The sequence below is a fragment of the Herbaspirillum sp. RV1423 genome (assembly GCF_000577615.1).
Taxonomy (GTDB): Bacteria; Pseudomonadota; Gammaproteobacteria; order Burkholderiales; family Burkholderiaceae_D; genus Herbaspirillum.
In genome coordinates this window covers 57,672-111,489 of record NZ_CBXX010000029.1, presented here as the reverse complement: position 1 = coordinate 111,489, position 53,818 = coordinate 57,672, and the positions used below count along the sequence as shown (strand labels likewise).

Here is a 53,818-nt window from a genome sequence, read left to right as displayed (position 1 = left end):
TGCTGACCTTCGGCATCACGCTGATGGTGGAAGGCATTTTCCGCTCGATCTACGGTGTTTCCGGCCAGCCTTATTCAGTACCCGATGCGCTGCAGGGGGCGACCAACCTGGGTTTCATGGTGTTGCCGAATTACCGCGCCTGGGTCGTGCTGGCGTCTGTGGTGGTGTGTTTCTCGACCTGGTTCATCATCGAAAAGACGCGCCTGGGCGCTTATCTGCGCGCCGGCACGGAGAATCCCAAGATGGTGGAAGCCTTCGGCATCAACGTGCCGCTGATGGTGACGCTGACCTACGGTTTCGGCGTGGCGCTGGCGGCGTTTGCCGGCGTGCTGGCCGCACCGGTGATCCAGGTTTCGCCGCTGATGGGCTCGAACCTGATCATCGTGGTGTTTGCGGTGGTGGTGATCGGCGGCATGGGCTCCATCCTCGGCTCCATCGTCACCGGCCTGGCGCTGGGTGTGATCGAAGGCCTGACCCGCGTGTTCTACCCGGAAATTTCATCGACCGTGGTGTTCATCATCATGGCGATCGTATTGATGATTCGTCCGGCCGGTCTGTTCGGCAAGGAAAAATGAGATGCACATCATGAACAAGAAAATCGCTTGCGGCATTTTGCTCTTGGCTGCGCTGGTTGCGCCTTTCGGCCTTTATCCGGTGTTCCTGATGAAGATACTTTGCTTCGCCTTGTTCGCGAGCGCCTTCAATCTGCTGGCCGGCTACATCGGCCTGTTGTCGTTCGGCCATGCGGCCTTTTTCGGCTGGGCGGCTTACGTCGCCGGGCATGCGTTGAAGGTGTGGGGCGTGCCGACCGAAATCGGCCTGGTGCTGGGTACCGCCACCGGAGCGTTGATCGGTCTGTTGATGGGGCTGCTGGCGATCCGCCGCCAGGGCATCTACTTCACCATGATCACGCTGGCGCTGGCGCAGATGCTGTACTTCGTTTGTTTGCAGGCACCATTCACCGGTGGCGAAGATGGCCTGCAAGGCATCCCGCGCGGCAAGCTGCTGGGCGTCATCGACCTCGGCAACGACCTGACGCTGTATTACGTGGTGCTGGCGTTGGCCGCCTTCGGCTTTGCGCTGATCGTGCGCACCATCCATTCGCCATTCGGCCAGATCCTGAAAGCGATCAAAGAGAACGAGCCGCGCGCGATCTCGCTGGGCTATGACGTCAACCGCTATAAGCTGCTGGCCTTTGTGCTGTCGGCTGCGCTGACCGGCTTGGCCGGCTCGGCCAAGGCGCTGGTGCTGGGCTTCGCGACGCTGACCGATGTCCACTGGAGCATGTCCGGCCTGGTCGTGCTGATGACGCTGGTGGGCGGTTTGGGCACCATCGTCGGTCCTATCGTCGGCGCCGTGATCATCATCGTGCTGGAAAACAAGTTGGGCGACATCGGCAACTGGCTGGCCGCCGTGACGCATGTCGAATGGTTCAGCACGCTGGGCGACTCGGTGACCATCGTGACGGGCTTTATCTTCATCGTCTGCGTGCTGGCGTTCCGTCGCGGTATCGTCGGCGAGGTGCTGGCATGGAATGGACGACGCAAGTTCTCCTGATGTCTTGTTCCGGTGTCAAAGACGAGTTGTCTTTGTCGGCAGCTACGTTCTCGTCTGTCGCGGTGTTGATGCTGAGCGCCGCGATTGCCAATGCTAAAATGGACGACGTCACGTCACAATTGATCTACCGTCCGGAACAAGATCGATGCGCAGAAAAATTCCCAGCACCAGCATGTTGGAGGCCTTCGAGTCCGCAGCGCGCCATTTAAGTTTCACCCGCGCCGCCGACGAGTTGTCTTTCACTGAAAGCGCGATCAGCCGCAAGATCGCCCTGCTGGAAGAGTACCTCGGCGTCAAGCTGTTCAGCCGCGTCAAAAAAAGGTTGCAACTGACCGATGCCGGCAAGAGTTACAGCCTGATGGTGCAGCAGAGCCTGGACAAGCTGGAGATGGACACGACGTTGACCATGGCGCACGACGCCGGGCGCATCCAGCTTGAGCTCGCGGTACTGCCGACGTTTGCGTTGAAATGGCTGATGCCGCGCCTGAACGAATTCAATACCTTGCACCCTGAAGTCACCATTCATGTGACTGCGCGTGAGGAGCCTTTCCTGTTTTCGGAAGCGCCCTTCGATGCCGCCATCCATTTCGATCATCCGGTCTGGGCCAATGCCACCAGCACTTATCTGTTCACCGAAGAACTGATCCCGATTTGCAGTCCGCAATTGATCGGCGGCAAGCATTGCCGTAAACCGGCCGATTTGCTTAACTATGTACTGATGCACAAAACAGGCCGGCCGGAAGCCTGGTCGCGCTGGTTTGAACTGGCCGGCTGTCCCGATGCACGGGCTTTGAAAGGGCCACGCTACAACATGTATGCGATGTCGATCGAAGCAGCCCGGCGCGGTGCGGGAATGGCGCTGGTGCCGCGCACTTATGTCATGGACGATATCGAGTCGGGTCAGTTGACGGTGCCGTGGGAGATGCTGGTGCCGGGCGCCAAGGATTACTATTTCGTCGTGCCCGAGCAGAAGCAGGCGTCGCAGGCGGTGCAGGTGTTCCTCGCATGGCTGCTCAAGGTCGCCGAACAATACCGGGACGTTTCAGAGCAAGTGCACGCCTGAAGACGCGTCATCTCGAATCGGCGAGGCGAGATTTTCAGGGATTTGCGATGCGCTTCGACTACGCCCGAATGATTTTGGGAAAACTGCGTGGATACTGTTGGTGGATTTTTTTGGAGGCGGAGGGAACTGGCGATGGCGGCCAATGCATGAATGGCCTACGACGGAACGAGGCATTGCATCGCAGTAATATTGACCAGTTGCCCGAAACCCTTGCGATTATCGGCTGATTGGTCGGGGTGAGAGGATTCGAACCTCCGGCCTCTACGTCCCGAACGTAGCGCTCTACCGGGCTAAGCTACACCCCGACTGTCGTATCATCGTTGATCAATGATTTCGGTCTACTGCGAAAGTCGATAATTCTAGCAAAGAATCTTTGTACTTGCTACCAGGGAGTGACTTCACGGCATCGGCTGCGCGGCGCGCGGCTTTTTGCGCTTCCTGTTTCGTGTAATCGAGCGCGCCCGAACTCGTGATTGCCGCCAGGATCTGGTCGAAATGCTGTTCGTCGCCATTTTCGATGCAACTGCGCACCAGTTCGCGTTGTTCCGGCGTGCCATGCTCCATCAGATAGATCAGCGGCAGCGTCGGCTTGCCTTCGCGCAGGTCGTCGCCGACATTCTTGCCGATTTCGGCGGCGTTGCCGGAATAGTCCAGCACATCGTCGATCAGTTGAAACGCGGTGCCAAGCGAGCGGCCGTATTCGCCGGCGGCTTCGATGCCGGTTTCGTCGGCGCCGGAGATCAGCGCGCCTAACTGGGCGGCGGCCTCGAACAGCTTGGCGGTCTTGGAGCGGATCACGCGCAGGTAATCGGCTTCATTGACGTCCGGATTGTGCATATTGAGCAATTGCAGCACTTCGCCTTCGGCAATCACGTTGGTGGCGTCGGCCACGATTTGCATGACGCGGGCGTTGTCGACCTGGACCATCATCTGGAAGGCGCGCGAATACAGGAAGTCGCCGACCAGCACCGAAGCGGCGTTGCCGAACAGCGCGTTGGCGGTCTGCTTGCCGCGGCGCATCGAGGATTCGTCGACGACATCGTCATGCAGCAGGGTGGCGGTGTGGATGAATTCGATCACGGCCGCCAGCGCGTGGTGCGCGACGCCCTGATAAGAATAGGCATTGGCGATCAGCAACACCAGCACCGGCCGGATACGCTTGCCGCCGGCGCTGATGATGTACTCGGCCACCTGGTTGACCAGCGGCACCTCGGAATAAAGTTGCTGGCGGATAACAGTATTGACCGCACCCATGTCGGCGGCTATCGGTTCAATGAATGAGTTTGGCGTAGCGGATTGGAGAGCGGCGGACAAGGCTGAACCTGTGAAAAATCAAGATTGCCGTGATTATACGATGACACGGTACGTGCCGCAATGGCGTTTCGCTTCCTGCTTTTTGCTTATGGGAAATTGCCGTATTGCTATTTTCTCCCGGTGTTGCGCACGAAAGTCAAGAGCTTTTGACGAAGCGGCTAAGTCTATGTATAATAGGAGGTTTTCCCGATTCGAAAGCCGCTTTTCATAGGGCGGCTGGGAGAAAAATAAAATTCATTCATTCATTCGATGAGGTTTCACATGTACGCGGTCATAAAAACCGGCGGCAAACAATACAAAGTTGCTGCTGGCGAAAAACTTAAAGTAGAACAGATACCGGCAGACATTGGCTCTGAAATCACTTTGGATCAAGTGCTCGCAGTGGGCGCAGGCGATACCGTTAAATTCGGTGCGCCGTTGGTCGAGGGTGCAAAGGTGCTAGCTACTGTTGTAGCGCAAGGTCGCCACGATAAGGTCAAGATCTTCAAGATGCGTCGTCGTAAGCATTACCAGAAGCGTCAAGGCCATCGTCAGAACTACACCGAATTGCAAATCGTCTCGATCAACGCCTGATTGGCGTAGGTCAAACTAGATACAAGGAGTCCTATAAATGGCACACAAAAAAGGCGGCGGCACCACGCGCAACGGCCGTGATTCAGAGTCGAAACGACTTGGCGTCAAGGTCTACGGCGGCCAGGCAATCAATGCCGGCGGCATCATCGTCCGTCAACGCGGCACCAAGGTTCATCCTGGTGAAAACGTCGGCATGGGCAAGGACCACACTCTGTTCGCACTGACAGAAGGCAAAGTCCAGTTCGTGATAAAGGGCGTTGCCAAGCGTCAGTACGTGACTGTGGTTGCTGCTTAAGTTTCGGCTTGAGTACAGCGCTTTAGTCGCTACATAAGGCGCAAGCCTTTGTAGACAGAAGCAGCAAAAGTAGTAAAAGGCTCTGCCTCCGGTAGAGCCTTTTTGGTTTTCAGCTTGTTTGTTTTGTAATTTCCTTGCAGCGTCGCAGTCTTGCGGCGACTGCACTTGTAGCTTCAGGAATCTCTGCCTAAGCTACCCGTGTTCCGACTTCGCGACTCTATGCCGCTATCGTTCGGACACTGTTCCGGCGACCGGTCTTCTCACACATCCGCCGCTTGCCTGACCAAGTTTATTTTACGCAGAGCTTCTTACTTTTAAGTTAGCGGTAACCATCATGAAGTTTATCGACGAAGCAAAGATCGAACTGATCGCCGGCGACGGCGGCAATGGCGTCGCCAGCTTTTGCCGTGAAAAATTCCGTCCCTTCGGCGGCCCCGACGGCGGCGACGGCGGCAAGGGCGGCAGCATCTGGGCGGTCGCGGACCGCAACATCAACACCCTGATCGACTATCGTTATTCCAAGCTGCACAAGGCGCGCAATGGCGAAAACGGTCGCGGCTCGGATTGCTACGGCAAGGGTGCCGACGATATTTTCCTGCGCATGCCGGTCGGCACGCTGATCGTCGATCACAACACCGGCGAACACATCGCCGACCTGACCGAGCACGACCAGGTCGTGTTGCTGGCGCAGGGCGGCGAAGGCGGCTGGGGCAATATCCATTTCAAGACGTCCACCAACCGCGCGCCACGTCAAAAGACCGAAGGCAAGGAAGGCCAGCGCCGCGAGTTGCGTCTGGAGCTCAAGGTGCTGGCCGATGTCGGATTGCTCGGCATGCCCAATGCCGGCAAATCGACCTTCATCTCCGCCGTGTCGAACGCGCGCCCGAAGATCGCCGATTATCCGTTCACCACGCTGCATCCGAATTTGGGTGTGGTGCGCGTAAGCCATGAAAAGAGCTTCGTCATTGCCGACATCCCCGGTCTGATCGAAGGCGCCGCCGACGGCGCCGGCCTGGGCGTGCAGTTCCTGCGCCATTTGCAGCGCACCGGTCTGCTGCTGCATATCGTCGATCTGGCGCCGTTCGAGGACACCGTCGATCCGGTCAAGGAAGCCAAGGCTATCGTCAAGGAACTGCAGAAATACGACGAAGCGCTGTTTGAAAAACCTCGCTGGCTGGTGCTCAACAAGCTGGACGTGGTGCCTGAGGGCGAGCGCGCCAAACGCGTCAAGGATTTCGTCAAGCGTTTCGGCTGGAAGGGTCCCGTTTTTGAAATCTCGGCGCTGACGCGCGAAGGCTGTGAAGACCTGATCACCGAAATCTACAGTTATCTGGAAACCAAGCGCAACCAGGAACACCGCGCCGAAGAAACCCAGATGACCGAAGAAGCGCGCGGTATTTCCTCGATCGATCCGGACGATCCGCGTTTCAAGGTAATCGACTGATCACAGGTCGGTAAATCGTTTACTATCTTGTTCTCGATACGTGTCCGCCCCGTGCAATTGGGACGGACATCATGAACTGCCGGCCCGGTGCGACCTTCCGATAACAACATGCAATCCGTGATACAACAAGCCAAGCGGCTGATCATCAAAGTTGGCTCCTCGCTCGTGACAAATGATGGCAAGGGCCTGGACAGCGTCGCCATCGCCATGTGGGCCGAGCAGATCGCGCATTTGCGCACGCTCGGCAAGGAAGTCGTGCTGGTCAGCTCCGGCGCCATTGCCGAAGGCATGCAGCGCCTCGGTTTCGACCGCCGCCCGACCGGCGTGCATGAGCTGCAGGCCTGCGCGGCCGTCGGCCAGATGGGCCTGGCGCAAATCTACGAAAGCAGTTTCCGTGCTTATCAGCTCGGCACCGCGCAGGTGCTGCTGACGCATGCCGACCTGGCCGACCGCGAACGTTACCTCAATGCGCGCTCGACCTTGTTCACGCTGCTGCGTTTCGGCGTGGTGCCCATCATCAACGAAAACGACACCGTCGTTACCGATGAGATCAAGTTCGGCGACAACGATACGCTAGGCGCTTTGGTCGCCAACCTGATCGAAGCCGATGCGTTGATCATCCTGACCGATCAGCGCGGTCTCTATACCGCCGATCCGCGCCGCGATCCGGATGCGCAATTCGTGCATGAAGCCAAGGCCGGCGACCTGACGCTGGAGGCCATGGCTGGCGGCGCCGGCACCGGCATCGGCCGCGGCGGCATGTTGACCAAGATACTGGCGGCCAAGCGCGCTGCGACGTCGGGTGCGCACACCGTGATCGCCTGGGGGCGCGAGGACCGCGTCCTGAGCCGCCTGGCGGCCGGCGAAGCGATCGGCACGCAATTGACGGCGCAGACTGCGCAACTGACTGCGCGTAAACAATGGATGGCGGATCATCTGCAAACGGCGGGACGCGTGGTGCTGGATGCCGGCGCCGTGCAGAAGCTGACGGCGGAAGGCAAGTCTCTGTTGCCGATTGGCGTCACGGAAGTCGCCGGCGAATTCGGCCGCGGCGATGTGATTACCTGCGTGGACGGGGCCGGAAAAGCGATCGCGCGCGGCATCAGCAATTATGCGAGTTCCGATGCGCGCCGCATCGTGCGTCATCCTTCTTCGGAAATTCTTTCCATACTGGGCTTTGTCGAGGAATCGGAGCTGATCCATCGCGATAATCTGGTTCTGCTCTGATTGCCGGAAGTTACTGGAAAAAAACGGCAAAAAAACGGGCGCAGCATTCGACTGCGCCCGTTTTGCATAAAAAAAGAGAAGGTTATTCCCGCGACGGATCGATAGGGCGTTTTTCGCGCAAACGAGCGATGATTTTCTTCGCATCGCCGGATAGAATTCCGTTTTGGCAGAAATAACTCTTGTACAGTGCCGCATCCTGGCGATTCGAGCCGGCATCGTTAATGCGTCTCCATTTATCCTGACGCGAACGCGACCATTTGCCGTCCGGATGACCGAATGCGTATATCTTTTTCTCGTAGGTCTCGCAGCGGATGCCTTCATAACTGATATTGACGGCGCCGCCGTTGGTCTTGGTGACAAGGGTATAGCGCACCACGTTGTCGCTGCCGACGGACAACGATTTGAGGTCGATGTATGACGTTGATGTTGCGACGGGGCTGACGTAGAAATCAACCAGGTTCTCCTGTTGCGGGGCGGGCGGCAACTGCACCGCGATTTCCTGCCACGGCTTTTCTTCGTCGTCGAATTCTTCATCGAAACTGCCCAACTGCTGGGCGAAGCTGAGCGTTGCCGATGCCAGCAGCAAGCCGGCGACCAGGCATCGGGCAAGGCGGCGGGACAAAGAAGGGGTATTCCGGAAGCGTGGGGGCATGAAGTTCACTTGTTGATGGGCGGAATGGCCGATCCGGCTGGATTGACCTCTTTGGCATTGCTTGCGTGTTCGAGGGGCGCCGGCGTGTTCTTGCCGGGAGCATCCGGGCGGCGCTGCCCGGCATGCGATCGCGACAGGAAGCGCGACAACTCCTTGAGCGCTTGCTGATAAACATCGCGCTTGAACTCGATGACAACATCGAGCGGCACCCAGTAATCATGCCAGCGCCAGGCGTCGAACTCGGGATGAGAGGTCAGGCGCAGGTTGACGTCGCAATCGCGGCCGACCATGCGCAGCAGGAACCAGATCTGTTTCTGCCCACGGTAATGGCCGCGTATTTCCCGCTTGATGAAATGATCGGGAACCTCATAGCGCAGCCAGTCGCGCGTGCGACCGATGATTCTGACGTGTTCCGCTTTCAGGCCGATTTCTTCTTCGAGTTCGCGAAACATCGCCTGTTCGGGAGTCTCGCCATGTTTGATGCCGCCTTGTGGAAATTGCCACGAATGTTCTTTAACCCGCTTGCCCCACCAGACCTCGTTCTGGGCGTTGAGCAGGATGATGCCGACGTTCGGGCGAAAGCCTTCTCGATCCAGCATGGTGTACCTCAAAACTTTCTGCGGCAGGGCGTCCTCTCTTGCCCCATCCGGCCTCAACTGGCAATTGCTGAATAATTGTCAGCGCGCACCTTTATCGGGCGCGGCAAAGGCCTGCACATCTGCGTGCGATGTGCATGAAACAGGGATCAAATATGCAAAGAGTGGGCGCATCAGCCAGCTAATCCTTTAAAATTAGGTTGATTATAACCTTCCTCTTTTAAAAAGAACTCATCGTCATGCGCGCCTCCCGATTTTTTATTTCCACCCTGAAAGAAGCTCCTTCCGATGCCGAAATCGTCAGCCATAAACTGATGATGCGGGCAGGGATGATCAAGCGTCTTGGCTCCGGTATCTACACCTACATGCCGATGGGGTTGAAGGTGATCCGCAAGGTCGAGGCCATCGTGCGCGAAGAAATGAACCGTTCCGGCGCCGTCGAGTTGCTGATGCCGGTGGTGCAGCCCGCCGAGCTGTGGCAGGAAACCGGCCGCTGGGACAAGATGGGCCCCGAACTGATGCGCGTGAAGGATCGTCATGGCCGAGACTTCGCGATCCAGCCGACATCCGAGGAAGTCGTCACCGATATCGCCCGCACCGAGCTGCGCAGCTACAAGCAGTTGCCGGTCAACTTCTATCACATCCAGACAAAATTCCGCGACGAACGCCGTCCGCGTTTCGGCCTGATGCGCGGGCGCGAATTTACCATGAAGGATGCCTACTCTTTCGACCGCGACGTCGACGGCCTGAAGAAGTCCTACCAGATCATGTACGACGCCTATGTGCGCATTTTCACCCGCTTCGGCCTGCAGTTCCGTGCCGTCGCGGCGGACAACGGCGCCATCGGCGGTTCCGGCTCGCATGAGTTCCACGTCATTGCCGCCACCGGCGAAGATGCGCTGGTGTATTGCCCGACTTCCGACTACGCCGCCAATATGGAAGCGGCTGAAGCGCTGGCCGTCAGCGCCACGCGCGCCGCCGCCGCCGAAGCGCTGACCAAGACCGCGACGCCGGGCAAGGCCAAATGCGAAGCCGTTGCCGAATTGTTAAAACTGCCGCTCGAGCGCACCATCAAATCCATCGTCCTCACCGTCGAGAAGGATGCTCCGACCGAAAAGGAAGTCTGGCTGCTGCTGCTGCGCGGCGATCATGAACTCAATGAGGTCAAGGCCGGCAAGATTCCCGGCCTGGCCAATTACCGCTTCGCCAACGACGCCGAGATCGTTGAGTGGTTCGGCACGCCGCCGGGCTACCTTGGTCCGATCGGCACCAAGAAGCCGGTCAAGGTCGTTGCCGACCGCACTGTCGCCAACATGAGCGACTTCGTCTGCGGCGCCAATGAAGTGGATTTCCACTATACCGGCGCCAACTGGGGCCGCGATCTGCCCGAGCCGGTCGTCGCCGACATCCGCAACGTTGTCGAAGGCGATGCTTCACCGGACGGCAAGGGCGTGCTGGCAGTCCAGCGAGGCATCGAAGTCGGCCATGTGTTCCAGCTCGGCACCACCTATTCGGAATCGATGAAGGCGACTTACCTCGATGAAGCCGGCAAGCCGCAGCCGCTGCAAATGGGTTGCTACGGCATCGGCGTCACCCGTATCCTGGGCGCCGCCATCGAGCAGAATTTCGATGACAAGGGCATCATCTGGCCGGCTGCGCTGGCGCCGTTTGAAGTGGTGCTGTGCCCGATGGGCTATGACCGCAGCGAAACCGTCAAGGCCGAGATCGACAAACTGTACGACGCGCTGGTCGCCGCCGGTGTGGACGTCATCCTGGACGACCGCGGCGAGCGCCCGGGTGCCATGTTTGCCGACTGGGAACTGATCGGCGTGCCGCATCGCATCGTCATCGGCGACCGCGGCCTGAAGGATGGTCAGATCGAATACCAGGGCCGCCGCGACACGGCGGCAACGCCCGTGCCGCTGGTTGATGCGCTGGCTTTCATCAAGGGTAAGCTGGCCTGACCGGCCGGGTTTACACGATCTTTGGTCTGCGGAACATGCGGCGGTTTTGCCTGTTCCTGTTGCTGGCGTGCGGCGGTCACGTGACGGCCCACGCCGGCAATCAAAAAGAAGAACAACTGGCCGACCCGGTCCGGCTGGCTCTGGCGCAAGCGGTAGCGGACTCCCGTCCGCCCAAACCGCAATTCAATACCATCGAAGAACGTATCGCCTACCTTGACTGGCTGGGCGAGATGTCGGAACGCCTGCGCGACAAGTTGCCCGATCGCCAGGGGCGCATCGAGTTGCTCGAAAGTGTCTGGTACGAGTCCAGGCGCGCCGGGTTGGATTCGGCACTGGTGCTGGGCCTGATCCAGGTCGAATCGGCTTTTCGAAAGTACGCCATTTCTTCCGCCGGCGCCACCGGTTACATGCAGGTCATGCCGTTCTGGACGCGCGCCATTGGCGATGGCGACCGCCGCAAGTTGTTCCACATGCGCAGCAACTTGCGCTATGGCTGCTCGGTCCTGCGCCTGTACCTCGACCAGGAAGGCGGCGATTATTTCATGGCGCTGGGCAAGTACAATGGCAGCCGCGGCCAGGAGGGGTATCCGAACGCTGTGCTGAATGCATGGAAAAAATGGGAGTATAAAAAGAGAGAGGGAATCAACACAGAATCTGTCATGCGTTGATTCCTCCGGTCGGCGTCGCTAGTCCAGTCTGCCGTATGAAAACGATGAAGTGAGGTAAAGCTTACTGCTTACTGCGAAGTTCCCGGAACGATAGTCACGTCCTTGCGCAGGATGCCGCCGGAAGAAGCGCTGCCTTCTACATCCGCCGGGTTTTCAATCCGTCGTTTGCAGTCCTCCTGATCTGTAGCCGGCAAGGCCTTGCAACGGTCCAGCGCATTCTGGCGATACTGCGCCTGCTGGCCGTCGTTCAGCTTGCCTTGCTTGGCCTGCTGATACGCCGCACCTGCTTCACGCAGGCAGGTGGCTTTGTCCTGGTTCGACTGTCCGCTGGTGCAGACGGCCTTTTCACGTTGATACTGCGCATCCAGTTCCGAGGTGTTTTTCTTGCCGCTGGCGCCGGCGGCAAACGCGGTGGCAGCCACCAGCAGGCCGGCCAGGGCGAGGCTGAGTGCGGCGGCCGTCTTGCGCAGTGTCGGATGCTTGGGCGGGACGCTGCTGAGGGTAATGTTCTGTTGAGGAAATGTCATGCTGGAGTCCTTTCGGGTTACGTCCGTGTATCCTAGACTCCGATGCGCGGAGCAAAGTTCAGCCGGCGACAGCGATAGGGCGATCTGTAGGAATGCGCTGTCGGTGTATGGCTTGCGAGCGCCAGAATGCTGTACGCCAAAAACAAAAACGCCCGCGTGATGCGGGCGTTTTTGTTTTGCAAGCAAGTCTGCAAAAACCTGTATTGCCTATGTCAAATGGCCGGAAATCAGCTTGGTCATTTCAAACATCGATACCTGTTTCTTGCCGCCGAACACAACTTTCAGCTTGTCATCTGCGTCAATGTTGCGTTTGTTCTCGGGGTTTTGCAGTTTGTGCTTCTTGATGTATTCCCATACCTTCTTGGTTACTTCCGTACGTGGCAGAGTTTTTGCGCCCACGATTTCCGCAAGTGCTGTCGACAGGGTCAGCGGCTTCATGAATGCGGCGTTGGGAGTACGTTTGACTGCGGGTTTCTTTGCTGCCGGTTTGGCCGCGGCTTTTTTCGGTGCTGCTGCTTTTGCTACTGGTTTGGCTTTTGCTACAGGTTTGGCTTTTGGAGCCGCTGCCTTCTTCGGTGCTGCGACTGCTTTCTTCGGAGCTGCTTTCGGTGCTGCTTTTGCTACGGGCTTCTTCGCTGCGGCTGCTGGTTTTTTGGCTGTGGCCATCTGTAAGCCTCCTTAACAAGGAAAGAGTTGAATGCGCGAATCACGCACCGACAATAGTGGTGCGGTTTTCCCGGCGATGCAAGTGTTTTTTAGCGCTTTTCGGGGCGAAAAGGCGCGATAAGCAACGGCAACTGCAAAAACCGGGTTCAACCCTCTCAAAAAGCCGCCTGGTGCGGCTTTCAACTTGGTCAGCGCATGCCCGGCATCATGCCCTTCATGCTGCGCATCATTTTCATCATGCCGCCGCCCTTGAGTTTTTTCATCATCGATTGCATTTGGTCGAACTGGGACAGCATGCGGTTGACTTCCTGTACCTGGACGCCGGCGCCGGCGGCGATACGGCGCTTGCGCGTGGCCTTGATCAGTTCGGGTTTGGCGCGCTCCTGCGGGGTCATCGAGTTGATGATGCCTTCCATGCGGCGCACCTGCTTTTCGGCCTGGTCCATGTTGGTCTTGCCGGCGGCCTGCTGCATCTGGGCGGGCAGTTTGTCGAGCAGTCCGGCCATGCCGCCCATCTTTTTCATCTGACCGAGCTGGGCTTTGAAGTCGTTGAGATCGAACTTGCCGCCGCCCTTGATCTTTTGCGCCAGATCTTGCGCGGCGGCGACATCGACGCCTTTACGCGCCTCTTCGACCAGCGCCAGGATGTCGCCCATGCCGAGGATACGGTTGGCCATGCGGCTGGGGTCGAAGGCTTCCAGACCGTCCAGTTTTTCGGCCACCCCGGCGAACTTGATCGGCTTGCCGGTAATGTGGCGCACCGACAGCGCGGCGCCGCCGCGCGAGTCGCCGTCCAGTTTTGTCAGTACGATACCGGTCAGCGGCAGGGCGTCGCTAAAGGCCTTGGCGGTGTTGACGGCGTCCTGGCCGAGCATGGCGTCGACCACGAACAGGGTTTCGATCGGCTTGACGGCGGCATGCACGGCGCTGATTTCCTGCATCATCGCTTCGTCGATGCCTAGGCGGCCGGCGGTGTCGATAATCAGGACGTCATGGAAATGGCGCTTGGCGTAATCGAGCGCGGCCAACGCAATGTCGACCGGCTTGTCGGTGGTCTGGGTCGGGAAGAAGTCGGCGCCGGCCTGGGCGGTCACGGTTTCGAGCTGGCCGATCGCGGCTGGACGATAGACGTCGGCGGACACGGTCAGGACTTTTTTCTTCTTGTTTTCGCGCAGGTATTTGGCGAGTTTGCCGACGGTGGTGGTTTTACCGGCGCCTTGCAGGCCGGCCATCAGGATGATCGCCGGCGGCTGGGTGGCGAAATTGAGTTGCGACGCTTCCGCGCCGAGGTCGGCGCCCATCAGGCTGGCCAGTTCGCGTTGCACCACGCCCACCAGCGCCTGGCCTGGCGTGAGCGAGCCGATGACTTCTTCGCCGAGGGCTTTTTCCTTGACCTTGGCGATGAAGTCGCGCACCGCCGGCAAGGCAACGTCGGCTTCCAGCAGCGCCAGGCGCACTTCGCGCAGCATCTCGGCGGTATTGGTTTCGGTCAGGCGCGCCTCGCCGCGCATGGTTTTGACGACTTTGGCAAGGCGTTGGGTCAGATTGTCGAGCATGATGAACCGTTATCTTGAGAAAATGGGGCGGCCGCAGGGAAATTCCAGAGACAAAAACCGCACGAAAGCCGCAGGGGAAACGGCCATTTTACCTGATCGGACCGCCTGCTTGCGGCGATCTCGGCAGGGGCGCGCACAAGAGTAAGGGAAATTACGGTATTGTTCTCGTTCCTGTATTTCTGTATACAGTGGCGTTGCATCGAACGAATGGACAGATCTTCCCGCGAGGAAGGCGCATATCAATCCGCGGCTGTTTTGCCCGCGGCGCAAACATAACGACAAGGAGAGAGAGATGAATAGGAAAATCATTGCGGCGACGGCAGTCGCCATACTGGTGGCAGGTGTATCGCTCAGCGCGTCGGCACAGGAAGTGGTCCGCCTCGGCAACCTCAAATTCGCCCACTATGGCGCAGTCTCCTACATCAAGGAAATCGCACCAAAATGCGGCATCAAGGTCGACGAAAAAGTCTTTGCGAAGGGCCCTGACGTGATGCAGGGGATCCTGGCAGGCGAGCTCGACGTTGGCACTACCGCGTCGGAAGCAGCGATCTCCGGTCGTGCCAACGGCGCACCGATCTATGTCGTGGCCGGTTTCGCAAAAGGCGGCGCGCGCCTGGTGGCAGGAAAGGATTCCGGCATCAAGTCGGTCAAGGATCTCAAGGGCAAGAAAGTCGGCGTGACCCGCGGCGGTATTCATGAAGTTCTGCTCGACGCCGAACTCGGCCAGAATGGTCTGACCGCCAAGGACGTGACTATCGTCTATCTGGCTTTCGCTGATCTCAACCAGGCGCTGCTGGGCAAGAATATTGATGCCATGATGCAGAGCGAGCCGCAATCCTCGCAGGCGATCAACAAGGGTTTCGGCGTCGAAGTCATGAAGCCGTACGACACCCCGATCGGCGAGCCGGTTCGCACCATGGTGATGACCGAGAAGTTCTATAAGGAGAAGCGTCCGCTGGCCGAGAAGTTCATGCGCTGTTTCCTGGAAGCCACCAAGACCTTCATCGACAACAAGGAAGTCGCCGAAAAATACGTGCGTGAAGTGATCTTCAAGAATCAGATTTCCAAGGAGGACTTCTACGACGCCATCGGCAACTCGCCTTACAGCTACGACATCACGGTCGAGCACATCCAGGTCACCACCGACACCATGGCCAAATACGGCACCGGCAAGATGGCCAAGCCGCCGGTCGCCAAGGATTGGGTGAAGACCGATCTGCTCGAGCAAGCCAAGAAAAGCCTGAACATCAAGTAATCAATCAAGCAAAGGGCGATGGCCATGGCAAAACAAAAAAATGGGGGCGCCCTGCAGGGATTGCTGGTGCCGGTGGCGGTGATCGCCATCTGGCAGGCGGCGTCCTCGCTGGGTTGGGTCAATCCGCTGGTTTTGCCGTCGCCGTGGGCGGTGGTGCTCAAGTGGATCGAGTACGTATCGCCCGCCAAACCTTACGACCCGGCCGCCGGCAGTTGGCCGGCCTGGCTGTTTTCCGGGGAACTGATCACCGACGCCATCGGCAGCCTGTATCGCGTGGTGGCGGGATTCCTGATCGGTGCCGGGCTGGCCTTGCCGCTCGGTTTGCTGATGGGTTCCAGCCAGCGCATCTACGGCCTGATGAACCTGACGGTGCAGGTGATCCGCCCGATTCCGCCGATCGCCTACATCCCGCTGGCGATCCTGTGGTTCGGCCTGGGCAATCCGCCGGCGTTGTTCCTGATTTCGCTGGGTGCGTTTTTTCCGGTGCTGATGAACACCATCGCCGGCGTGCGCCAGGTCGACAGCATCTACCTGCGCGCGGCGCGCAACCTCGGAGCGAACCAGCGCACGTTGTTCGTGCGCGTGATGCTGCCGGCGGCCGTGCCTTATATCCTGTCGGGCGTGCGTATCGGCATCGGCACCGCCTTCATCGTGGTGATCGTGGCCGAGATGATCGCGGTCAGCAACGGCCTAGGGTTCCGGATCATGGAAGCGCGCGAGTATTTCTGGTCCGACAAGATCATCGCAGGCATGATCACCATCGGCCTGCTCGGCTTGGCGATCGACCTCGGCATGAGCCGCCTGAACAATTACATGCTGCGTTGGCATCGTGGACTGGAGAGCTGACATGAGCGCATCCCAAATCATCGTTACCGGCGTCAGCAAGGTTTTCAAGAGCGACGAGCGCGAAGTGGTGGCCCTGAAGGACATCAATCTCGACATCCCCGACGGCCAGTTCGTCTGCCTGCTGGGGCCGTCCGGCTGCGGCAAGTCGACCCTGCTCAACGCCATTGCCGGTTTTGCCCTGCCCAGCAGCGGCAGCATCACCGCCAGCGGCAAGGTGGTGACCGAACCGGGGCCGGACCGCGGCATGGTGTTTCAGGAATATGCCTTGTTTCCCTGGATGACGGTCGAGCAGAACGTCGCCTTCGGCCTGGAAATCAAGGGCGTCGGCAAGGCCGAGATCCAGACCCGCGTCACCCAGTTGCTGGACAAACTCGGCCTGATCGATTTCCGCAGCCGCTTTCCCAAGGACTTGTCCGGCGGCATGCGTCAACGCGTGGCGATCGCCCGGGTACTGGCGCTGGATTCGCCGATCATGCTGATGGACGAGCCGTTCGGCGCGCTCGACGCGCTCACGCGCCGCAACCTGCAGGACGAATTGCTGCGTATCTGGGACGAGTTCAAGAAGACCATTGTGTTCGTCACCCACAGCATTGAAGAAGCAATTTACCTGGCCGACCGCATCGTCGTCATGACCTATCGTCCCGGCACCATCAAGCGCGACATCATGGTCACGCTGCCGCGCTTGCGCGACCCGGCGGCTCCTGAGTTCAACGCCTTGAAGCGCGAGCTCGGCCAACTGGTCATGGAGGAGCAGCAGCGCCATCATCGCGACGAAATGCGCGCCGCCGCCGTCGACTGAAGCATTGCTTTTTGCCGTATTGCCCCCATCATATTGTTTTATACCAAAACGATATGATGGTTTTTCATTTGCTTCCCGGTAAGACCTTGGGATGCTTGCCAGGCACTCTCTCAGTGCGTTTCCCGCAGTCAGCGAAGCGGCGACATGGTGTAAACTTAGTCGATGCAAACCTATTTTTTCATTCTGGCTGCGCTCCTTTACCTGGGCTGCGCCTTCCTGCCTTCCGGGCGGCGCCTGCCGATTTCGCTCGGGACGCTGATCGGATGGCTGCTGCACGGCGGTGCGCTGATGGCCGACATGTTGGCGCCCGACGCGGTGCGCGTCGGCTTCGCCGTCATGCTGTCGGCCACGCTGTGGGTGTCGGTTGCCGCTTACTGGCTGGAAAATCGCAATTTTTCGCTCGACAGCCTGCGCGTGCTGGTGCTGCCGGTGGCGGCGGTGGCGGTGGTCCTGCCGAGCGTCTTTCCCGGCAACATGGTCGAACTGGCCGGCAAGTCAGACTGGTTCTTGTGGCATATCGCGGTTTCCATCCTGGCCTATAGCACGCTGACCATCGCCGCTTTCCACGCCGTGTTGATGGTGTTGCAGGAGTCGCGCCTGCATACGCGGCCGGGAGCGGCGCAGTCGGGCTGGTTTTCGATGGCGCTGGATCGTTTGCCGGCGCTGCTGACGATGGAAAAGATCCTGTTTCGCCTGATCGGGTTCGGTTTTGTTTTGTTGACCCTGACGGTATTGTCGGGCGTCGTGTTCTCCGAACAGTTGTTCCAGAAAGCCTTCCGGTGGGATCACAAGACGATCTTCACGCTGTTGTCCTGGGGTCTGTTCGGTTTATTGTTGGCGGGACGCAAATGGCAGGGCTGGCGCGGCCGCACTGCGCTCAGTTTCACTCTGACCGGGTTTGCCGTTTTGCTGCTCGCCTATGTTGGCAGCCGCTTCGTGCTCGAAGTCGTGCTGCATCGGATACTCGTATGAAATATCTCATTTGGCTGGTGATCGCCCTGGCGGTCGTGGTCTGGCTCCAGCGCACTAAAAAGTCCATGACGGCCGGTGCCGCATCTTCTCCCGACGGGCGCAATCCCTTCGGCGCGCGTAAGCAACGCAAGCAGCAGGCCGAAACCATGGTGCAATGCGCCCATTGCGGCATCCATTTCCCGGCTTCGGAATCGGTCACGAACGCTTCCGGCGCGGTGTTCTGCAGCGAAGAACACTTGCGGCTGGCGTCTTCCTGACATGACTGCAGCCTCCAGCGACCAGCCGGCGGCATCGATGGTCAGCCCGACGCCGACCCGAGCAGCCGACCCGCAAGTATGGACGATCGCCGCTGATGGCTGGTGCGAACAGGCGCAGCGGCAGCCGTCGCCGAATTTCGATGCACGCGCCGACGGCGTAACCGCCGATTTGCTGGTGATCCACAATATCAGCCTGCCGCCCGGCCGGTTCGGCGGCCCGTTCATCGGAGACCTGTTTTGCAATCGTCTCGATTACGATGCCGATCCCTATTTCGAGCAGTTGCGGCCCTTGCGGGTCTCGGCGCATTTCGTTATCCGGCGCGATGGCGGCCTGGTCCAGTTCGTGTCGGCCAATGATCGCGCCTGGCATGCCGGCGTTTCCCTGTTCAAGGGGCGCGAGCGCTGCAACGATTTCTCCATCGGCATAGAATTGGAAGGCACCGACTTCGAGCCCTTCACGGACAGTCAGTATCAGACGCTGGCGACGCTGACCGATGCCTTGCGCCGACGCTATCCTCTGGTCGATGTGGCCGGTCATGAGCATGTCGCGCCGGGAAGGAAGACCGACCCCGGTCCGTTTTTCGACTGGGCGCGATTCCGGGCGGATTGCCCTTGCCAGGCAGAACAAGCGCAATTGCGCTTCCCTTCTGGCGTCGGCGAAAGTCAAGCGTAAAACATATAAAAATATCCAGAAATAGCGGTTGCATCTCGGGATTTCAGACACTAGAATTAGTCTCAATCATTCCTTTTGGACTAGATGTAGTGTTTTTGGTAAGTAAATCTTTCATCGTTCTTTGGGTTGGAGGAAGCTGTCCGCGGTTCGTCGCATGACGCCGGATCACGGCTCTCAACAAGAGTCTGGGCAGGTTCCACGGGGGGCTTCATTGAAGATGGCGGGTCTTGAGGCAAGCAACAATTCAAACGATGTCTCGGCAGTCCTCCCATCTCAGGCTTTATTTAATCGGTTCGGAACAGGCTGCGTTCGTGTCGCGGGATTTTGCGGCAGTACCTGCGAGCCCTGTTCCTGGTATTTCGTGAACCTCTCTCTATATTTATATAGAGGGGTTCTAATGGCAACGCGGACAGCTTCGCTGTCCGTCAATCTCAGTTTTAAGGAGGCTCAGTGCGCTCTACACAAGAAATTTCCGCTAAATCCCCAACAGATTTTGGCGTCATTCCCGCAGCAGGCATCCTGGAGGAAGGTGCGCCTTCCCCGTTGGCCAAGCCTGTTTCCGGTTTGGGTGAATACAGAATCATTCGCCGCAACGGTGCGGTGGTCGGTTTTGAACCATCGAAGATTTCGATTGCCGTCACCAAGGCATTCCTCGCCGTCAACGGCGGCCAGGGTGCGGCTTCGGCGCGCGTGCGCGAAATGGTCGAGCAATTGACCACCAGCGTCGTTTCGGCTCTGGTGCGTCGCCAGCCGACCGGCGGCACTTTCCATATCGAAGACATCCAGGACCAGGTCGAACTGGCCCTGATGCGATCCGGTGAGCATGACGTCGCCCGCGCTTATGTGCTGTACCGCGCCAAGCGCATGGAAGAGCGCGCCCAGCAAGGCGCCGCCACCAAGACCGACGTCGCTGCGCCGCAGTTGCATGTGGTCGAAGACGGCCAGAGCCGCCTGCTGGACCTGAACGAAGTCCGCACCCTGATTACCGCCGCCTGCGTCGGCCTGGAAAAACACGTCGACGCCGACGCCATCCTGGCGGAAACCGTCAAGAACCTGTACGACGGCGTGCCGGTCGAGGAATTGCACAAATCGGCCATCCTGGCCGCGCGTGCGCTGATGGAAAAAGATCCTGCCTACAGCCAGGTCACCGCGCGCCTGCTGATGCATACCATCCGCAAGGAAGTGTTCGGCAAGGAAGTGGCGCAAGCCGACGCGCCGGCCGAATACCTGGAATACTTCGGCAAGTACATCAAGAAAGGTATCGAAGCCGAACTGCTGGATTCCAAGCTGGCCCAGTTCGACCTGAAGAAGCTGGCCGAAGCCATCAAGCCCGAGCGCGACCTGCAATTCGGCTACCTCGGTCTGCAAACCTTGTACGACCGTTACTTCCTGCACATCCAGGGCACCCGCATCGAAATGCCGCAAGCGTTCTACATGCGCGTGGCGATGGGCCTGTCGCTCAACGAAATCGACCGCGAAGCGCGCGCCATCGAGTTCTACAACCTGCTGTCGTCGTTCGACTTCATGAGCTCGACCCCGACCCTGTTCAACTCGGGCACGCTGCGTTCGCAACTGTCGTCGTGCTACCTGACTACCGTCGCCGACGATCTCGATGGCATCTACGAAGCCATCAAGGAAAACGCTCTGCTGGCCAAATACGCCGGCGGCCTGGGCAACGACTGGACACCGGTCCGTTCGCTGGGCGCGCACATCAAGGGCACCAACGGCAAGTCGCAAGGCGTGGTGCCGTTCCTGAAAGTGGTCAACGACACCGCCGTCGCGGTCAACCAAGGTGGCAAGCGCAAGGGCGCGGTCTGCGCCTACCTGGAAACCTGGCACATGGATATCGAGGAATTCCTCGACCTGCGTAAGAATACCGGCGATGACCGTCGCCGCACGCACGACATGAACACCGCCAACTGGATTCCCGACCTGTTCATGAAGCGCGTGATGGAAAAGGGCGAATGGACGCTGTTCTCGCCATCCGACGCGCCCGACCTGCACGACAAGTTCGGCAAGGCCTTCGAAGAAGCCTATACCGGCTACGAAGCCAAGGCCGCGCGCGGCGAACTGAAGCTGTTCAAGAAGGTGCAGGCGTTGGACCTGTGGCGCAAGATGCTGTCGATGCTGTTCGAAACCGGCCACCCATGGATCACCTTCAAGGATCCGTGCAACATCCGTTCGCCGCAGCAGCACGTGGGCGTGGTCCACAGCTCGAACCTGTGCACCGAAATCACCCTGAACACCAACGAAGCCGAAATCGCCGTCTGCAACCTCGGTTCGGTCAACCTGCCGGCCCATCTGGTGAACGGCGAAATCGACCACGCCAAGCTGCAAAAGACCATTCGCACCGCCATGCGCATGCTCGACAACGTGATCGACATCAACTACTACGCGGTCAAGAAAGCGCGCGACTCCAACCTGCGCCACCGCCCGGTCGGCCTGGGCATCATGGGCTTTCAGGACTGCCTGCACGTCAAGCGCGTGCCTTATGCTTCGATGGACGCGGTGGAATTCGCCGATCGTTCGATGGAAGCCGTCTGCTACTACGCTTACTGGGCATCGACCGAACTGGCGGAAGAGCGCGGCCGTTACAGCTCCTACCGCGGTTCGCTGTGGGACCGCGGCATCCTGCCGCAAGACTCCCTGAAGCTGCTGGCCGAAGAGCGCGGCGGCTATCTGGAAGCCGACACTTCCGAAACCCTGGACTGGTCGGCATTGCGCGGTCGCATCAAGGAATTCGGCATGCGCAACTCGAATTGCGTGGCGATCGCCCCGACGGCGACGATTTCCAACATCATCGGCGTGTCGGCCTGCATTGAGCCGACCTACCAGAACCTGTATGTGAAGTCGAACCTGTCCGGCGAATTCACCGAAATCAACGAGTACCTGGTGCGCGACCTGAAGGCACGCGGCCTGTGGGACGAAGTCATGATTTCCGACCTCAAGTACTTCGACGGCAGCCTGGCCAAGATCGACCGCATTCCGCAAGACCTGCGCGACATCTACGCCACCGCGTTCGAAGTCGAGCCGTCCTGGCTGGTGGAAGCCGCATCACGCCGCCAGAAATGGATCGACCAGGCGCAATCGCTGAACATCTATATGGCCGGCGCTTCGGGCAAACGCCTGGATGAGACTTACAAGCTGGCATGGTTGCGCGGTCTGAAGACCACTTACTACCTCCGTACCATCGGCGCGACCCACACCGAGAAGTCGACCTCCAAGACCGGTGCCCTGAACGCCGTGTCGGTCGACGGCGGCAGCGGCGGCGTCAGCGCGGCGGCAGCAGCATCGGTGTCGTCCGCCGCGGCAACCGCGGCATCGGCAGCGTCAGCGGCGTATGTCATGCCGGCGCCGGGTGCCGCCATCGAAGCCGACGGTCCGGTCTGCACCATGCGTCCTGGCGATGCAGGCTTCGAAGAGTGCGAAGCTTGCCAGTAATGTGTCGGTAACGGCAGCCGCGCCGCCGGCAGGTCCGGCTGTGCGGCTGTCCTGCGAAGCTGAACGGCAGACCGTTCCTGTTGTCATAAGCCATACCCCGGCCTTGGGCCGGGATGTCAAAGTAAATTAAGAAGTAAATCAAGTAAAGGATCAAACATGCTTTCCTGGGATGATGAAGTGAAGGCGACGCCGGCACCGTCCGCGCCGCGCGCCCCGCAAACGCCTCAGCCTCAATTGCAAACGGCCTCTTCCGACACTGTGCGTCCGCAGTTTTCCGATGTGGCGTTGAATCCTGCACTGGTTACCAAAGACGATGCGCCGATCGATGTGACGCGCCGCGTCAACGCCGCCGACAAGCGCATCATCAACGGCCATACCGACGTCAACCAGTTGGTGCCGTTCAAATACAAATGGGCCTGGGACAAGTACCTGGCCGGCTGCGCCAACCACTGGATGCCGCAGGAAATCAACATGCAGCGCGACATCGAGTTGTGGAAGAACCCGAACGGCCTGACCGAAGACGAGCGCCGCCTGGTCAAGCGCAACCTCGGCTTTTTCGTCACCGCCGACTCGCTGGCCGCCAACAATATCGTGCTCGGCACCTACCGCCACATCACCGCACCGGAATGCCGCCAGTACTTGCTGCGCCAGGCTTTCGAGGAAGCCATCCACACCCACGCCTACCAATACATCGTGGAATCACTGGGCCTGGACGAAGCCGAAATCTTCAATGCGTACCATGAAGTGAAGTCGATCCGCGACAAGGACGAGTTCCTGATCCCGTTCATCGACACGCTGACCGATCCGGAATTCAAGACCGGCACTACCGAGAACGACCAGAAACTGCTGAAGTCGCTGATCGTTTTCGCCTGCATCATGGAAGGCCTGTTCTTCTATGTCGGCTTCACGCAGATCCTTGCGCTGGGCCGCCAGAACAAGATGATGGGCGCGGCGGAGCAGTATCAATACATCCTGCGCGACGAATCGATGCACTGCAATTTCGGGATCGATCTGATCAACACGGTGAAGATGGAGAACCCGCATTTGTGGACGCCGGAATTCAGAAACGAAATTAAATCGTTGTTTTTAAGCGCAGTAGAGTTGGAATATCGTTACGCAGAGGATACAATGCCGCGAGGCGTGCTAGGTTTGAATGCGCCGATGTTCAAAGGTTACTTACGATTCATCGCTAATCGTCGCGCACAGCAAATCGGATTGGACCAACTGTTCGCGCAAGAAGAAAATCCGTTTCCGTGGATGAGCGAGATGATCGATTTGAAGAAGGAGCGCAACTTCTTTGAAACCCGAGTCATCGAATACCAAACCGGAGGCGCGCTTAACTGGGAATGATGTGCCCATCTCGTCAACGCTCTTCAGCGAGATCTGTGAGGCACACAACAGTCGGATAGCTTGCAAGATATCCGACTGTCAAAAAACGGAAGGCTTTCACCAAATTTAATGAACAGTAAAAGACCGAATCGATCTTCTCTGTTATCGCCGCTTAACCCGATCAAGTCGGGTCAGGCGGCTTTTCCTTTGAAAAACCTGAAGGTTTTTCGGAACTGTTATTCCTGACGCTAGCGTGTAATTCGCTGGCGTTTTTTTTGGTTGCGGCGTTCGCGGAGGCGTGAACCCAGAGCTCCGAGCCCCTGGATAAGCGGGGCGGAGGCGCAACCAAGATAGCTGAAGTGCTGCATAGGTGAGGGGATGCAGCAGTTCAGCTGGTGCCGAATTCATTAGCGCAAGCAGAAGCTTGCTTGTGCCGATGAATAATCCGCCTGCATCATCGCGATGGTACAGACGGGTTTCTTAAATCAAGCTTGATTTTTTCCATCACGTGAAGAAGGAGAAACAAAATGGCAACAGCAGCAAAGAAACCAGCAGCCAAGAAGCCTGCTGCAAAGAAACCAGCGGTCGCCGCTAAGAAGCCGGTTGCAGCCAAGAAGGCAGCAGCTCCGAAGAAGGCAGTCGCCGCCAAGAAGCCGGTCGCTAAGGCAGCAAAGCCAGTGGCTAAGAAAGCAGCAGCTCCTAAAAAAGCAGTTGCGGCCAAGAAGCCAGTAGCCAAGAAAGCAGCAGCTCCTAAAAAAGCAGTTGCAGCTAAAAAGCCAGTAGCGAAGAAAGCAGTCGCAGCGAAGAAGCCGGTTGCAGCCAAGAAGCCAGTGGCCAAGAAAGCAGCAGCTCCTAAAAAAGCAGTTGCAGCTAAAAAGCCAGTAGCGAAGAAGGCAGTCGCAGCGAAGAAGCCGGTTGCAGCCAAGAAGCCAGTGGCCAAGAAAGCAGCAGCTCCTAAAAAAGCGGTTGCAGCTAAAAAGCCAGTAGCGAAGAAGGCAGTCGCAGCGAAGAAGCCGGTTGCAGCCAAGAAGCCAGCAGCGAAGCCGGCTGTCAAAGCAGCAGCCAAGCCGGCAGCGAAGAAGCCAGTCGCCAAGAAGGCCGCAGCCAAGAAGCCGGCAGCTAAGCCAGCCGCTGCAGCAGCTCCTGCTGTCAAGACTGTGTTGAATCCGGCAGCAGCTTGGCCGTTCCCGACAGGCACAACACGTCCTTAATCGGACCTGGCCTGGTGCCTGAGTAATCAGGCACAATACCGCTGCATGACTCGCGTCATGCAGCGGTTTTTTTTCGCGGCTTCGGTGTCGGAGCCCGGTTTCTCGTCAGTCTTTTTTAATTATTCCGCGTCCCCACATAGGGAAAAGCGCCGCATGGTTTAGTATGTGCACTGTGCATCGAGCCCGATGCGATTGCACGGCCTTCCGCATGGCGGATGCCAATTGGCAAACAGCTTCTTATGGAGAGTAACCGTGTTGCATAGCATTTTCATGTTGATCGTTGACGCCATTGCCAGCGTGCTGGCAGGAGTGCTGTTGCTGCGTTTCTGGATGCAAGTGGTGCAGGTGCGTCCGCCGGCATCGGTGGGGCAATTCGTGTTCCAGTTGTCGGACTGGCTGGTCAAGCCCTTGCGCAAGGTCTTGCCGGGTGTGGGCGGTTACGACTGGGCCAGCCTGGTCGGCGCTTTCCTGGTGGTGCTGCTGTCGATCATCGCGGCGCTCGGATTTGTCTCGGGATTCGACTTCCAGCCCATCATCCTGCTGTCGCTGGTGCGTTTCTTCCAGTGGATTTTCTATGGCTTCATGGCCACGCTGATCATCGAAGCGATCTTCAGTTGGGTCAATCCGTATGCGCCGCTGGCGCCGTTTGTACGGGCCTTGAACGAGCCGTTGCTGCGTCCCTTGCGCAAGGTGATTCCGCTGATCGGCAACGTCGACCTGTCGCCGCTGGCTGCATTGATCCTGCTGCAGATCGCGGTGCGCCTTGTCAGCACCCTGATTCTGTCCATTGCCTGAGATCCCCTCGCCGCGCCGGCACGGGAAACCGTCGCCGGCCTGCGGCATCTTCTTATTTCTTTTTAGCTGCCCACTGCTGCAAGGCTTGCAAGGTATTTTCGACGTGCTTGTCGGGGTTCATGCTGCTGTATTCATACAGAATCGTGTGGTCCGGCGTGATCACATACGAGGTGCGGCTGGCATAGTCCGATTTCGTCAGCAGCACGGCGTCATAGGACTTCATGATCTTCTGATCTGTGTCGGCCGCGACAGCGAACTTGCTGCGGCATTCGCTGACGGAGAACTTGTTCAGGGTTTCGATCTTGTCGTTGGAGACACCGATGACGGTGGCGCCGAGCGCCTTGTAGCGATCGATCGCCTCTGCGAACAGATGCGCCTCGATAGTACAGCCAGTCGTGAACGCAGCCGGGTAGAAGTACAGCACCACCGGTCCCTTCTTGAGCGCCTCGGCCAGCGAGAACGTTGACACCTGGCCGCCCAGCGAGGCTTGTGCATTGAAGTCCGGCGCCTTGTCGCCCGGCTTCAACGCCGCCATGGCGCTGTGCGCCGCCGCCAGGGTACATGAAAGCAAGAGCGTGGAAACGAAGCGTTTCATGATCGATCCTTTCAATGAGCGCGTTGCGGGCGGCGCTTGCCTTCGTCCTGCATCACGGCATTACTCAGGCAAAGCGATAACCGAAGGCCTGGTGGAAGCGGTCGTCGATTTCGGCCAGGGTCGGGGCATGGTTTTGCGGACCTTGGGATGCGATCTTGATAGAGCCCATCAGGCTGGACAGGCGGCCGATGGTGGCCCAGTCCATACCCTTGGTCAGGCCGAACAGCATGCCTGCGCGGAAGGCGTCGCCGCAACCGGTGGGATCGGCAATGGCGTCGGCCGGCACGCAGGGGATGTCGATCTTTTGGCCGTCGGTATAAATTTCCGCGCCCAGTTCGCCGCGCGTCACGATCAAGGCCGAAACTTGCTGGGCAATCTGTGCGAGGCTCAGGCCGGTCCGTGAGGTCAGCAATTCCGCTTCGTAGTCGTTCACGGCGACATAGGTTGCCAGTCCGATAAACTGCTTCAAGTCATCGCCGCTGAACATCGGCAAGCCCTGGCCCGGATCGAAAATCAGCGGGATGTTCAATGCAGCGCATTGTTCGGCGTGCTGCAGCATGCCGTCGCGGCCGTCCGGCGCGACGATGGCGAACTTGACCGGACCGGCGTCGGCCACCTTGTTCTCATGCGAAAACGTCATCGCGCCCGGGTGGAAGGCGGTGATCTGGTTGCTGCCAGCATCAGTGGTGATGAAACACTGCGCGGTGAACGACGTATCGATGACGCGCACGCAACGGGTGGAAATGCCGAGATTGTCGAAGCGGGCCAGATACGGCGCGCTGTCCTGGCCCACGGTCGCCATGATGAGCGGTTCGCCGCCCAGCAGCTTGAGGTTGTAGGCGATGTTGCCGGCGCAGCCGCCGAATTCGCGGCGCATCGACGGCACCAGGAAGGAGACATTGATCTTGTGCAATTGGTCGGCGAGCAGTGCTTCGGAGAAGCGGCCGTCATATTGCATGATGTTGTCGTAGGCAAGGGAGCCGCAGATGAGTGAACTCATGGCAAGTGCAAGGAAAGTTTAAGAATGCTGCATTGTAGAAGAATCTCGCCGGTTTTGCGGTTTTTGTTCTCGCGCGGGTCCGGGAAGGTTCAGGGGTAAAACAGATAAATACGGTAGCCCGATGCGGCCGGCTGCGCCAATTCAAACGTCAGCTTGATCTGCTGTTCGCTTTCGCCGGCCAAGCCATTGTCGATATTCTGCGCCCGGTCCAGATACTCGCGTGGCGTAAAGACGCGCCGTGTGATGGCCTTTTCATCGGCATCGTTGAGGGTCAATTCCAGATAAGGCCAGGCCTGGGCGCCGTAGCCGCGGTTGTGCAGCAGTACCGACAGCGTATAGATATTCTGGTTGGGCGGCACCAGTTGCAGTTCGCTCGACTCCAGTACCAGTTGGTCGATATTGGTCGGTAGGCCGACCGCGCAATGCAGTGCGGCGCAGGCCGACGACAACAACGGCCGCGTCGACGGCAGCCAGGCGACGATAGTGTTGCGCCAGACATAGGTCGCCTGGAGCAGCAGCGCAATGCTCAGGACGACTGCGCCGATGCCCATGACAAGGCGGGCAATCCTGTGCAGGCGTTCGCGACGTTCAGCCTTCTGGACGAAGGCGGGGGTATCTTCTTCGTCTTCCGTCTCTTCTTCCGCAATCTCTTCCGTGTCTTCGTCGTCTGATTCTGCCTCTGGCTTTTCCTCTTCAGCGGCCTGCGCGTATTCGTCCCCGGCTTGGCTGTTTCCAGAGGAAGCGTCATCGATAGGGCCGGCAGTGATCGGATCGGATTGCTCTTCCAGCGGCGCCGAGGATGTCAGCGGTATCGGATATGACAGCTCCTGCGTCAGCGTGTTGATGCTGACTTCGGGCTGTGAGGGCATAGGCCCGGCCGCGACATCGTCGGCCTGACCGGGCGTCGGCGATTGTGTCGTGGGCGTCCCCGCCAGCGGAAAAGGTTCCGGCGAGGCGGCGATTTGTTCAGGCAAAGGTGGCGATGCTGGAGCGGACGGTTCGTTCAGCGTGTCTTGTGCGCTTTGCGTACCCCACGGCGCATCTTTGGTTTCGGCGGCGATACTGGCGAAGGCGGAAGAGAGATCGGGCGTTGCCATCCAGGGCGGCGGCGCAGCAGGACCGGCTGCGGAGGCGGGAGCAACGTCTGGTTCCGCCTGGCGCGGCAGGGAGCCGCCGGGCAACGGCGGCCATCCGGTCGGCGCTGTACGCTGGCCAGGCTGGGAGGCGGCAGGTGCGGCGACCAGTTGGCTTGCGATCTCGGGCGAGACCAGATGGTCATTGCCGTTGAAGACTTCCTTGCAGTTGCCGCAGCGGACCAGGCCGCCGCGCAGCTTGAGCTGGTCTTGGGCGACGCGGAATGTCGTCTGGCAGAAGGGACATTGGGTCGCCAGCGCCATTATCTACTCCGTCGGCGCCTGGCCGGCCAGCGCAACCCAGCCTTCATGCTCGGCCCAGACGCTGAGCCGGATGTATGGTGCGTAGGCGGCGATGACTTCGTCGGCCTGGCGATCCAGCACGCCCGATAGCACCAGCGAACCGCCCGGCGCGACACGCCCGGCCAGCATCGGCGCCATCAATTGCAGCGGGCCGGCCAGGATGTTGGCGACCACGATGGCGAAAGTCCTGTTCTCGGGATAATGGCGGACGAAGGCTTCCGGCAGGTAGTAGTCGATCGCGCAGGCGTTGCGTTCGCTGTTGAAGCGCGCCGATTCCAATGCCTGGGGATCGATGTCGACGCCGATCACTTCCTGCGCGCCGAGTTTTTTGGCGACCAGCGCCAGGATACCGGAGCCGCAACCATAATCGAGGAGCGTTGCCGTATTGGCGGCATGTTGTTCCAGCCATTCCATGCACAGGCGCGTGGTCGGATGGCTGCCGGTGCCGAAAGCCAGGCCGGGGTCCAGTTCCAACACCAGCGCGTCCGGCTCCGGCGCATCATGCCAGCTCGGCACGACCCAGATGCGTTTGCCGATATGGATGGGGTCGAATTGCGATTGCGTCAGGCGCACCCAGTCCTGTTCGGCCACCGGGCGCAGTGCGAACGGCAGGGCGTAATCGAGGCCGATGGCCTTGGCGGCATCGGTGACGATGGCGGCATGATCGGCGTCGACATCGGCCAGCGCCACCACGCGGCTGCGCTCCCATGCCGCTTCGGCCGGCTCCATGCCGGGTTCGCCGAACAGCGGCTGTTCGGCAACGGTGCCTTCGTCGGCATCCTCCACCGACACCGACAGCGCGCCGGCCTCCATCAAGGCATCGGAGAGCGCCTCAGCCTGGTCGCGCGTGACTTCAATGACAATTTCGGTCCAGCCCATTGCTTACTTCTTCGCCGGTTTGTCCGCCGGCGGCGTGGCCGGACGTTCAGCCAGCTTGTGCTCGAGATAGTGGATATTGGTGCCGCCTTCGATGAAGCGTGCATCCACCATCAGTTCGCGGTGCAGCGGGATGTTGGTGGAAATGCCTTCGACCACCATTTCCGACAGCGCGATCTGCATGCGGCGGATCGCCTGCTCGCGCGTCGCGCCATAGGAGATCACCTTGCCGACCATGGAGTCGTAGTTGGGCGGCACAAAGTAGCCGGCGTAAGCATGCGAATCGACGCGGATGCCGGGCCCGCCGGGCACGTGCCATGCGGTCAGGCGGCCCGGCGACGGCGTGAACTTGAACGGGTCTTCGGCATTGATGCGGCATTCGATCGCATGGCCCTTCAGTTCGATGTCGCGCTGGCGATAGCGCAGCTTTTCGCCGGCGGCGATGCGGATTTGCTCCTGCACGATGTCGACGCCGGTGATCATCTCCGTGACCGGATGTTCGACCTGCACGCGGGTGTTCATTTCGATGAAATAGAACTCTTCGTTTTCATACAGGAATTCGAAGGTGCCGGCGCCGCGGTAATTCATCTTGCGGCAGGCTTCAGCGCAGCGCTCGCCGATCTTTTCGATGATCTTGCGCGGGATGCCCGGCGCCGGCGCTTCCTCGATCACCTTCTGGTGGCGGCGCTGCATGGAGCAGTCGCGTTCGCCCAGCCAGATCGCTTGTTTGTGTTCGTCAGCGAGGATCTGGATTTCCACATGGCGCGGATTTTCCAGGTACTTCTCCATATAGACTTCCGGATTGCCGAAAGCGGCGCCGGCTTCGGTCTTGGTCATGGTCACGGCGTTAATCAGCGCTGCTTCGGTATGCACCACGCGCATGCCGCGGCCGCCGCCGCCGCCCGCCGCCTTGATGATGACCGGATAGCCGATCTTGCGCGCGATCTGTACGATTTCCTTGGGGTTGTCCGGCAGCGCGCCTTCCGAGCCCGGCACGCAGGGCACGCCGGCGCGGATCATGGCCTGCTTGGCCGAGACCTTGTCGCCCATCATGCGGATGTTTTCCGGGCGCGGGCCGATGAAGACGAAGCCGGATTTCTCGACGCGCTCGGCAAAGTCGGCGTTCTCCGACAGGAAGCCGTAGCCCGGATGGATCGCCTGCGCATCGGTCACTTCAGCGGCGCTGATGATGGCCGGCATGTTGAGGTAGCTGAGGGCGGACGGCGCGGGTCCGATGCAGACCGATTCGTCGGCCAGCTTTACGTATTTCGCTTCGCGGTCCGCTTCGGAGTGCACCACCACGGTCTTGATGCCCATTTCGCGGCAGGCGCGCTGGATGCGGAGAGCGATTTCGCCACGGTTGGCGATAAGGATTTTTTCAAACATAAGAGGAAATGTGCGTCGCCAATAGTCAAGCGTTTACATACAGATAACCAGATCCGCCCCGGATGTACTGTACGCCTGCCGCGCGCTCGGGCTGTCTTGCGCAGGCAGGCGCACTCATTCGTACAATCCGTATTCTGGCAGGATTTAGCCGATCACAAACAGGGGTTGACCGAACTCGACCGGTTGACCGTTTTCAACCAGGATCTGCTTGATCACGCCGGACTTGTCGGCGTCGATTTCATTGAGCAGCTTCATTGCTTCGATGATGCACAAGGTTTCGCCTTCCTTGACTTCCTTGCCGACTTCGACGAAGGCCGGTGCGCCGGGAGCCGACGAACGGTAGAAGGTGCCGACCATCGGCGACTTGACGATATGGCCTTCCGGAGCGGCAGGCGCGGCCGGTGCGACTGGCGCCGCTGCCGGTGCGGCAGCGGCCGGCAGGGCTTGCGGATACGATCCCTGCGGCTGCATCATCACGACCTGGTTTTGCGGCGTCGCCGACGACTTGACGATGCGAACCTTGCTTTCGCCTTCGGTCACTTCCAGTTCTTCGATGTCCGACTCCGCGACCAGATCGATCAGGGTTTTGAGTTTCCGTAAATCCATGTGAATTCCTCAGTATTAAATAGGAGATAACTGCTTGATTGGGTCACCATCGCCTGATGCCGCGCGGCGATGCTGATATAAAAGAATGCTGCTGAAGGAGCGTGCGGATCCTTATGGCTGCTGCAACAGATGATCGATCGCGAGCCGGTAGCCATCGACGCCGAAGCCGCACAACACAGCCTTGGCGATGCCGGAAAGATAAGAAAAATGACGGAATTCTTCGCGCTGATGAATATTCGAGATATGTACTTCGACGAAAGGAATGGCCACGCCTGCCAGCGCATCACGCAAGGCCACGCTGGTGTGGGTCAGTCCGCCCGGGTTGATCACGATAGCGTCCACGCCTTCTTTCCCGGCGGCCTGGATGCGATCAATCAGTGCGCCTTCATGATTGCTCTGGAAGACGCTCAGCGTCGCGCCTGCCTTGCCGGCTTGCAAGGCGGCACGTTGCTCAATGTCTGCCAGGGTAGTTGATCCGTAGACTTCAGGCTCCCGGGTGCCCAGCAAGTTCAGGTTGGGTCCATTGAGGAGGAGAAGGTTTATTGCCATGGAGATAAAGCTCCGTTTGACGACGATGCGCGCATTTTGCCGTCAAATGGCATCATTTGGCAAGGAAAACTTTAGTTACATGTTTTTCAGGGAGGCCAGGTCGCGGCGCAGCTCGTCGAAATTCAGGCGCCCAAGATAGACCTTTTTCAGGTTGCCGTCCAGTCCCACCAAGGCAGTGAAGGGAAGGCCGCCGGCTTGATTGCCGAACTGCCGCAGCAGATCGGTGGCGCCGGTTCCGGCAACGTAGAGAGGATAATAGATATGGAATTTTTCTGCAAACTGGGCGATATTCTCCTGGGAATCGACGCCGATACCGATGATTTGCACCGGAGCGACTTCCGCCTGCAGCGCCGCCAGCTCGGGCATTTCTTCAACGCAAGGCGCGCACCAGGTGGCCCAGAAGTTGATGATCAGCGGCTTGCCTTTCCACTGCGACAAGGCCTGCGGCTTGCCGGCGACGTCCGGCATGGTCTGTGCGAACAGGTTGGCGACGGCGCGCGCTTCCGGAGTTTGCGCCACGGTCTGTGTTTGCTTGTGGCTGGTATACATGCCGATGCCGGCTGCGAGAATCGCAATCAGCACGAACAACAGGTAATTTCGCTTTTTCATCAGCTTTCTTCCAGGATAAGGCGGCGTACTGCATCGATATCGGCGCGTTCGGCCCGTTTGCCGGGCGCAGCCTTGACCCCACCGCGCAAGTCGTCGAGATCATACACTGCCAGATGCACGCCTTCCGGCGCGCGGCCTTTCTGCTGCAGCAGGTAGCTCAGCGTTTCGACCGCGGCCTGTCCGCCCTTGAAATGCGTGCTTTCGCTGACCTCGAAATTGACATTCTTGTTCAGGAGATAAATTTCGACGTCTTTCGCGCTCGATGTAAATAATTGCAAATGGATGTCGGAATGCTCGCCGGCGGTGCCGTTGAGCACGGCTCCGGTCAGATAAGGATTGAAGCGTCCGAGTTCCTCCATCAGTTGCACCGCGAGTTGCCGCAAATGCAACAGCCGCGCCGGCTGTGTGTCGCCGAAGAACAATTCGTTATAGGCGCGCACTTCCTCCTCGATCTGCGCGTTATCGGGCAGGATATCCCCACGCGCCTTGCTGTCGCCCAGGATCTGGCGCGCCGCCTTGCGCTTGGCGGTGGCGTAGTCGGCGCCGTCTTCCGCGATCATGCGGGCGGCTGCAGCGGCGATTTCCGCACGCAGGAGTTCGGTATCGGTCTGATGCATGGTCGCAATGATACCTCGGTGCAGAAGATATCGCCGTCGAGCCTGGTGGGCTCAGGTAAAATCTCGGGATTCCTACTCAAGATTCACTATGCATATTCACATCCTCGGCATTTGCGGCACCTTCATGGGCGGTCTGGCGGTTCTGGCGAAAGAAGCCGGCCACAAGGTCACCGGGTGCGACGCCAATGTCTATCCGCCCATGAGCACGCAACTGCAAGCCCAGGGCATCGAATTGATCCAGGGTTTCGGGCCTGAACAAGTCGCTTTGCAGCCCGACCTGTTTGTGATCGGCAATGTGGTGTCGCGCGGCAACCCGCTGATGGAAGAAATCCTCAATCGCGGCTTGCCGTATGTCTCCGGCCCGGAATGGATGGGCAACCACATCCTGCGCGATAAATGGGTGCTGGCCGTGGCCGGCACGCACGGCAAGACCACCACCTCGGCGATGCTGGCCTGGATACTGGAATATGCTGGTTACGCACCGGGCTTCCTGATCGGCGGCGTGCCGATGAATTTCGGCATCTCCGCGCGTCTGTCCGGCACAAAGGACGGCAAAAAGCAGGATTCCATTTTCTTCGTCATCGAAGCCGATGAATACGACACCGCCTTCTTCGACAAGCGCAGCAAGTTCGTGCATTACCACGCCAAGACCGCGATCCTGAACAACCTGGAATACGATCACGCCGACATCTTCCCCGATCTGGCCGCCATCGAAACCCAATTCCACCATCTGGTGCGCACCGTGCCCGGCATCGGCCGTCTCATCGTCAACGGCCGCGAACCCGCGCTGGAACGTGTGATTGCGCGCGGCTGCTGGAGCGAACATGAAAACTTCGGCGTTGACGCCGGCCAGCCGGGCTGGTCGCTCGGGACGCACGACGACGGCAGCTTCGACATCGGCTTCAACGGCGCGCCGCAAGGCACCGTGCGCTGGTCGCTGACCGGCGAGCACAACCGCATGAATGCACTGGCCGCGATTGCCGCCGCGCGCCATGTCGGCGTGCCGGCCGCGCAGGCCATTGCCGCGTTGGAGAAATTCGAGAACGTCAAACGTCGCATGGAATTGCGCGGCATCGTCAACGGCATCGCCGTCTACGACGACTTCGCCCATCATCCGACCGCGATCGCCACCACCGTTGCCGGCTTGCGCAAAAAGGTCGGCCAGGCGCGCATCCTGGCGGTGCTGGAGCCGCGCTCCAACACCATGAAGCTGGGCACCATGAAAGACGCCTTGCCGGCTAGCCTGGCGGATGCCGACCTGGTGTTCGGCTACGGCGCCAAGGGCGTCGGGAAGGAAGTGCTCGGCTGGGATCTGGCGCAGGCATTGTCGCCGCTCGGCGCAAAAGCCCAAGCCTTCGACGACCTCGGCGCGCTGGTGCAAGCCATCAGGCAAGCTGCACGTCTCGGCGACCATGTGCTGGTGATGAGCAACGGCGGCTTCGGCGGCGTGCATCAGAAGCTGCTGGACGCACTGGCATGATCCTGTACCTGCATGGTTTTCGTTCCTCGCCGCAATCGTTCAAGGCGCGCCATATGGCCGAACGTCTGCAGGCGCTGGGACGGCTGGACGAATATCATTGCCCGCAATTGCCGGCTTCGCCGGAAGAGGCGATCAGGCTGGCGCTGGCTTATGCCGAGCGATTTCCTGCAGATCAGTTGATTATCATTGGCTCGTCGCTCGGCGGTTTTTACGCCACCTGGCTGGCCGAGCGTCTCGGTTGCCGCGCGGTATTGCTGAACCCGGCGGTCAAGCCGCCGCGCGACCTGGAATCCTATGTCGGCGTGACCACGCAATACCATTCCGACGCGCCGTTCGAATTCAAGCGCGAATACATCCCTCAGTTGCGCGCGTTGACGGTGGACAGGATTACCCACCCCGAGCGCTATTTCCTGATTGCCGCCACCGGCGACGAAGTACTGGATTGGCGCGAGATGGTGGCGCATTATCCCGGCGCGCAACAGACCGTGATTCAGGGCAGCGACCACGGTATCGGCGAATTCGCCGATTACGCCGACAGCGTGCTGGCTTTTTGCGGGATAACGCCCTTGCATGCCGGCGGCGGGGCACTAAGCTGATGGTAATGTCGCCAGTGACGAAGGCCGCGCACGCACGTTGGTCCGATCATCCGAACGCGGTGCAGGCGCCGCCGCTGTTGCGCGCCTGGCTGGCCGATCCCGGCTCGATGACGTTCAAGTTGCGCGCGCGTTGCGAGGAATTGCGCGTGCAGCGTCTGCGCCAGCGGCCGGGTAATGCCTTGCGCGATGAATGCGGCGTGCTGGGTGTGACGCCGCGTCAGCCGGTCGAAGAGCGCGACGTCATTTTGCATTGCGACGGCGAACCGGTGTTGTTCGGCCACACCGTCACGCCGCTGGCCTCCGCGGCGGCCTGGCCTTTCTTCCGGTGCCTGGGCGTGCGGCCGCTGGGAGGCAGTCTGTTTTCCGATCCGCTGGTCACGCGCGCGCCGATCCAGTTTGCGCGTCTGCAGGCCGGGCATCCGCTGGTGCGGCGCATTGGCAGCGTGCTTGATGTACACGTGCAACTGCCGTTGTATGCGCGCCGTTCGTTGTTTCGCCGTCACGGCAGCCTCATGCTCGTGACCGACGTTTTTTTACCCGCCCTCGGCAAGTTGATGGCATTGAATATTGACGCATTTTGACGTAAGCAATCGATGAATTTATTTTTTGAAGAATCCGGTGATTTCAAGGCAGGCGCCGTGCTGTCGCAGCAGGGCGAGGCCTATCAGGTCGAGATGGCGTCGGGCAAGCGCAGCAAGGTCAAGTCCAAGGACGTGATGCTGCAATTTGCCGCGCCGACGCCGGCCAAGTTGCTGGAAGACGCGCAGGCCATCGCGCAGGACATCGACCTTGATTTCCTGTGGGAAGTCGCGGGCGAAGACGAATTCGGCTTCGCCGACCTCGGCGCCGAATATTTCGGCCACGCGCCGCTGCCGCACGAAGCGGCCGGCCTGCTGCTGCGCTTGCATGGTGCGCCGATTTATTTTTACAAGAAGGGCAAGGGCCGCTACAAGGCGGCGCCGCAGGCATCGCTGCAAGCCGCGCTGGCCGGCCTGGAAAAGAAGAAGCAGCAGGCCTTGGTGCAGGCGCAATACGTCGAAGAACTCAAGGCCGGCAAGTTGCCGGAGATGTTCAAGGCGATCGCGCTGCAATTGCTGTTCAGGCCCGACAAGAACGGCATCGAGTTCAAGGCGCTGGACGCCGCCTGCAAGGAGCTGCAAACCACGCCGCAGCGCTTGATGCTGTCCACCGGCGGACTGGCCTCGCCGAAGGATTTGCATTACGCAAAATTCCTGTTCGAATTCTTCCCCAAGGGCAGCGGTTTCCCCGACGTGACAATCCCCTCGGTGCCGGACGATCTGCCGCTGGCCGACGTCAAGGCGTTCTCGATCGACGATGTCACCACGACGGAAATCGACGACGCCTTGTCGGTGGTCCGGCTGGCCGACGGCAAGGTGCGCGTCGGCATCCACATCGCCGCGCCCGGTCTCGGCATCAAGCGCGGCGATGCGCTCGACGCCATTGCGCGCCAGCGCATGTCGACCGTCTACATGCCCGGCGAAAAAATCACCATGCTGCCCGATGCACTGGTGCAAGCCTTCACGCTCGATGAAGGCAAGAACTGCCCGGCGCTGTCGCTGTATGCCACGCTCGATCCGCAGGACTGGTCGGTGATCTCGACCGAGACCCGCGCCGAGATCGTGCCGATTTCCGCCAACTTGCGCCACAACGACCTCGACGCGCTGGTCACCGAAGAGGCGCTGGCCGCCGACAGCGGCGACTATCCGCACAAGGACGACATCAGGTTGCTGTGGCAATGGGTGCAGGTGCTTGAGCGGGGCCGCATGGCCAAGCGCGAGAGTTTCGGCTTGCGGCCCGAGCAGAACAACCGCGTCGATTTCAATTTCTACGTTGACGACGACATCGTCACGATCACCCGTCGTAAGCGCGGCGCGCCGCTCGACAAGATCGTCGCCGAGCTGATGATTTTCGCCAACAGCACCTGGGGCAAGCTCATGGCCGACCATGGAGTGCCCGGCATCTACCGCGCCCAAGGCGGCGGCGGTGGCGGCTGGGCAGCCAAGATGCAGGTGCGCATGGTGACCCACGCCGCGCCGCACCAGGGCCTCGGCGTCGATCAATATGCCTGGAGCACCTCGCCGCTGCGCCGCTATACCGACCTGGTCAACCAATGGCAGATCCTGGCCTGTCTCGAGCATGGCGTCACCGCGCCGCTGGCGGCGCCGTTCAAGCCGCGCGACGCAGATCTGTTCGCTATCGTCTCGGCCTTCGATTCGGCCTATTCCGGCTATGCCGATTTCCAGTCCGGCATGGAGCGTTATTGGTGCCTGCGCTGGCTGGCGCAGGAACAGGCGCGCCAGGTCGACGCCGTGGTGCTCAAGGACGAAATCCTGCGCCTGGTCGACATCCCGCTGGTGATCCGCCTGCCGGGCATGCCGCAGGTCGCGCGCGGCTTGCAGGTCAAGCTCGATCTGCTGCGTTGGGATGAAGTCGACCTGACCGTCGAAGCGCGCCTGCTGGAAATTCCGGCTGCGCAGCCGGGCGCTGAAACTGCGCCGCTGGACGAGGAAGACGAAGCCTTGCTGGAAGGCATGGAGAACGTTGCGGAAGGCGTTGAAGGCGAGACCGATGCCGGTGTCTTGGAAGAAACCGGGCAAGAAGCCGGAGCAGCAGGCGGCGACGTGACCGCCGGTGCGGCTTCGGCCGCCGAATGAGTTGGGCTTTGTCGTAAAATCGCGCTTTTATATTGCTGATGAGTCTGTGAAATTTTTCGCTGAAAATCGCTTCCTGACAATTGCCCTGGCCGGTTCCGTGCTGGTGCATGCAGCCTTGCTGGCAGTGCGTTTCGCTGCGCCCGAGGCGTTCCGGCTCAAGCCGGCCGATCCCGGGCTGGAAGTGATCCTGGTCAACGCCAAGCATGACAAGGCGCCGGTCAAGGCCGACGCCATCGCGCAGGCCAATCTGGATGGCGGCGGCAACGCCAGCCAGGGTCGCGCCAAGTCGCCGCTGCCCGACATGCGCAAGGTCGAGACCGGCGACAGCGTCAAGGCGGCGCAGCGCAAGGTAGCCGAGCTGGAAGCGCAACAGCAGAAAATCCTGGCGCAGATGAACAAGAACGCACCGGTAGTCGCCACGCCCGAGCGCGATCCGCACAAGGAAGTCCAGCCGCAGCTCAACGCCCGCGACCTGCTCGACACCGCCAAGGCAGTGGCGCGCATGGAAGCGGAGGTCGCGAAGAACATCGAGGAATACAATAAGCGGCCGAAGAAGACGCAGATCACGGCGCGTACGCGCGAGGCAGGTTATGCGTTGTATTACAAGGCCTTGCAGGAAAAGATCGAAAAGGTCGGCACGCTGAATTTCCCGCAGAAGGACGGCAAGAAGTTGTACGGTGAACTGGTGATCTATATTCCGGTGTTCCAGGACGGCAGCATTTACGACAAGGACGGCGGCGTGCGTGTCGAGCGCGGTTCCGGCAACCCGGCGCTGGATGCTGCGGCGCTGGCGATCGTGCGGCGCTCGGCACCGTTCGGTCGTTTTCCCGAGAACATGCGCGCCAGCGGCGGCAAGGATGATATATGGGAAGTCATCACGCGCTTTCGCTTCACGCGTGAAGAAACATTACAGACTGACTTGAGCAGTTCCAACTGAGGCCAGGCTGAACTTAAGCTGAGAATAATTATGGATTCTTACGTCGTCATCGGCAATCCGATTGCCCACAGCAAATCACCGGAAATCCATGTGCAGTTCGCACGGCAGACCGGCCAGTCGATGAGCTACGAACGCCTGCTGGCGCCACTGCAGGGTTTCAAGGCGGTGGTCAAGGTGTTCATCGCCAATGGCGGCAAGGGCGCCAACGTCACAGTGCCGTTCAAGCTGGAAGCCCATGCGCTGGCCGATCGCCTGACCGAGCGGGCGCGTCTGGCCGGCGCGGTCAATACCCTGAAATTTGAAGGCGGCCTCATCCTCGGCGACAACACCGACGGCGCCGGTCTGGTGGCCGACATCGTGCAGAACGCCGGCGTGCCGCTGGCGGGCAAGCGTGTCTTGCTGCTGGGTGCCGGCGGCGCGGCGCGCGGCGCCTTGCTGCCGTTGCTGGAACAGCAGCCCGCCGCGCTGATCATCGCCAATCGCAACCACGCCAGGGCGCAGGAACTGGCGGCACAGTTCGCGCGTTTCGGCAAACTGGAGGCGGTTGAATACGCGGACCTGAGCGGCACTTTCGACGTCATCATCAACGCCACTTCCGCCAGTCTCGAAGGCGACATGCCGCCGTTGCCGGCGAGCGTGTTTTCCGGCAGCACGCTGGCTTACGACATGATGTACGGCAAGCAGCCGACGGTGTTCATGGAGTTTGCGCGCCGGCACGGCGCGGTGGCGCGCGACGGCCTCGGCATGCTGGTTGAGCAGGCGGCGGAAGCCTTTTTCCTGTGGCGCGGCGTGCGGCCGGAAACGGCCGATGTCTTCGCCGCATTGCGCAAGTAGCTCTGCCAATAGCTGCATGGCATTGCCTCCCGGGGCGCGTTCGCTTCCGCGGGTACTGATGAAACGAGTTCTAGATAACAACACCAGAAAATGAAGCTCTTGCGCAAGCTGTTCCTGTGGCTGATCCTGTTGCCGATTACCTTGCTGTTGCTGCTGCAACTGTATTTCTTCGTGCAGATCTGGTGGTGGGTCGATCACAATCCCGCGTCGACCAGCTTCATGCGCCACCAACTTGCGCTGCTGCAGGAAAAGAATCCCAACGCGCAACTGCAGTTCAGATGGGTGCCGTACAACCGCATCTCCAACAACCTCAAGCGCGCCATCATCGCATCGGAAGACTCCAACTTCTCCGAGCATGAAGGCGTCGATTGGGATGCGCTGCAAAAAGCCTATGAAAAGAACAACAAGAAAGGCAAGGTGGTGGCCGGCGGCTCGACGATCACCCAGCAATTGGCCAAGAACCTGTTCCTGTCCGGCGAACGCAGTTACCTGCGCAAGGCGCAGGAGTTCGTCATCACCTATATGCTGGAATTCCTGATGGACAAGCAGCGCATCTTCGAGATCTATCTCAATGTGGTGGAGTGGGGCAACGGCGTGTTCGGCGCCGAAGCGGCATCGCTGCATTATTACGGCATCAGCGCCGCCAATCTCGGACCGAGCCAGGCGGCGCGCCTGGCGGTGATGCTGCCGCGCCCGCGTTTTTACGACAAGAATCCCGGTTCGGCTTACCTGGCCAATCGCACCGGCCTGATCTTGCGGCGCATGAACGCAGCCGAACTGCCGCCGGCCAAGCCCGCGGAAAAACCAGTGCAAAAACCCGCCGCCAGGCAGCCGGCCAGGAAGTAGAACGCATTTCATCAATCCCAGCGAGACGCCTCCAGGCAGTCGGGGCGCTTGCCTGCCGCTGAGCTTGAACGTACACTTGCGTTCGTTTCGCGGGAGGCGCTGTTGCAGCGGTGCCGCAGCCGCGGCGGATGATGCAGGCGTCATCGCCTTGTGATAATGGTATGCCAGTCTTCCGGTCGTCTTGTCCTGACAGTGAGCTCACATGATTAATGTTTTTGTTTTACAGAACGGCCGGCTGAATCAGGTCAACATCGACAGCCGCAGCGACCTGGAAAACATCGCGCCGGTCTGGGTCGACCTGACCGAGCCGACCGATGACGAGCGTGCCTGGGTCAAGAGCATCTACGGCGTGACGCTGCCGGACGAGGACGAATTCAGCGACATCGAAGCTTCCGCGCGTTACTTCGAGGCCGAGAACGGCGACCTGCATTTGCGCACCGATTTTCTGTTCGAGGGCGACGACGACGCCTCGGCCACCATGACGGTGGCGTTCATCCTGGCGCGCAATATATTGTTTTCCGTACATGCCGAAGACCTGCCGGTGTTTCGCCTGGTGCGCATGCGCGCGCGTTCGCGGCCGGGTTCGATCGGCGACTATCGCGACGTGCTGCTGGATTTGTATGAAACCGACGCCGAATATTCAGCGGATGCGCTGGAAGGGATTTACCAGAACCTGGAAGCAGTCAGCCACAGCGTGCTCAAGAAAAGCCTCTCCGATCAGGCCGCCGCCGCGGTGCTCAACACCATTGCCCACGAAGAAGACTTGAACGGCCGCATCCGCCGCAACATGATGGACACCCGGCGCGCGGTCAGCTTCCTGATGCGCGGCCGCCTGCTCAGTTCCGACCAGTTCGAAGATGCGCGCCAGATCTTGCGCGACATCGAATCGCTGGACGGCCATACTGCCTTCCTGTTCGACAAGATCAACTTCCTGATGGATGCCACCGTCGGTTTCATCAACATCAACCAGAACAAGATCATCAAGATATTCTCGGTGGCCTCGGTCGCCTTCCTGCCGCCGACGCTGATCGCCAGCATCTACGGCATGAACTTCAAGGTCATGCCGGAACTGGACTGGCTGATAGGCTATCCGCTGGCGATCCTGATGATGGTCGGGTCGGCGATCGCGCCGTTCTGGTACTTCCGCCGTCGCGGCTGGCTCAACTGAGTCGTGTTGCAGGTATGGCCGCGGGGAAATTTCAGGGCAAGGTATTGAGCGTCTTCCAGGTTTTTTGCTCGGCGCGATAAAGCGTGTAGGGCGGATTCTCCTGGCTGCCGTCGGCGGTGAAGGAGGTGGTCCCCGACAGACCGTTGAATTTCATTTGATGCAGGGCAGGCGACAACACGCTCGGATTGAGCGAGTTGGTGCGCTTCATCGCTTCGACGAGCATGTCGACGGCGTCGTAGGCAAGCCAGGTGAGCGGGATCAGCGGCGAAGTATATTTTTGCCGGTATAGTTTTTCCAGATGCTTGAAGTCCGGCGCCTTTTCGACGGGATTGCCCTGGACCAGCACCAGCGTGCCGTCGGGATATTCTTCCGTCTTGTGTGGGAAGTCCGGATTGATGGCGCCTCCCGCCAGCAGCAACTGCGTGCGTAGGCCGATCTGCTGGAAGCGCGTGGCGAAAGCGCTGCTTTGCGGCACGACGCCGGCAAAGAAAACCAGATCGGCGTCGCTACGCTTGATCTTGGCCATGGCGGTATTGAAATCCGAACTCTTGAAATGGATCCTGTCGGTATCGACAATGGTGCCGCCGAGGCGAGCGACGGCGGCGCTGAAGTTTTTGGCAAGCTCCCTGCCGAGAACCGTGTCGTTGTCGATCAGCATGATGCGTTTGGCGCGCAGCACCTTGATCGCGGTCTCCGCCAAGTATTGCGCGGTATAGTCGCTGTGTCCCAGCATCTGGAAGACATTGGCGTAGCCCAGGCTGGTGAATTCGCGTCCTGCTGCAGTTGGCGACAGCAGAGGGATGCTGGCGTCGCGATAGACTTTGGCTGCGGCGATGCTGGCATCGGTCGAGAGGTGGCCGATGACGCCGACCACGCCTGCGGCGACGGCAGCGCGCGCACTCAGCACCGCCAGGTTGGGATCGTTCTTGTCGTCGGCCAGGAACATCTTCAAGGTCACATTTTTCCCATCGATGCGCAGCCCCTGGTGGTTGATGCGTTCCAGCGCAAATTGCACAGCGTCGCGCATGCTTTGTCCGGGCACCATGGACAGTGGGGCGACGACGCCGACCGTGACGGTCTGGCTGTCATTCTGTTGCGCCATGGCGGACGGGAAGGACAAGCAAAACAGGACGCTTGCCGCTGCACGAAAAAGTATACGCATTGCTGCTCCTTGCCGGAGTTGATTGCCTCGATGTAGTGTTGCATGCGCAGCAACATTCCATGCGGCAAACAAAAGGGTTTTTCGGGCCGTATTTCTTATTTCCTGCTCATCGGCTGACAGCCCCTTGCTGCAACAAACGAACAGGTTCTTACGGAAACGTGCGCACCATTTGCCAGTGTTTTTGGTGCACCTGATACAGGCTGTATGCGGGATCGTTCAAGCTCCCTTCGGCATCGAAAGAGACGCTCCCCGATACGCCGGCATAACGCACTTTGTGCAACGCCGCCACCAGTTTGTCGGGAGCCAGGCTGTCGGCCTGCTTCGTCGCTTCAACGAGAACGCCGACGCAATCGTAGGCGAACAATGACTGGGGGATCAGGTTGGTGGAGAATTTGGCCGCATAGTTCTTTTCCAGGCTCTTGAAGCCCGGCAGTTTTTCCTCAGGCTGGCCGTGCACCAGAATCCAGGTGTTGGCGTCGTATTCGTCGGCGCTGTGCGGGAAGTTGTAATTGACTGCGCCGCCGGCCAGCATCAGGGCGGCTGCCATGTTCTGCTGTTGCATGCGCTGGGCAAACGCCATGCTTTGCGGCACGATCGCTGCCAGGAAAATCATGTCGGCCCGCTGTTTCCTGGCCTCGTCGAGCACCGCGTTGAAGTCCGACGTCTTCTGGCTGATCGAGGCGCGCGCCACGATATCGGCGCCCTTGCTGCGCAATCTCTTGATGAAACTATTGGCCAGCGCGTCGCCCAAACCGGTCTCGTTGTCGATGACCATGATGCGTTTGGCCTTGATCTGGTTCAGGGCCGAATAGGCCAGGTAATCGCCGGTGATGTCGGTGTGTCCCAGCAACTGGAAGACGTTGCGATAGCCTTGCTGGGTGAATACGCGCGCGGTGGTGGTCGGCGATATCTGCGGGATGCCGGCCTCATTGTATATTTTTGCCCCGATCAGGCTGGCGTCGGTGGAAAGATGGCCGACCACGCCGATGACGCCGGCATTGACCATGGCGCGTGCGCTGAGCGCAGCCAGGTTGTTGTCGTTCTTGTCGTCGACGGCAAACAGCTTGAACACGGTGCGCTTGCCATTGATTACCAGGTTGCGTTTATTGGCATCGTCGATGCCTTGCTGCACCGCGTCGCGCAGGGTTTGCCCGCGCGGTGTGGCCAGAGGCATTGCCAGACCAATCAGCGCGGTCTGGATGTTTTCCTGCGCCGCCGCTTTCGGCGTAAGGGACATCAGCAGCATCAACTGCAGGCAGCACATCGAAACGGTTCGTGACAATCGACGCATGTTTCCCTTCCCCGATTTCATCCGCAACAAGTGTAACCGCCGTATCCAGTCCTTTTCGTGTCGGCACGACGCCGATACATTCTAATGCGGACGTGCGCCTATGCAGCATACTGGCTGTGTGGGTGTCTCAGGTTGGCAACGGCGGGCCCTAGCCGGCCGGATACAGTCCGCCCAGTACGCGCAGTCCGCGTGCGCCGGTGACCGCCGGCAAGTTGCCTGGCTGGCGCAGGCAAAAGCGTTGCGCCAGCCAGGCGAACGCCAGCGCTTCCACATGATTGGGGGCCACGCCCAGCGATTCGGTCGACAGCACAGGAATTGAACGCCCTGCGCCGATATGCAAAGCCTGTTCCAGCAATTCCAGCAAGTAAGCGTTGTAGGCGCCGCCGCCGCACACATACACGGCGCCCGTGCCGGGGGCCTGCGCCGTGATGGCGTCGGCGATGGTGGTGGCGGTGAGCGCCGTCAGCGTTGCCTGGACGTCCGCTGCCGGCAAGTGCGAGAAGTCGTGCAGGCGCGCCTGCAGCCATTCCGGGCGAAACAAATCGCGCCCTGTGCTCTTGGGCGGCGGCAGCGCGAAATAGGCTTCGCTGCGCAACGCATTCAGTAGCGCGGGATCGGGTTTGCCGGAGGCGCCCCAGGCGCCGTCGGCATCATAGTTCTGTCCCAGATGCCGGGTAATCCAGGCGTCCATCAGGACATTGCCGGGGCCGGTGTCGAAACCGGAGGTCGCTTCCAGTTTGCCGGTCGGCAAAATACTGATGTTGCCGATGCCGCCGATATTGACGACCACGCGGGCTTCGTCGTCGCTGCCGAAAATTGCCTGGTGGAAGGCCGGCACCAGCGGCGCGCCCTGGCCGCCGGCGGCGACATCGCGGCTGCGGAAATCGGCCACCACGTCGATGCCGCACAACTCCGCCAGCAGGCTGGGATTGTTGGCCTGGCGCGTATAGCCCAGTTCGGGACGATGGCGGATGGTTTGTCCGTGTACGCCGACGGCGCGGATGTAGGCGGACGGGATGGCGCTTTTGTCGAGCAGTTCGGCAACACATTGCGCGTAATGATTGGCCAATTGGTTGGCGGCCAGCGCTTCGCGCTGCAATTCGTCGTCGCCGCTGGCCTGCAACGTCATCAACGCGGCACGCAAATCGTCAGGAAACGGCACGTAGGCAGTCGCCAGCGTCGCTAGCGGCTGGCCGTCATCCGGCAACGACGCCAGCACGCCGTCCACGCCGTCCAGGCTGGTGCCCGACATCAGGCCGATGTACAGCGAGGAGGAAGCGGAACGCGCCGGAGAGAATTCGATGGGCATAAAAAAACCGGTGATGGAGTCGCTGCATTTTACAGCGATTCCATCACCGGTTCGCAGCGGTGGCGCTTAGCGCGAAGCCAGTGCGACGTTGCCGTTTTCTCCGGCCGGACGCAGCAGCGCCAGGCGACGGTTCATGTCGGTCGAGACCGAGCGGAAGCGTTGCAATTGCGCGCCCGCCAGCGGTTGCGCATTCGGCACCTCTACCGACAGCGGATTGCGCGGTACGTTGCTGATGCGGAATTCATAATGCAGATGCGGCCCGGTTGCCCAGCCGGTCATGCCGACATAGCCGATCACGTCGCCCTGACTGACTTTCGTGCCCTTGCGGATGTCGGCTGCGAAACGGCTCATGTGGCCGTAGGCAGTGGAATAATTGTTCCAGTGCTTGATCACGACGATGTTGCCGTAGCCGTTCTGCTTGCCGACGAAATCGATCACGCCGTCGCCGGAAGCATGGATGGGCGTGCCGGTCGGGGCGGCGAAGTCGACGCCGGTATGCTGCTTCCAGATGCCGAGGATGGGATGCATGCGCATCGAGAAGCCCGACGAAATACGCGTGAAGGCCAGCGGCGATTTGAGGAAGGCTTTCTTCAGCGACTTGCCGTCGAATGAATAATAGCCGCCGCCGATCTTGCTGCCCGGCTCGTCGAACCAGACTGCCTGGTAAGTGTTGCCGGCATTGGTGAACTCGCCCGCCAGCACGCGGCCGGTGCGCACCGGTTCGCCATTGTTGTAGAAGGTCTCGTAGACCACATTGAAGCGGTCGCCGCGGCGCAGGTCGGAGGCGAAGTTGATGTTGGTGGCGAACATGTCGACGATCTGCGTCGCAATGCTGTCCGGGATTTGCGCATTATCGGTAGCGGCGAACAGCGACGAACGGATCTGGCCGGAACGCATTTCGATGCGGCGTTCAAGTACTGCCGGCGCGGTGCTGGCCTTGAACTTGTCGCCGTCGCGTTCGATGAGCAGATTGTTGACCGGACCGTCGCGGCTGTCGCTCAGGGTGGCGGTCAACTGCTGCAGCTCACCGTCTTCCGATGTGCGTGCCGTGACACGTTTGCCGGCGCGCAATTGCATGACGGCGCGGGCCAGCGTATCCGACTTGATGAAGCTGGCGGCGGCGGAGTCGTCCACGCCCAGGCGTGTCAGCAAGGTCGCCAGCGTGTCGCCGGCGCGGACTTTGTCTTCGTTGACGTAATATTCTTCGCGGTCTTCGAGCTGCGCGACCTGCTGTTGCAGATCAGGCAAGGCCAAGTCTTTGACAATCGCATGCACCGGCGCGTCGGACGTATCCGGTTCGGCCGGTGCGAAACCGGCTGCGCCGAGCGTGAAGGCGCCGAGGAACAGCGCGCCTGCGGACAGGATCTTGGTCTTGCGGGATGCGCCGTGAAATTTCTCGTGGCAGTAGCGATGGGTGGTGCGGTATAGGGAAGCGGCGCGCGCGAATTTATCTTTAGGGAACATGCAATACGTTAAAATCTACCGTTTACGCTTGTTCAGGATTCTGTTGCAGCGGGGCAAGGCGGCGAGGCGGACCTTTCGGTCGCCACTGGCCGGCGCATTTGCCGCTCAAAGCAAGCATTCGTCATTGGACTCCCCGGTGACGCATGCTTTTACAGATTCCCGACAGGCAATGAATGCGAATTCTCTGCTGATTGCGCTTCTAGATGGCGTGCGGCAGAAAGACGAAAGTGCGCATTATAACAAGCGTCAATCCGGTACTGTCCTACAAGAATCTATTTTTTAGTTATATCAATGAACGCCGAACAGCCCACATCCCAAATCCTGCCCCTGTCCGATAACGTGCTGGAAGCGCTGGCCATCGCCAAACGCGGCGTCGACGAATTGCTGATCGAAAGCGAATTTGCGCAAAAGCTGGCGCGTGCCGAAAAGAGCGGCCAGCCCTTGCGCATCAAGCTGGGTCTGGATCCGACCGCACCCGATCTGCATCTGGGCCACACCGTCGTGTTGAACAAGATGCGCCAGTTGCAGGATCTGGGTCACAACGTGATATTCCTGATCGGCGATTTTACGTCGATGATCGGCGATCCGTCCGGCCGCAACGCCACCCGCCCGCCGCTCACGCGCGAGCAGATCGAAGTCAATGCCAAGACCTATTTCGCGCAGGCCAGCCTGGTGCTGGACGCGGCGAAGACCGAGATCCGTTACAACTCAGAATGGTGCGACCCGCTCGGCAGCCGCGGCATGATTCAACTGGCCTCGCGCTATACGGTTGCGCGCATGATGGAACGCGACGATTTCACCAAGCGCTTCAAGGAAGGCACGCCGATTTCGGTGCATGAATTCCTGTATCCGCTCATGCAGGGCTACGATTCGGTCGCGCTGAAAGCCGACCTTGAGCTGGGCGGCACCGACCAGAAGTTCAACCTGCTGGTCGGCCGAGAACTGCAAAAGGATTTCGGCCAGGAGCCGCAATGCATCCTGACCATGCCGCTGCTCGAAGGCCTGGACGGCGTCGAAAAGATGTCCAAGTCCAAGAACAATTACATCGGCATCACCGAGCCGGCCAACACCATGTTCGCCAAGGTGATGAGCATTTCCGACGTAATGATGTGGCGTTATTACGAACTGCTGTCGTTCCGCTCGATCGCCGACATCGCCGGCTTCAGGGCCGACGTCGCGGCGGGCAAGAATCCGCGCGACATCAAGGTGGCGCTGGCGCAGGAAATCGTGGCCCGTTTCCATTCGCAGCAGGCTGCCGAAGACGCGCTGGCCGATTTCGTCAACCGTTCCAAGGGCGGCATCCCGGACGACATCCCGGAAGTCAGCCTGGCCGGCGCGCCGCTGGGCATCGGCCAGTTGCTGAAGCAAACCAACCTGTGCGCCTCGACCTCGGAAGCATTGCGCATGGTGGAGCAGGGCGGCGTGCGCATCGACGGCGCCGCGATCAGCGACAAGGGCCTCAAGGTCGAGGCCGGCGTATTTGTCCTGCAGGTCGGCAAGCGCAAATTTGCACGCGTCACGTTGGCATGATCGGACTGTTGCAACGAGTCAGCAAAGCTGATGTCGTAGTGGAAGGCGAGCGGATCGGCTCGATCGGCGCCGGCCTGATGGTGCTGGTCTGCGCCGAGCGCGGCGATACTGAAAAGGAAGCCGACGCGCTGTTGGGGAAGTTGCTGAGTTATCGCGTTTTCGCAGATGATGCCGGCAAGATGAACCGCAGCGTGACCGATGTGCAGGGTGGTTTGTTGCTGGTGCCGCAATTCACGCTGGCAGCCGATACGCGTTCCGGCACGCGGCCGTCGTTCACGCCCGCCGCCGCACCGGAAGACGGCAGAAGATTGTTCGACCGCTTTGTCACACAGGCGAAAGCCAGGCATGGCATGGTGGAGACCGGCCGCTTCGGCGCCGACATGCAGGTCTCGCTGACCAATGACGGTCCTGTCACGTTCTGGTTGCAGGTGAAACCGGCGCATTAAACCGATGCGTTTACACTGACACTGATTTCTAAAGGAGAGCACACATGAAACTCTGGAGCGATTCTTTCAAAGACGGCGCCGCCATTCCGGGCGAATTCGCCTTTGCGGTGCCTGACGTCAAAAGCCACGTGGCGTTGTCGTCCAACAAAAACCCGCACCTCGCCTGGAGCGACGTGCCTGCCGGCGCCAGGTCGCTGGTGCTGGTCTGCCATGACCCCGATGTGCCGTCGCGCGGCGACGACGTCAATCAGGAAGGCAAGACCGTGCCGGCCGATCTGCCGCGCGTCGATTTCTTCCACTGGACGCTGGTCGACATCCCGGTCGGCGTCAGCACGCTGGCCGCCGGCCAGTTCAGCAGCGCCGTCACCACGCGCGGCAAGGCCGGCCCGGCGATTCCGGGCGACCCGCTGTCGGGCGCGCGTCACGGCCTCAACGATTACACCAGTTGGTTTGCCGGCGACGGCGACATGAGCGGCGACTACTTCGGCTACGACGGTCCGTGTCCGCCATGGAACGACGCCATTGCGCACCGTTACATTTTCACGCTGTATGCGGTGGACCAAGAGCAACTGACGGTCACCGGAAAGTTCAGCGGCACCGATGTACGCAATGCCTTGCAAGGCCATGTCCTGGCCGAGGCCAGCATCACGGGCGTCTATACGCTGAACCCCGCACTCGTCAAATAAGCACGCGCCAAAAGCCATGACCGACATCCTGCTGATCCGCCACGGTGAAACCGACTGGAACGTCGACAAGCGACTGCAAGGCCACATCGACATCCCCTTGAACGCCGAGGGGCAGCGGCAAGCGGCGGCTCTGGGCCGGGCGCTCGACAGCGAAGCGCTGGATGCGATCTATGCCAGCGACCTCCAGCGCGCCCGCGACACGGCGCAGGCCGTGGCCAGCCGGCAAGGCAAAAGCGTGCAGCTCGACCCCGCGTTGCGCGAGCGCTGCTATGGTGGTTTCGAAGGCTTGCTGCATCACGATATCCAGCAACGCTACCCGGCGGATTTTGCCGCGTGGAAGGCGCGCGAACCCGATGCGCGTTATCCGGCCGGCGAACGCGCGGCCGAGACCATGCGCGAATTTTCGGCGCGCGTCGTCGGCGCCGTGACACGGCTGGCCGCCGGCGGCCACCGCAAGATCGCCATCGTTACGCACGGCGGGGTTCTCGAATGCATCTACCGCTGGACCAGGCAGACCGGTTTCGCCCCTGCGCGCGACTTCGACATCTTCAATGCCGGCATCAACCGTCTGCATTGGGACGGCGAGCGCCTGCAGATCATACGGTGGGCGGACATCGCACATTTATCGCCGCGAGTGCTCGACGAAATAGATCGCTGAGCCGGGCCGACGCATTGCCGTCCTGCCAAGTTGTTGCCGCATTGCGCTGCACGACCGATTCTTGTTGGGATGCAGGGCCAATCGCGCTAAAATAGCGCCCTTCCCCTGCAACCACAAGACCGCACCGTCTACGACCTGTGAACATCGGCCCGCATTCCCTGCGCAATAACGTTTTCGTCGCCCCCATGGCCGGGGTGACGGATCGTCCTTTCCGCCAATTGTGCAAACAGTTGGGGGCGGGTTATGCCGTGTCGGAAATGGCGGCGTCGGACCCGCGCCTGTGGCAAAGCGAAAAGACCTCCCGCCGCACCAACCACGACGGCGAGATGGAACCGAAGGCGGTGCAGATCGCCGGCGCCGATCCCGCCATGCTGGCCGATTGCGCCAGACACAATGTCGATCGCGGCGCGCAGATCATCGACATCAACATGGGATGCCCGGTCAAAAAAGTCTGCAACAGTTGGTGCGGTTCGGCCCTGTTGCAGAATGAAAAGCTGGTCGGCCGAATTCTCGACGCCGTGGTCGGCGCCGTCGACGTGCCGGTCACGCTGAAATTCCGCACCGGCTGGAACCGTGAAAATAAGAACGCCCTGGCCATCGCCGCCATGGCAGAACAGAGCGGCATCGCCATGCTGACGCTGCACGGCCGCACGCGCGCCGACGGTTATAGCGGCGAGGCCGAGTACGACACCATCGCCGCGGTCAAGGCCGCGGTGAATATCCCGGTGGTCGCCAACGGCGACATCGCCACGCCGGAACGCGCCAGGCATGTGCTGGCTGTGACCGGCGCCGACGCCGTCATGATCGGCCGCGCCGCTCAGGGGCGGCCCTGGATCTTCCGCGAGATCGATCATTTCCTGCGCACCGGCACGCATCTGCCGGCGCCGATGGTGGCCGAGGTGCAGGAACTGATGCTGGAACATTTGCAGGCGCACTACGCGTTCTACGGCGAGTATCTCGGCGTGCGCACGGCGCGCAAGCACATCGGATGGTATGTCCGCGATCTGCCGGGCGGCGAAGCATTCCGGCAGCGCATGAACCGCCTGGAAGATTGCCAACTGCAATGGAATGCCGTGCGCGATTTCTTCGAATCGCAGTCCGCCTATGGCGAGCGGTTACAATACGGGTTTGCCGATCAGCCGCTGGCAGCTTAGCTGTGCACTGGTTTGAAGGCCATTGATCAACACTGGAAAAGAATAGAAGCACCGCGTAATGAGTAAAGAAAGTATCGAGGATGTCGTCAGGAAGAGCCTTGACAAGTACTTCAAGGACCTTGGCGAGCAACTGCCATCGAATGTCTATGACATGGTTGTTTTGACGGTCGAGAAACCGATCTTCGAAGCAGTGATGGCGCGTGCCGACGGCAATCAGTCGCAGGCGGCGGAAATTCTCGGCATCAACCGCAATACCTTGCGCAAGAAACTGCAGCAGCACGGCTTGTTGTAATCGCTTACATGGGGCGCTCAGGAACGCAAGCGCCGCCGGTCCACCACAGAATTCCTTCATCTACCTTCATGCCATCATGATCAAACAAGCACTCATTTCCGTTTCCGACAAAGCCGGCGTGCTCGACTTTGCGCGCGCGCTGTCCGCCATGGGCGTCAACATCCTGTCCACCGGCGGCACCGCCAAGCTGCTGGCCGACAATGGCGTCAAGGTGACCGAAGTCGCCGACTACACCGGCTTTCCGGAAATGCTGGACGGCCGCGTCAAGACGCTGCATCCGAAAGTGCATGGCGGCATCCTGGCGCGCCGCGATTTTCCCGAACACGTCGCCGCGCTGGCAAAACATGAGATCCCGACCATCGACATGGTGGTGGTCAACCTGTACCCGTTCCAGCAAACCGTCGCCAAAGAAGAGTGCTCGCTGGAAGACGCGATCGAAAACATCGACATCGGCGGTCCGGCCATGCTGCGTTCCTCGGCCAAGAACCACAAGGACGTGGTGGTGATCTGCGACCCGACCGATTACGCCGGCGTGCTGGCCGACCTGCAAGCCAGCGGCGACCTGCCGTACGAGAAACGCTTTGCGCTGGCCAAGAAAGTGTTCGCGCACACCGCCCAATACGACGGCGCCATCACCAACTATTTCACCTCGCTGGGCGAAGACAAGCAACACGCCACGCGCAGCGCTTACCCGGAAACGCTGAACCTGCATTTCGAAAAAGTGCAGGACATGCGCTACGGCGAAAACCCGCATCAATCGGCGGCGTTCTACCGCGACGTCAAGAAGGTCGACGGCGCGCTGGCCAACTACATCCAGTTGCAAGGCAAGGAACTATCGTTCAACAACATCGCCGACGCCGACGCGGCATGGGAGTGCGTCAAGACCTTCAACGCCGCCGACACCACCGCCTGCGTCATCATCAAGCATGCCAATCCGTGCGGCGTGGCGGTCGGCGCCAATCCGCTGGAGTCCTACAGCAAGGCGCTGCAGACCGATCCGACCTCGGCCTTCGGCGGCATCATCGCCTTCAACCGCGAACTCGACGGCGCAGCGGCCGAAGCGGTCGCCAAGCAATTCGTCGAAGTACTGATCGCACCCGCGTTCAGCGCCGAAGCCAGGAAGATTTTCGCCGCCAAGCAAAACGTCCGCTTGCTGGAAATCCCGCTTGGCAGCGGCCTGAACACGTATGACTTCAAGCGCGTCGGCGGCGGCCTGCTGGTGCAGTCGCCGGATTCGAAGAACGTGCTGCTGGAGGAAGTGAAGGTTGTCAGCAAGAAGCAACCGACGCCGCAACAATTGCAGGACCTGATGTTCGCCTGGCGCGTCGCAAAGTTCGTCAAGTCCAACGCCATCGTATTCTGCGGCAACGGCATGACGCTGGGCGTGGGCGCCGGCCAGATGAGCCGCATCGACTCCGCCCGCATCGCCTCGATCAAGGCGCAGAACGCCGGCCTGACGCTGGCCGGTTCGGCGGTGGCGTCGGATGCCTTCTTCCCGTTCCGCGACGGCCTGGATGTGGTAGTCGACGCCGGCGCCACCTCCGTGATCCATCCGGGCGGCTCGATGCGCGACCAGGAAGTGATTGATGCCGCGAATGAACGCGACGTGGTCATGTTGTTGACGGGCACACGTCACTTCCGTCACTGATATTCAATACCGTCGTCCTGACGAAAGTCAGGACCCAGCGTCGTAAAGACGGCTGACAAGACACCGGGCCCCAGCGTTCGCTGGGACGACAAACAAGTTCCTTTTTGATGGTCAATTCACGCTCGGTAATGTCCGCGCATGAGTTATGTCGCCGGTATTCTGTCGAATCAACCAATACCGTCGTCCTGACGAAAGTCAGGACCCAGCGTCGTGAAGACGGCTGACAAGACACCGGGTCCCAGCGTTCGCTGGGACGACAAACAAGTTCCTTTTTGATGGTCAATTCAC

At 60.1% G+C, this 53,818-nt stretch carries 52 protein-coding genes, 1 tRNA gene and 1 pseudogene; 34 read left to right on the top strand and 20 right to left on the bottom strand.

Annotation, left to right across the window (positions count from 1 at the left end; all coding sequences use genetic code 11):
* The 3 genes and pseudogenes from RV1423_RS20885 to RV1423_RS20875 all read left to right on the top strand — a co-directional run.
* Nucleotides 1–575, top strand: a pseudogene (locus RV1423_RS20885) (branched-chain amino acid ABC transporter permease); the annotation flags it as partial.
* Between the two features lie 10 nt (nucleotides 576–585).
* A complete protein-coding gene (locus tag RV1423_RS20880; RefSeq protein ID WP_034300898.1) occupies nucleotides 586–1,557 on the top strand; it encodes a branched-chain amino acid ABC transporter permease in 972 nt (323 codons plus the stop codon).
* 145 nt (nucleotides 1,558–1,702) lie between these two features.
* Complete coding sequence (locus tag RV1423_RS20875; RefSeq protein WP_034300865.1) at nucleotides 1,703–2,620, top strand: LysR substrate-binding domain-containing protein; 918 nt, start codon at nucleotides 1,703–1,705, stop codon at nucleotides 2,618–2,620.
* Between the two features lie 228 nt (nucleotides 2,621–2,848).
* Here RV1423_RS20875 and RV1423_RS20865 read toward each other — a convergent pair.
* Nucleotides 2,849–2,925: transfer RNA gene (locus RV1423_RS20865), tRNA-Pro, on the bottom strand.
* 19 nt (nucleotides 2,926–2,944) lie between these two features.
* On the bottom strand, nucleotides 2,945–3,934 hold the full coding sequence (gene ispB, locus RV1423_RS20860) for an octaprenyl diphosphate synthase (RefSeq protein WP_034300861.1): 990 nt from the start codon (nucleotides 3,932–3,934) through the stop codon (nucleotides 2,945–2,947).
* Nucleotides 3,935–4,195: 261 nt separating this feature from the next.
* Here ispB and rplU point away from each other — a divergent pair, with 261 nt between their 5' ends.
* From rplU to proB, 4 genes are all read left to right on the top strand, one after another.
* Nucleotides 4,196–4,507: a 50S ribosomal protein L21 gene (gene rplU, locus RV1423_RS20855; protein WP_034300859.1), complete on the top strand. Its 312-nt coding sequence runs from the start codon at nucleotides 4,196–4,198 to the stop codon at nucleotides 4,505–4,507.
* Nucleotides 4,508–4,544: 37 nt separating this feature from the next.
* The gene (gene rpmA / locus RV1423_RS20850) at nucleotides 4,545–4,802 is read left to right on the top strand and encodes a 50S ribosomal protein L27 (RefSeq protein ID WP_034300856.1); all 258 of its coding nucleotides are present in this window, start codon (nucleotides 4,545–4,547) and stop codon (nucleotides 4,800–4,802) included.
* Between the two features lie 334 nt (nucleotides 4,803–5,136).
* Entirely contained in the window at nucleotides 5,137–6,246 is a 1,110-nt protein-coding gene (gene obgE, locus RV1423_RS20845; protein WP_034300853.1) for a GTPase ObgE, read from the top strand.
* Between the two features lie 108 nt (nucleotides 6,247–6,354).
* Nucleotides 6,355–7,473 (top strand): glutamate 5-kinase, encoded by a 1,119-nt coding sequence (gene proB, locus RV1423_RS20840; protein WP_034300851.1) that lies wholly within the window; start codon nucleotides 6,355–6,357, stop codon nucleotides 7,471–7,473.
* Between the two features lie 82 nt (nucleotides 7,474–7,555).
* Here the strand turns inward: proB and RV1423_RS20835 are convergent, their stop codons facing one another.
* Together RV1423_RS20835 and RV1423_RS20830 are read right to left on the bottom strand one after the other, a co-directional pair.
* The gene (locus RV1423_RS20835) at nucleotides 7,556–8,125 is read right to left on the bottom strand and encodes a CNP1-like family protein (protein ID WP_034300895.1); all 570 of its coding nucleotides are present in this window, start codon (nucleotides 8,123–8,125) and stop codon (nucleotides 7,556–7,558) included.
* Between the two features lie 5 nt (nucleotides 8,126–8,130).
* Nucleotides 8,131–8,724 (bottom strand): RNA pyrophosphohydrolase, encoded by a 594-nt coding sequence (locus RV1423_RS20830; RefSeq protein WP_034300848.1) that lies wholly within the window; start codon nucleotides 8,722–8,724, stop codon nucleotides 8,131–8,133.
* 236 nt (nucleotides 8,725–8,960) lie between these two features.
* Here RV1423_RS20830 and RV1423_RS20825 point away from each other — a divergent pair, with 236 nt between their 5' ends.
* Nucleotides 8,961–10,685, top strand: coding sequence for a proline--tRNA ligase (locus RV1423_RS20825; protein ID WP_034300846.1), 1,725 nt, complete (start codon nucleotides 8,961–8,963; stop codon nucleotides 10,683–10,685).
* A 35-nt stretch (nucleotides 10,686–10,720) separates the two neighbouring features.
* Nucleotides 10,721–11,353, top strand: coding sequence for a lytic transglycosylase domain-containing protein (locus RV1423_RS20820; RefSeq protein ID WP_034300845.1), 633 nt, complete (start codon nucleotides 10,721–10,723; stop codon nucleotides 11,351–11,353).
* 68 nt (nucleotides 11,354–11,421) lie between these two features.
* Here RV1423_RS20820 and RV1423_RS20815 read toward each other — a convergent pair whose 3' ends face one another.
* From RV1423_RS20815 to ffh, 3 genes are all read right to left on the bottom strand, one after another.
* Nucleotides 11,422–11,880: a hypothetical protein gene (locus tag RV1423_RS20815; protein ID WP_051516825.1), complete on the bottom strand. Its 459-nt coding sequence runs from the start codon at nucleotides 11,878–11,880 to the stop codon at nucleotides 11,422–11,424.
* Between the two features lie 207 nt (nucleotides 11,881–12,087).
* Nucleotides 12,088–12,546, bottom strand: coding sequence for an SWIB/MDM2 domain-containing protein (locus tag RV1423_RS29235; protein WP_081768917.1), 459 nt, complete (start codon nucleotides 12,544–12,546; stop codon nucleotides 12,088–12,090).
* A 188-nt stretch (nucleotides 12,547–12,734) separates the two neighbouring features.
* On the bottom strand, nucleotides 12,735–14,102 hold the full coding sequence (gene ffh / locus RV1423_RS20800; RefSeq protein ID WP_034300841.1) for a signal recognition particle protein: 1,368 nt from the start codon (nucleotides 14,100–14,102) through the stop codon (nucleotides 12,735–12,737).
* A gap of 292 nt (nucleotides 14,103–14,394) precedes the next feature.
* Here ffh and RV1423_RS20795 point away from each other — a divergent pair, with 292 nt between their 5' ends.
* The 10 genes from RV1423_RS20795 (at nucleotide 14,395) to RV1423_RS20750 (ending at nucleotide 25,680) form a co-directional block, all read left to right on the top strand.
* Nucleotides 14,395–15,357: an ABC transporter substrate-binding protein gene (locus tag RV1423_RS20795; RefSeq protein ID WP_034300838.1), complete on the top strand. Its 963-nt coding sequence runs from the start codon at nucleotides 14,395–14,397 to the stop codon at nucleotides 15,355–15,357.
* A 24-nt stretch (nucleotides 15,358–15,381) separates the two neighbouring features.
* Nucleotides 15,382–16,203 (top strand): ABC transporter permease, encoded by an 822-nt coding sequence (locus RV1423_RS20790; RefSeq protein WP_034300891.1) that lies wholly within the window; start codon nucleotides 15,382–15,384, stop codon nucleotides 16,201–16,203.
* Nucleotide 16,204: 1 nt separating this feature from the next.
* Nucleotides 16,205–17,002, top strand: a complete 798-nt coding sequence (locus RV1423_RS20785; RefSeq protein ID WP_034300836.1) for an ABC transporter ATP-binding protein — start codon at nucleotides 16,205–16,207, stop codon at nucleotides 17,000–17,002.
* A gap of 162 nt (nucleotides 17,003–17,164) precedes the next feature.
* Nucleotides 17,165–17,974: an inner membrane protein YpjD gene (locus tag RV1423_RS20780; RefSeq protein ID WP_034300834.1), complete on the top strand. Its 810-nt coding sequence runs from the start codon at nucleotides 17,165–17,167 to the stop codon at nucleotides 17,972–17,974.
* On the top strand, nucleotides 17,971–18,231 hold the full coding sequence (locus tag RV1423_RS20775; RefSeq protein WP_034300831.1) for a PP0621 family protein: 261 nt from the start codon (nucleotides 17,971–17,973) through the stop codon (nucleotides 18,229–18,231). Before RV1423_RS20780 ends, RV1423_RS20775 begins: the two co-directional genes overlap by 4 nt.
* Before the next feature lie 37 nt (nucleotides 18,232–18,268).
* Complete coding sequence (ampD, locus tag RV1423_RS20770; RefSeq protein WP_034300889.1) at nucleotides 18,269–18,904, top strand: 1,6-anhydro-N-acetylmuramyl-L-alanine amidase AmpD; 636 nt, start codon at nucleotides 18,269–18,271, stop codon at nucleotides 18,902–18,904.
* 450 nt (nucleotides 18,905–19,354) lie between these two features.
* Nucleotides 19,355–22,345, top strand: a complete 2,991-nt coding sequence (locus RV1423_RS20765; RefSeq protein ID WP_034300828.1) for a ribonucleoside-diphosphate reductase subunit alpha — start codon at nucleotides 19,355–19,357, stop codon at nucleotides 22,343–22,345.
* Between the two features lie 156 nt (nucleotides 22,346–22,501).
* Nucleotides 22,502–23,695 (top strand): ribonucleotide-diphosphate reductase subunit beta, encoded by a 1,194-nt coding sequence (locus RV1423_RS20760; protein WP_034300826.1) that lies wholly within the window; start codon nucleotides 22,502–22,504, stop codon nucleotides 23,693–23,695.
* Nucleotides 23,696–24,201: 506 nt separating this feature from the next.
* Nucleotides 24,202–24,885 carry a histone H1-like repetitive region-containing protein gene (locus tag RV1423_RS29230; protein ID WP_034300824.1) on the top strand — a complete coding sequence of 228 codons (684 nt, stop codon included), beginning with the start codon at nucleotides 24,202–24,204 and terminating at the stop codon, nucleotides 24,883–24,885.
* 252 nt (nucleotides 24,886–25,137) lie between these two features.
* On the top strand, nucleotides 25,138–25,680 hold the full coding sequence (locus tag RV1423_RS20750; RefSeq protein WP_034300822.1) for a YggT family protein: 543 nt from the start codon (nucleotides 25,138–25,140) through the stop codon (nucleotides 25,678–25,680).
* 52 nt (nucleotides 25,681–25,732) lie between these two features.
* On the opposite strand, the gene RV1423_RS20745 is transcribed toward RV1423_RS20750, so the two are convergent.
* The 9 genes from RV1423_RS20745 to RV1423_RS20705 all read right to left on the bottom strand — a co-directional run bounded on the left by RV1423_RS20745 (nucleotide 25,733) and on the right by RV1423_RS20705 (nucleotide 33,354).
* Entirely contained in the window at nucleotides 25,733–26,275 is a 543-nt protein-coding gene (locus RV1423_RS20745; RefSeq protein WP_051516824.1) for a peroxiredoxin, read from the bottom strand.
* Between the two features lie 64 nt (nucleotides 26,276–26,339).
* Nucleotides 26,340–27,275, bottom strand: a complete 936-nt coding sequence (locus RV1423_RS20740; RefSeq protein WP_034300818.1) for a carbohydrate kinase family protein — start codon at nucleotides 27,273–27,275, stop codon at nucleotides 26,340–26,342.
* Between the two features lie 89 nt (nucleotides 27,276–27,364).
* Nucleotides 27,365–28,672 carry a DUF3426 domain-containing protein gene (locus tag RV1423_RS20735; RefSeq protein WP_034300815.1) on the bottom strand — a complete coding sequence of 436 codons (1,308 nt, stop codon included), beginning with the start codon at nucleotides 28,670–28,672 and terminating at the stop codon, nucleotides 27,365–27,367.
* Nucleotides 28,673–28,675: 3 nt separating this feature from the next.
* Nucleotides 28,676–29,590 carry a 50S ribosomal protein L11 methyltransferase gene (gene prmA / locus RV1423_RS20730; protein ID WP_034300813.1) on the bottom strand — a complete coding sequence of 305 codons (915 nt, stop codon included), beginning with the start codon at nucleotides 29,588–29,590 and terminating at the stop codon, nucleotides 28,676–28,678.
* A 3-nt stretch (nucleotides 29,591–29,593) separates the two neighbouring features.
* A complete protein-coding gene (accC, locus tag RV1423_RS20725; RefSeq protein ID WP_034300810.1) occupies nucleotides 29,594–30,973 on the bottom strand; it encodes an acetyl-CoA carboxylase biotin carboxylase subunit in 1,380 nt (459 codons plus the stop codon).
* Between the two features lie 144 nt (nucleotides 30,974–31,117).
* The gene (gene accB, locus RV1423_RS20720; protein WP_034300808.1) at nucleotides 31,118–31,579 is read right to left on the bottom strand and encodes an acetyl-CoA carboxylase biotin carboxyl carrier protein; all 462 of its coding nucleotides are present in this window, start codon (nucleotides 31,577–31,579) and stop codon (nucleotides 31,118–31,120) included.
* A 111-nt stretch (nucleotides 31,580–31,690) separates the two neighbouring features.
* The gene (aroQ, locus tag RV1423_RS20715) at nucleotides 31,691–32,128 is read right to left on the bottom strand and encodes a type II 3-dehydroquinate dehydratase (protein WP_034300805.1); all 438 of its coding nucleotides are present in this window, start codon (nucleotides 32,126–32,128) and stop codon (nucleotides 31,691–31,693) included.
* 75 nt (nucleotides 32,129–32,203) lie between these two features.
* A complete protein-coding gene (locus RV1423_RS20710) occupies nucleotides 32,204–32,737 on the bottom strand; it encodes a TlpA disulfide reductase family protein (RefSeq protein WP_081768916.1) in 534 nt (177 codons plus the stop codon).
* Nucleotides 32,737–33,354, bottom strand: coding sequence for a hypothetical protein (locus tag RV1423_RS20705; RefSeq protein ID WP_155835190.1), 618 nt, complete (start codon nucleotides 33,352–33,354; stop codon nucleotides 32,737–32,739). The genes RV1423_RS20710 and RV1423_RS20705 overlap by 1 nt, the downstream gene beginning before the upstream one ends.
* Before the next feature lie 88 nt (nucleotides 33,355–33,442).
* Here RV1423_RS20705 and mpl point away from each other — a divergent pair, with 88 nt between their 5' ends.
* The 8 genes from mpl (at nucleotide 33,443) to corA (ending at nucleotide 41,890) form a co-directional block, all read left to right on the top strand.
* Nucleotides 33,443–34,834: a UDP-N-acetylmuramate:L-alanyl-gamma-D-glutamyl-meso-diaminopimelate ligase gene (mpl, locus tag RV1423_RS20700; protein ID WP_034300799.1), complete on the top strand. Its 1,392-nt coding sequence runs from the start codon at nucleotides 33,443–33,445 to the stop codon at nucleotides 34,832–34,834.
* Nucleotides 34,831–35,430, top strand: a complete 600-nt coding sequence (locus RV1423_RS20695) for a YqiA/YcfP family alpha/beta fold hydrolase (RefSeq protein WP_034300797.1) — start codon at nucleotides 34,831–34,833, stop codon at nucleotides 35,428–35,430. The genes mpl and RV1423_RS20695 overlap by 4 nt, the downstream gene beginning before the upstream one ends.
* Before the next feature lie 5 nt (nucleotides 35,431–35,435).
* Nucleotides 35,436–36,011 carry a chorismate lyase gene (locus tag RV1423_RS20690; RefSeq protein ID WP_034300795.1) on the top strand — a complete coding sequence of 192 codons (576 nt, stop codon included), beginning with the start codon at nucleotides 35,436–35,438 and terminating at the stop codon, nucleotides 36,009–36,011.
* A gap of 12 nt (nucleotides 36,012–36,023) precedes the next feature.
* Nucleotides 36,024–38,105: a ribonuclease catalytic domain-containing protein gene (locus tag RV1423_RS20685; RefSeq protein ID WP_034300793.1), complete on the top strand. Its 2,082-nt coding sequence runs from the start codon at nucleotides 36,024–36,026 to the stop codon at nucleotides 38,103–38,105.
* Nucleotides 38,106–38,151: 46 nt separating this feature from the next.
* Complete coding sequence (locus RV1423_RS20680) at nucleotides 38,152–39,042, top strand: energy transducer TonB (protein WP_034300887.1); 891 nt, start codon at nucleotides 38,152–38,154, stop codon at nucleotides 39,040–39,042.
* Between the two features lie 30 nt (nucleotides 39,043–39,072).
* Entirely contained in the window at nucleotides 39,073–39,876 is an 804-nt protein-coding gene (gene aroE / locus RV1423_RS20675) for a shikimate dehydrogenase (RefSeq protein WP_034300791.1), read from the top strand.
* A gap of 90 nt (nucleotides 39,877–39,966) precedes the next feature.
* Complete coding sequence (gene mtgA, locus RV1423_RS20670) at nucleotides 39,967–40,722, top strand: monofunctional biosynthetic peptidoglycan transglycosylase (protein WP_034300788.1); 756 nt, start codon at nucleotides 39,967–39,969, stop codon at nucleotides 40,720–40,722.
* A 202-nt stretch (nucleotides 40,723–40,924) separates the two neighbouring features.
* Nucleotides 40,925–41,890: a magnesium/cobalt transporter CorA gene (gene corA, locus RV1423_RS20665; RefSeq protein WP_034300786.1), complete on the top strand. Its 966-nt coding sequence runs from the start codon at nucleotides 40,925–40,927 to the stop codon at nucleotides 41,888–41,890.
* A 31-nt stretch (nucleotides 41,891–41,921) separates the two neighbouring features.
* On the opposite strand, the gene RV1423_RS20660 is transcribed toward corA, so the two are convergent.
* The 4 genes from RV1423_RS20660 to RV1423_RS20645 all read right to left on the bottom strand — a co-directional run bounded on the left by RV1423_RS20660 (nucleotide 41,922) and on the right by RV1423_RS20645 (nucleotide 47,116).
* Nucleotides 41,922–43,052, bottom strand: coding sequence for a branched-chain amino acid ABC transporter substrate-binding protein (locus RV1423_RS20660; RefSeq protein ID WP_081768914.1), 1,131 nt, complete (start codon nucleotides 43,050–43,052; stop codon nucleotides 41,922–41,924).
* 148 nt (nucleotides 43,053–43,200) lie between these two features.
* Entirely contained in the window at nucleotides 43,201–44,343 is a 1,143-nt protein-coding gene (locus RV1423_RS20655) for a branched-chain amino acid ABC transporter substrate-binding protein (RefSeq protein WP_081768913.1), read from the bottom strand.
* 148 nt (nucleotides 44,344–44,491) lie between these two features.
* Nucleotides 44,492–45,652, bottom strand: coding sequence for an anhydro-N-acetylmuramic acid kinase (locus RV1423_RS20650; RefSeq protein ID WP_034300782.1), 1,161 nt, complete (start codon nucleotides 45,650–45,652; stop codon nucleotides 44,492–44,494).
* Between the two features lie 66 nt (nucleotides 45,653–45,718).
* Nucleotides 45,719–47,116: a peptidoglycan DD-metalloendopeptidase family protein gene (locus tag RV1423_RS20645; protein WP_034300779.1), complete on the bottom strand. Its 1,398-nt coding sequence runs from the start codon at nucleotides 47,114–47,116 to the stop codon at nucleotides 45,719–45,721.
* Nucleotides 47,117–47,407: 291 nt separating this feature from the next.
* Between RV1423_RS20645 and tyrS the strand changes: the two genes are divergently transcribed.
* The 7 genes from tyrS (at nucleotide 47,408) to purH (ending at nucleotide 53,530) form a co-directional block, all read left to right on the top strand.
* Nucleotides 47,408–48,646, top strand: coding sequence for a tyrosine--tRNA ligase (gene tyrS, locus RV1423_RS20635; protein ID WP_034300774.1), 1,239 nt, complete (start codon nucleotides 47,408–47,410; stop codon nucleotides 48,644–48,646).
* The gene (gene dtd / locus RV1423_RS20630) at nucleotides 48,643–49,092 is read left to right on the top strand and encodes a D-aminoacyl-tRNA deacylase (RefSeq protein ID WP_034300771.1); all 450 of its coding nucleotides are present in this window, start codon (nucleotides 48,643–48,645) and stop codon (nucleotides 49,090–49,092) included. The genes tyrS and dtd overlap by 4 nt, the downstream gene beginning before the upstream one ends.
* 44 nt (nucleotides 49,093–49,136) lie before the next feature.
* Nucleotides 49,137–49,778 carry a YbhB/YbcL family Raf kinase inhibitor-like protein gene (locus tag RV1423_RS20625; protein ID WP_034300769.1) on the top strand — a complete coding sequence of 214 codons (642 nt, stop codon included), beginning with the start codon at nucleotides 49,137–49,139 and terminating at the stop codon, nucleotides 49,776–49,778.
* A 16-nt stretch (nucleotides 49,779–49,794) separates the two neighbouring features.
* The gene (locus RV1423_RS20620; protein ID WP_034300767.1) at nucleotides 49,795–50,436 is read left to right on the top strand and encodes a histidine phosphatase family protein; all 642 of its coding nucleotides are present in this window, start codon (nucleotides 49,795–49,797) and stop codon (nucleotides 50,434–50,436) included.
* Nucleotides 50,437–50,573: 137 nt separating this feature from the next.
* On the top strand, nucleotides 50,574–51,590 hold the full coding sequence (dusB, locus tag RV1423_RS20615; RefSeq protein ID WP_034300765.1) for a tRNA dihydrouridine synthase DusB: 1,017 nt from the start codon (nucleotides 50,574–50,576) through the stop codon (nucleotides 51,588–51,590).
* Nucleotides 51,591–51,648: 58 nt separating this feature from the next.
* Complete coding sequence (locus RV1423_RS20610) at nucleotides 51,649–51,882, top strand: Fis family transcriptional regulator (RefSeq protein WP_007883354.1); 234 nt, start codon at nucleotides 51,649–51,651, stop codon at nucleotides 51,880–51,882.
* 76 nt (nucleotides 51,883–51,958) lie between these two features.
* Complete coding sequence (purH, locus tag RV1423_RS20605) at nucleotides 51,959–53,530, top strand: bifunctional phosphoribosylaminoimidazolecarboxamide formyltransferase/IMP cyclohydrolase (protein WP_034300762.1); 1,572 nt, start codon at nucleotides 51,959–51,961, stop codon at nucleotides 53,528–53,530.
* Nucleotides 53,531–53,818: the final 288 nt, after the last annotated feature.

What these genes read in the sequence shown, in the direction of transcription:
- accC (WP_034300810.1), bottom strand. Translation starts at nt 30,973, where the DNA reads ATGTTTGAAAAAATCCTTATCGCCAACCGTGGCGAAATCGCTCTCCGC.
- RV1423_RS20625 (WP_034300769.1), top strand. Translation starts at nt 49,137, where the DNA reads ATGAAACTCTGGAGCGATTCTTTCAAAGACGGCGCCGCCATTCCGGGC.
- RV1423_RS20620 (WP_034300767.1), top strand. Translation starts at nt 49,795, where the DNA reads ATGACCGACATCCTGCTGATCCGCCACGGTGAAACCGACTGGAACGTC.
- purH (WP_034300762.1), top strand. Translation starts at nt 51,959, where the DNA reads ATGATCAAACAAGCACTCATTTCCGTTTCCGACAAAGCCGGCGTGCTC.
- RV1423_RS20705 (WP_155835190.1), bottom strand. Translation starts at nt 33,354, where the DNA reads ATGCATCAGACCGATACCGAACTCCTGCGTGCGGAAATCGCCGCTGCA.
- RV1423_RS20760 (WP_034300826.1), top strand. Translation starts at nt 22,502, where the DNA reads ATGCTTTCCTGGGATGATGAAGTGAAGGCGACGCCGGCACCGTCCGCG.
- RV1423_RS20740 (WP_034300818.1), bottom strand. Translation starts at nt 27,275, where the DNA reads ATGAGTTCACTCATCTGCGGCTCCCTTGCCTACGACAACATCATGCAA.
- RV1423_RS29230 (WP_034300824.1), top strand. Translation starts at nt 24,202, where the DNA reads ATGGCAACAGCAGCAAAGAAACCAGCAGCCAAGAAGCCTGCTGCAAAG.
- RV1423_RS20645 (WP_034300779.1), bottom strand. Translation starts at nt 47,116, where the DNA reads ATGTTCCCTAAAGATAAATTCGCGCGCGCCGCTTCCCTATACCGCACC.
- RV1423_RS20825 (WP_034300846.1), top strand. Translation starts at nt 8,961, where the DNA reads ATGCGCGCCTCCCGATTTTTTATTTCCACCCTGAAAGAAGCTCCTTCC.
- RV1423_RS29235 (WP_081768917.1), bottom strand. Translation starts at nt 12,546, where the DNA reads ATGGCCACAGCCAAAAAACCAGCAGCCGCAGCGAAGAAGCCCGTAGCA.
- RV1423_RS20745 (WP_051516824.1), bottom strand. Translation starts at nt 26,275, where the DNA reads ATGAAACGCTTCGTTTCCACGCTCTTGCTTTCATGTACCCTGGCGGCG.
- mpl (WP_034300799.1), top strand. Translation starts at nt 33,443, where the DNA reads ATGCATATTCACATCCTCGGCATTTGCGGCACCTTCATGGGCGGTCTG.
- rplU (WP_034300859.1), top strand. Translation starts at nt 4,196, where the DNA reads ATGTACGCGGTCATAAAAACCGGCGGCAAACAATACAAAGTTGCTGCT.
- tyrS (WP_034300774.1), top strand. Translation starts at nt 47,408, where the DNA reads ATGAACGCCGAACAGCCCACATCCCAAATCCTGCCCCTGTCCGATAAC.
- aroE (WP_034300791.1), top strand. Translation starts at nt 39,073, where the DNA reads ATGGATTCTTACGTCGTCATCGGCAATCCGATTGCCCACAGCAAATCA.
- RV1423_RS20685 (WP_034300793.1), top strand. Translation starts at nt 36,024, where the DNA reads ATGAATTTATTTTTTGAAGAATCCGGTGATTTCAAGGCAGGCGCCGTG.
- accB (WP_034300808.1), bottom strand. Translation starts at nt 31,579, where the DNA reads ATGGATTTACGGAAACTCAAAACCCTGATCGATCTGGTCGCGGAGTCG.
- aroQ (WP_034300805.1), bottom strand. Translation starts at nt 32,128, where the DNA reads ATGGCAATAAACCTTCTCCTCCTCAATGGACCCAACCTGAACTTGCTG.
- RV1423_RS20830 (WP_034300848.1), bottom strand. Translation starts at nt 8,724, where the DNA reads ATGCTGGATCGAGAAGGCTTTCGCCCGAACGTCGGCATCATCCTGCTC.
- mtgA (WP_034300788.1), top strand. Translation starts at nt 39,967, where the DNA reads ATGAAGCTCTTGCGCAAGCTGTTCCTGTGGCTGATCCTGTTGCCGATT.
- corA (WP_034300786.1), top strand. Translation starts at nt 40,925, where the DNA reads ATGATTAATGTTTTTGTTTTACAGAACGGCCGGCTGAATCAGGTCAAC.
- RV1423_RS20710 (WP_081768916.1), bottom strand. Translation starts at nt 32,737, where the DNA reads ATGAAAAAGCGAAATTACCTGTTGTTCGTGCTGATTGCGATTCTCGCA.
- proB (WP_034300851.1), top strand. Translation starts at nt 6,355, where the DNA reads ATGCAATCCGTGATACAACAAGCCAAGCGGCTGATCATCAAAGTTGGC.
- RV1423_RS20660 (WP_081768914.1), bottom strand. Translation starts at nt 43,052, where the DNA reads ATGCGTATACTTTTTCGTGCAGCGGCAAGCGTCCTGTTTTGCTTGTCC.
- rpmA (WP_034300856.1), top strand. Translation starts at nt 4,545, where the DNA reads ATGGCACACAAAAAAGGCGGCGGCACCACGCGCAACGGCCGTGATTCA.
- RV1423_RS20880 (WP_034300898.1), top strand. Translation starts at nt 586, where the DNA reads ATGAACAAGAAAATCGCTTGCGGCATTTTGCTCTTGGCTGCGCTGGTT.
- RV1423_RS20815 (WP_051516825.1), bottom strand. Translation starts at nt 11,880, where the DNA reads ATGACATTTCCTCAACAGAACATTACCCTCAGCAGCGTCCCGCCCAAG.
- RV1423_RS20835 (WP_034300895.1), bottom strand. Translation starts at nt 8,125, where the DNA reads ATGCCCCCACGCTTCCGGAATACCCCTTCTTTGTCCCGCCGCCTTGCC.
- dtd (WP_034300771.1), top strand. Translation starts at nt 48,643, where the DNA reads ATGATCGGACTGTTGCAACGAGTCAGCAAAGCTGATGTCGTAGTGGAA.
- RV1423_RS20610 (WP_007883354.1), top strand. Translation starts at nt 51,649, where the DNA reads ATGAGTAAAGAAAGTATCGAGGATGTCGTCAGGAAGAGCCTTGACAAG.
- RV1423_RS20780 (WP_034300834.1), top strand. Translation starts at nt 17,165, where the DNA reads ATGCAAACCTATTTTTTCATTCTGGCTGCGCTCCTTTACCTGGGCTGC.
- RV1423_RS20655 (WP_081768913.1), bottom strand. Translation starts at nt 44,343, where the DNA reads ATGCGTCGATTGTCACGAACCGTTTCGATGTGCTGCCTGCAGTTGATG.
- RV1423_RS20735 (WP_034300815.1), bottom strand. Translation starts at nt 28,672, where the DNA reads ATGGCGCTGGCGACCCAATGTCCCTTCTGCCAGACGACATTCCGCGTC.
- prmA (WP_034300813.1), bottom strand. Translation starts at nt 29,590, where the DNA reads ATGGGCTGGACCGAAATTGTCATTGAAGTCACGCGCGACCAGGCTGAG.
- RV1423_RS20695 (WP_034300797.1), top strand. Translation starts at nt 34,831, where the DNA reads ATGATCCTGTACCTGCATGGTTTTCGTTCCTCGCCGCAATCGTTCAAG.
- RV1423_RS20650 (WP_034300782.1), bottom strand. Translation starts at nt 45,652, where the DNA reads ATGCCCATCGAATTCTCTCCGGCGCGTTCCGCTTCCTCCTCGCTGTAC.
- RV1423_RS20790 (WP_034300891.1), top strand. Translation starts at nt 15,382, where the DNA reads ATGGCAAAACAAAAAAATGGGGGCGCCCTGCAGGGATTGCTGGTGCCG.
- obgE (WP_034300853.1), top strand. Translation starts at nt 5,137, where the DNA reads ATGAAGTTTATCGACGAAGCAAAGATCGAACTGATCGCCGGCGACGGC.
- RV1423_RS20875 (WP_034300865.1), top strand. Translation starts at nt 1,703, where the DNA reads ATGCGCAGAAAAATTCCCAGCACCAGCATGTTGGAGGCCTTCGAGTCC.
- RV1423_RS20785 (WP_034300836.1), top strand. Translation starts at nt 16,205, where the DNA reads ATGAGCGCATCCCAAATCATCGTTACCGGCGTCAGCAAGGTTTTCAAG.
- RV1423_RS20820 (WP_034300845.1), top strand. Translation starts at nt 10,721, where the DNA reads ATGCGGCGGTTTTGCCTGTTCCTGTTGCTGGCGTGCGGCGGTCACGTG.
- RV1423_RS20775 (WP_034300831.1), top strand. Translation starts at nt 17,971, where the DNA reads ATGAAATATCTCATTTGGCTGGTGATCGCCCTGGCGGTCGTGGTCTGG.
- RV1423_RS20690 (WP_034300795.1), top strand. Translation starts at nt 35,436, where the DNA reads ATGTCGCCAGTGACGAAGGCCGCGCACGCACGTTGGTCCGATCATCCG.
- ffh (WP_034300841.1), bottom strand. Translation starts at nt 14,102, where the DNA reads ATGCTCGACAATCTGACCCAACGCCTTGCCAAAGTCGTCAAAACCATG.
- RV1423_RS20795 (WP_034300838.1), top strand. Translation starts at nt 14,395, where the DNA reads ATGAATAGGAAAATCATTGCGGCGACGGCAGTCGCCATACTGGTGGCA.
- ampD (WP_034300889.1), top strand. Translation starts at nt 18,269, where the DNA reads ATGGTCAGCCCGACGCCGACCCGAGCAGCCGACCCGCAAGTATGGACG.